This window comes from Bradyrhizobium sp. CCBAU 11430 (assembly GCF_028128855.1).
GTDB classification, from domain to species: domain Bacteria; phylum Pseudomonadota; class Alphaproteobacteria; order Rhizobiales; family Xanthobacteraceae; genus Bradyrhizobium; species Bradyrhizobium ottawaense.
This window is the reverse complement of record NZ_LBJV01000058.1, coordinates 1-57,671: the sequence shown is the minus strand read 5'-3', so window position 1 is coordinate 57,671 and position 57,671 is coordinate 1. Positions and strand designations below refer to the sequence as shown.

46 protein-coding genes are annotated in these 57,671 nt (G+C 64.3%); 15 read left to right on the top strand and 31 right to left on the bottom strand.

Annotated elements, in window-relative coordinates:
- Positions 1 to 70: 70 nt before the first annotated feature.
- A complete protein-coding gene (gene ku, locus XI04_RS18460) occupies positions 71 to 955 on the bottom strand; it encodes a non-homologous end joining protein Ku (protein ID WP_038951112.1) in 885 nt (294 codons plus the stop codon).
- Between the two features lie 118 nt (positions 956 to 1,073).
- Between ku and ligD the strand changes: the two genes are divergently transcribed.
- Positions 1,074 to 3,761, top strand: coding sequence for a DNA ligase D (ligD, locus tag XI04_RS18455; RefSeq protein ID WP_271610432.1), 2,688 nt, complete (start codon positions 1,074 to 1,076; stop codon positions 3,759 to 3,761).
- 150 nt (positions 3,762 to 3,911) lie between these two features.
- On the opposite strand, the gene XI04_RS18450 is transcribed toward ligD, so the two are convergent.
- Entirely contained in the window at positions 3,912 to 4,076 is a 165-nt protein-coding gene (locus tag XI04_RS18450; RefSeq protein ID WP_018318514.1) for a DUF3309 family protein, read from the bottom strand.
- Positions 4,077 to 4,256: 180 nt separating this feature from the next.
- On the opposite strand from XI04_RS18450, the gene XI04_RS18445 reads away from it, so the two are divergent.
- Positions 4,257 to 4,574, top strand: coding sequence for a polyhydroxyalkanoic acid system family protein (locus XI04_RS18445; RefSeq protein ID WP_028145680.1), 318 nt, complete (start codon positions 4,257 to 4,259; stop codon positions 4,572 to 4,574).
- A 2-nt stretch (positions 4,575 to 4,576) separates the two neighbouring features.
- Here XI04_RS18445 and treY read toward each other — a convergent pair whose 3' ends face one another.
- Genes treY through XI04_RS18415 form a run of 6 tightly spaced genes read right to left on the bottom strand, consistent with a single transcriptional unit; the run spans position 4,577 to position 18,586 of the window.
- Positions 4,577 to 7,363 (bottom strand): malto-oligosyltrehalose synthase, encoded by a 2,787-nt coding sequence (gene treY / locus XI04_RS18440; protein WP_271610433.1) that lies wholly within the window; start codon positions 7,361 to 7,363, stop codon positions 4,577 to 4,579.
- 1 nt (position 7,364) lies between these two features.
- Positions 7,365 to 9,116 carry a malto-oligosyltrehalose trehalohydrolase gene (treZ, locus tag XI04_RS18435; protein ID WP_152102457.1) on the bottom strand — a complete coding sequence of 584 codons (1,752 nt, stop codon included), beginning with the start codon at positions 9,114 to 9,116 and terminating at the stop codon, positions 7,365 to 7,367.
- Positions 9,113 to 11,191 (bottom strand): glycogen debranching protein GlgX, encoded by a 2,079-nt coding sequence (gene glgX / locus XI04_RS18430; protein ID WP_028145677.1) that lies wholly within the window; start codon positions 11,189 to 11,191, stop codon positions 9,113 to 9,115. The genes treZ and glgX overlap by 4 nt, the downstream gene beginning before the upstream one ends.
- 3 nt (positions 11,192 to 11,194) lie before the next feature.
- Positions 11,195 to 13,342: a 1,4-alpha-glucan branching protein GlgB gene (gene glgB, locus XI04_RS18425; protein ID WP_028145676.1), complete on the bottom strand. Its 2,148-nt coding sequence runs from the start codon at positions 13,340 to 13,342 to the stop codon at positions 11,195 to 11,197.
- Complete coding sequence (treS, locus tag XI04_RS18420) at positions 13,335 to 16,628, bottom strand: maltose alpha-D-glucosyltransferase (protein WP_152102459.1); 3,294 nt, start codon at positions 16,626 to 16,628, stop codon at positions 13,335 to 13,337. Before treS ends, glgB begins: the two co-directional genes overlap by 8 nt.
- A gap of 11 nt (positions 16,629 to 16,639) precedes the next feature.
- Positions 16,640 to 18,586, bottom strand: a complete 1,947-nt coding sequence (locus tag XI04_RS18415) for a maltotransferase domain-containing protein (protein ID WP_271610434.1) — start codon at positions 18,584 to 18,586, stop codon at positions 16,640 to 16,642.
- Between the two features lie 204 nt (positions 18,587 to 18,790).
- On the opposite strand from XI04_RS18415, the gene malQ reads away from it, so the two are divergent.
- Both malQ and XI04_RS18405 read left to right on the top strand, forming a co-directional pair.
- Complete coding sequence (gene malQ / locus XI04_RS18410; protein ID WP_271610435.1) at positions 18,791 to 20,752, top strand: 4-alpha-glucanotransferase; 1,962 nt, start codon at positions 18,791 to 18,793, stop codon at positions 20,750 to 20,752.
- Between the two features lie 41 nt (positions 20,753 to 20,793).
- A complete protein-coding gene (locus tag XI04_RS18405; protein ID WP_212475142.1) occupies positions 20,794 to 22,596 on the top strand; it encodes a glycoside hydrolase family 15 protein in 1,803 nt (600 codons plus the stop codon).
- Positions 22,597 to 22,680: 84 nt separating this feature from the next.
- Here the strand turns inward: XI04_RS18405 and XI04_RS18400 are convergent, their stop codons facing one another.
- Genes XI04_RS18400 through XI04_RS18375 form a run of 6 tightly spaced genes read right to left on the bottom strand, consistent with a single transcriptional unit; the run spans position 22,681 to position 30,195 of the window.
- Positions 22,681 to 23,493: an HAD family hydrolase gene (locus XI04_RS18400; protein ID WP_271610436.1), complete on the bottom strand. Its 813-nt coding sequence runs from the start codon at positions 23,491 to 23,493 to the stop codon at positions 22,681 to 22,683.
- Between the two features lie 25 nt (positions 23,494 to 23,518).
- On the bottom strand, positions 23,519 to 24,049 hold the full coding sequence (locus tag XI04_RS18395; protein WP_212475143.1) for a gluconokinase: 531 nt from the start codon (positions 24,047 to 24,049) through the stop codon (positions 23,519 to 23,521).
- A complete protein-coding gene (gene pgl / locus XI04_RS18390; protein WP_271610441.1) occupies positions 24,036 to 24,785 on the bottom strand; it encodes a 6-phosphogluconolactonase in 750 nt (249 codons plus the stop codon). The genes XI04_RS18395 and pgl overlap by 14 nt, the downstream gene beginning before the upstream one ends.
- Complete coding sequence (zwf, locus tag XI04_RS18385; RefSeq protein WP_028145668.1) at positions 24,785 to 26,296, bottom strand: glucose-6-phosphate dehydrogenase; 1,512 nt, start codon at positions 26,294 to 26,296, stop codon at positions 24,785 to 24,787. The genes pgl and zwf overlap by 1 nt, the downstream gene beginning before the upstream one ends.
- A 37-nt stretch (positions 26,297 to 26,333) precedes the next feature.
- The gene (gene gnd / locus XI04_RS18380) at positions 26,334 to 27,332 is read right to left on the bottom strand and encodes a phosphogluconate dehydrogenase (NAD(+)-dependent, decarboxylating) (RefSeq protein WP_028145667.1); all 999 of its coding nucleotides are present in this window, start codon (positions 27,330 to 27,332) and stop codon (positions 26,334 to 26,336) included.
- A 13-nt stretch (positions 27,333 to 27,345) separates the two neighbouring features.
- Positions 27,346 to 30,195, bottom strand: coding sequence for a bifunctional transaldolase/phosoglucose isomerase (locus XI04_RS18375; RefSeq protein WP_028145666.1), 2,850 nt, complete (start codon positions 30,193 to 30,195; stop codon positions 27,346 to 27,348).
- Between the two features lie 304 nt (positions 30,196 to 30,499).
- Between XI04_RS18375 and XI04_RS18370 the strand changes: the two genes are divergently transcribed.
- The 4 genes from XI04_RS18370 (at position 30,500) to XI04_RS18355 (ending at position 36,238) form a co-directional block, all read left to right on the top strand.
- Positions 30,500 to 31,165, top strand: a complete 666-nt coding sequence (locus tag XI04_RS18370; RefSeq protein WP_028145665.1) for an STM3941 family protein — start codon at positions 30,500 to 30,502, stop codon at positions 31,163 to 31,165.
- A 297-nt stretch (positions 31,166 to 31,462) separates the two neighbouring features.
- A complete protein-coding gene (locus XI04_RS18365) occupies positions 31,463 to 33,406 on the top strand; it encodes a PrkA family serine protein kinase (RefSeq protein ID WP_028145664.1) in 1,944 nt (647 codons plus the stop codon).
- Between the two features lie 19 nt (positions 33,407 to 33,425).
- Complete coding sequence (locus XI04_RS18360; protein ID WP_028145663.1) at positions 33,426 to 34,703, top strand: YeaH/YhbH family protein; 1,278 nt, start codon at positions 33,426 to 33,428, stop codon at positions 34,701 to 34,703.
- A complete protein-coding gene (locus XI04_RS18355) occupies positions 34,700 to 36,238 on the top strand; it encodes a SpoVR family protein (RefSeq protein ID WP_028145662.1) in 1,539 nt (512 codons plus the stop codon). The genes XI04_RS18360 and XI04_RS18355 overlap by 4 nt, the downstream gene beginning before the upstream one ends.
- Before the next feature lie 251 nt (positions 36,239 to 36,489).
- Here XI04_RS18355 and XI04_RS18350 read toward each other — a convergent pair whose 3' ends face one another.
- From XI04_RS18350 to XI04_RS18325, 6 genes are all read right to left on the bottom strand, one after another.
- A complete protein-coding gene (locus tag XI04_RS18350) occupies positions 36,490 to 36,924 on the bottom strand; it encodes a DUF1801 domain-containing protein (RefSeq protein WP_038950962.1) in 435 nt (144 codons plus the stop codon).
- Between the two features lie 14 nt (positions 36,925 to 36,938).
- Entirely contained in the window at positions 36,939 to 37,133 is a 195-nt protein-coding gene (locus XI04_RS18345) for a hypothetical protein (RefSeq protein WP_085967818.1), read from the bottom strand.
- 59 nt (positions 37,134 to 37,192) lie between these two features.
- Positions 37,193 to 37,624 (bottom strand): SRPBCC family protein, encoded by a 432-nt coding sequence (locus XI04_RS18340; RefSeq protein ID WP_028145659.1) that lies wholly within the window; start codon positions 37,622 to 37,624, stop codon positions 37,193 to 37,195.
- Complete coding sequence (locus XI04_RS18335; RefSeq protein ID WP_028145658.1) at positions 37,621 to 37,944, bottom strand: ArsR/SmtB family transcription factor; 324 nt, start codon at positions 37,942 to 37,944, stop codon at positions 37,621 to 37,623. Before XI04_RS18335 ends, XI04_RS18340 begins: the two co-directional genes overlap by 4 nt.
- A 263-nt stretch (positions 37,945 to 38,207) precedes the next feature.
- Positions 38,208 to 38,657 carry a DsrE family protein gene (locus XI04_RS18330; RefSeq protein WP_271610438.1) on the bottom strand — a complete coding sequence of 150 codons (450 nt, stop codon included), beginning with the start codon at positions 38,655 to 38,657 and terminating at the stop codon, positions 38,208 to 38,210.
- Between the two features lie 43 nt (positions 38,658 to 38,700).
- Positions 38,701 to 39,321, bottom strand: a complete 621-nt coding sequence (locus XI04_RS18325) for a hypothetical protein (protein ID WP_038950961.1) — start codon at positions 39,319 to 39,321, stop codon at positions 38,701 to 38,703.
- 304 nt (positions 39,322 to 39,625) lie between these two features.
- On the opposite strand from XI04_RS18325, the gene XI04_RS18320 reads away from it, so the two are divergent.
- Both XI04_RS18320 and XI04_RS18315 read left to right on the top strand, forming a co-directional pair.
- The gene (locus tag XI04_RS18320; RefSeq protein ID WP_271610439.1) at positions 39,626 to 41,167 is read left to right on the top strand and encodes an SUMF1/EgtB/PvdO family nonheme iron enzyme; all 1,542 of its coding nucleotides are present in this window, start codon (positions 39,626 to 39,628) and stop codon (positions 41,165 to 41,167) included.
- Positions 41,168 to 41,184: 17 nt separating this feature from the next.
- Positions 41,185 to 41,634, top strand: coding sequence for a DUF4399 domain-containing protein (locus XI04_RS18315; protein ID WP_028145654.1), 450 nt, complete (start codon positions 41,185 to 41,187; stop codon positions 41,632 to 41,634).
- Here the strand turns inward: XI04_RS18315 and XI04_RS18310 are convergent, their stop codons facing one another.
- The 10 genes from XI04_RS18310 to pqqA all read right to left on the bottom strand — a co-directional run bounded on the left by XI04_RS18310 (position 41,635) and on the right by pqqA (position 51,775).
- Complete coding sequence (locus tag XI04_RS18310; protein WP_018318541.1) at positions 41,635 to 42,690, bottom strand: 2-oxoacid:ferredoxin oxidoreductase subunit beta; 1,056 nt, start codon at positions 42,688 to 42,690, stop codon at positions 41,635 to 41,637. It lies immediately after the preceding gene.
- A gap of 129 nt (positions 42,691 to 42,819) precedes the next feature.
- Positions 42,820 to 44,667, bottom strand: coding sequence for a 2-oxoacid:acceptor oxidoreductase subunit alpha (locus tag XI04_RS18305; protein ID WP_028145653.1), 1,848 nt, complete (start codon positions 44,665 to 44,667; stop codon positions 42,820 to 42,822).
- Entirely contained in the window at positions 44,637 to 46,436 is a 1,800-nt protein-coding gene (locus XI04_RS18300; RefSeq protein WP_028145652.1) for an FAD-dependent oxidoreductase, read from the bottom strand. Before XI04_RS18300 ends, XI04_RS18305 begins: the two co-directional genes overlap by 31 nt.
- A gap of 236 nt (positions 46,437 to 46,672) precedes the next feature.
- A complete protein-coding gene (locus XI04_RS18295) occupies positions 46,673 to 47,350 on the bottom strand; it encodes a DUF4286 family protein (RefSeq protein WP_028145651.1) in 678 nt (225 codons plus the stop codon).
- A gap of 24 nt (positions 47,351 to 47,374) precedes the next feature.
- The gene (gene pip, locus XI04_RS18290; protein ID WP_028145650.1) at positions 47,375 to 48,361 is read right to left on the bottom strand and encodes a prolyl aminopeptidase; all 987 of its coding nucleotides are present in this window, start codon (positions 48,359 to 48,361) and stop codon (positions 47,375 to 47,377) included.
- Entirely contained in the window at positions 48,351 to 49,550 is a 1,200-nt protein-coding gene (gene pqqE / locus XI04_RS18285) for a pyrroloquinoline quinone biosynthesis protein PqqE (RefSeq protein WP_028145649.1), read from the bottom strand. Before pqqE ends, pip begins: the two co-directional genes overlap by 11 nt.
- Entirely contained in the window at positions 49,547 to 49,858 is a 312-nt protein-coding gene (pqqD, locus tag XI04_RS18280; RefSeq protein WP_028145648.1) for a pyrroloquinoline quinone biosynthesis peptide chaperone PqqD, read from the bottom strand. Before pqqD ends, pqqE begins: the two co-directional genes overlap by 4 nt.
- Positions 49,859 to 49,870: 12 nt before the next feature.
- Entirely contained in the window at positions 49,871 to 50,650 is a 780-nt protein-coding gene (gene pqqC, locus XI04_RS18275) for a pyrroloquinoline-quinone synthase PqqC (protein WP_028145647.1), read from the bottom strand.
- A complete protein-coding gene (pqqB, locus tag XI04_RS18270; RefSeq protein WP_097668422.1) occupies positions 50,647 to 51,576 on the bottom strand; it encodes a pyrroloquinoline quinone biosynthesis protein PqqB in 930 nt (309 codons plus the stop codon). The genes pqqC and pqqB overlap by 4 nt, the downstream gene beginning before the upstream one ends.
- 118 nt (positions 51,577 to 51,694) lie before the next feature.
- Complete coding sequence (gene pqqA / locus XI04_RS18265) at positions 51,695 to 51,775, bottom strand: pyrroloquinoline quinone precursor peptide PqqA (protein ID WP_007595659.1); 81 nt, start codon at positions 51,773 to 51,775, stop codon at positions 51,695 to 51,697.
- 249 nt (positions 51,776 to 52,024) lie between these two features.
- On the opposite strand from pqqA, the gene XI04_RS18260 reads away from it, so the two are divergent.
- The 5 genes from XI04_RS18260 (at position 52,025) to tarD (ending at position 55,923) form a co-directional block, all read left to right on the top strand.
- Positions 52,025 to 52,282, top strand: a complete 258-nt coding sequence (locus XI04_RS18260) for a DUF6894 family protein (RefSeq protein WP_026202038.1) — start codon at positions 52,025 to 52,027, stop codon at positions 52,280 to 52,282.
- 200 nt (positions 52,283 to 52,482) lie between these two features.
- Positions 52,483 to 53,883, top strand: a complete 1,401-nt coding sequence (locus XI04_RS18255) for an amidase family protein (RefSeq protein WP_028145645.1) — start codon at positions 52,483 to 52,485, stop codon at positions 53,881 to 53,883.
- A 2-nt stretch (positions 53,884 to 53,885) separates the two neighbouring features.
- A complete protein-coding gene (locus tag XI04_RS18250; protein WP_028145644.1) occupies positions 53,886 to 54,362 on the top strand; it encodes a glutathione peroxidase in 477 nt (158 codons plus the stop codon).
- On the top strand, positions 54,359 to 54,616 hold the full coding sequence (locus XI04_RS18245) for a DUF3297 family protein (RefSeq protein ID WP_018318553.1): 258 nt from the start codon (positions 54,359 to 54,361) through the stop codon (positions 54,614 to 54,616). The genes XI04_RS18250 and XI04_RS18245 overlap by 4 nt, the downstream gene beginning before the upstream one ends.
- 137 nt (positions 54,617 to 54,753) lie before the next feature.
- A complete protein-coding gene (gene tarD, locus XI04_RS18240) occupies positions 54,754 to 55,923 on the top strand; it encodes a D(-)-tartrate dehydratase (protein WP_271610440.1) in 1,170 nt (389 codons plus the stop codon).
- Positions 55,924 to 56,095: 172 nt separating this feature from the next.
- Here the strand turns inward: tarD and XI04_RS18235 are convergent, their stop codons facing one another.
- A complete protein-coding gene (locus XI04_RS18235; RefSeq protein WP_028145642.1) occupies positions 56,096 to 57,448 on the bottom strand; it encodes a malonyl-CoA decarboxylase in 1,353 nt (450 codons plus the stop codon).
- Between the last annotated feature and the right edge of the window lie 223 nt (positions 57,449 to 57,671).

Here is a 57,671-nt window from a genome sequence, read left to right as displayed (position 1 = left end):
TTTGATAAAGGTGGTGGGCACGCTCCGCTTTGCCCACCCTACGATATCGAGTGCCGGGCGAGCGATCCCCTCAACCCGCCTTCCGATGTCGCGCCGTGGACCGATGCGTCTTCTTCGCAGCCCGCTGCCGTCCAGTTGCCCGCCGCGCATGCGACTTCGCGGCCGTCTTCTTGCCGCCACGTCCTTTCAGGCTCTGCTTCAGCGCATCCATCAGGCTGACCACGTTGCTGGGGCGCTCCTCGGGCTCCGGCAGCTCGATCTTCTTGCCGCTGGCCTTGCGTTTCACCAGCGCCTTCAGCGCGTTCTCGTACTCGTCCTTGAACTTGCCGGGGTCGAAATGGGCGGCCTTGGTCTGGAGAATGTGGCCCGCGAGCTCGACCATGTCCTTGGTGATCTTCGGGCTCTTGATGTCTTCGAAGAACTGGTCCTCGTCGCGCAGTTCGTAAGGAAAGCGCAGCGTGGTGCCGAGCAGGCCCTTGCCGAGCGGCTCGATCGCCATGATGTGCTCGCGGTTGGTGAGCACGATCTTGGCGAGCGCCACGCGCTCCTGGTCCTTCATGGCGTCGCGGATCACCGCAAAGGCATCGACCGCGGCCTTGCCGTCGGGTGCAAGGTAGTAGGGATGGTTGAGGTAACGCTGGTCGATCTCCTCGCTCGGCACGAAGCTCTCGATGTCGATGGTGTGGTTGCTCTCGATCTGGACCGCCTCGAGCTCTTCCGGCTCGATCTCGACGTATTTGCCTTTGCGCAGCTCATAGCCGCGGCCCTTCTGGTCGCTCTCGACGACATCGCCGGTCTCGGCATCGATCATCTGCTGCTTGAGCCGGTTGCCGGTCTCGCGGTTGATCAGATGAAACCGCGTCTTCTCGGCCGCCGTGGTCGCCGGATAAAGCACGACCGGGCAGCTGACCAGCGACAGCTTCAACGTTCCCTTCCAATAGGCGCGCGGGGCCATTCCATTCTCCAGCGTTTTCAAGGCGTTTTGGAACCCCAACCGCCCCGCGGGGTTTTGGTTCCGGATGGGACTTTGGCCGTGATAGGCTTGAATCCCCGAAAGAGAAGCGGGACCGGTCGTGCTGCAAAAACTCTCCACTTACCGACAGAAGCGTGATTTCGAGAAGACACCGGAGCCGTCGGGCAAGACGGCGGTGACGCCGTCGAAGCAGCGGCGCTTCGTGATCCAGAAGCACGATGCGAGCCGGCTGCATTATGATCTCAGGCTCGAATTCGACGGCGTGTTCAAGTCCTGGGCGGTGACCAAGGGCCCCTCGCTCGATCCGCACGACAAGCGGCTGGCGGTCGAGGTCGAGGACCATCCGCTCGACTATGGCGATTTCGAAGGCACGATTCCGGAAGGGCAGTACGGCGGCGGCACGGTGATGCTGTGGGATCGCGGCACCTGGGAGTCGGAAGATCCCGAACGCGGCTTCAAGAAGGGCGATCTGAAGTTCACACTGCATGGGGACAAGCTGCAGGGAAGCTGGGTCCTGGTCCGCATGCGCAACGACCGTACCGGCGGCAAGCGCACCAACTGGCTCTTGATCAAGCACCGCGACGAATTCGTCCGCGAAGGGGCCAAGAACGACATTCTCGACGAGGACAAATCGGTCGCCTCCGGCCGTGCGATGGAGCAGATCGCCGAGGGCAAGGGGCGCGCGCCAAAGCCGTTCATGCTGGCCAAGGGTGCCAAGACCAAGGCCGACGCGGTCTGGCAATCCAACCGGGCCGAGGAAGCGAAGGGGCAAACAGTCAAGCCGGCGCCACGTACGGCGTTGAAGGGCGGCAAGATCTCTAAGAGCGGGGCGGCGAAGAAGAAGGCCACAACTGCCACCAGTGGCAAGAAGGTCGCCGAGATGCCGGACTTCGTGCCGCCGCAGCTCTGCACCTCGGTCGAGCGGCCGCCGGGCGGCGAGGGCTGGTGCCACGAGATCAAATTCGACGGCTACCGCGTGCAGCTCCGGGTCGAGGACGGCAAGGCGACGCTGAAGACGCGCAAGGGCCTCGACTGGACCGACAAGTTCGCCTCGATCGCGAACGAGGCGGCTGCGCTGCCGGACGTGATGATCGACGGGGAGATCGTGGCGCTCGATCACGACGGTGCGCCGAATTTCTCCTCGCTCCAGGCCGCGCTGTCGGACGGCAAGACTGAAGAGCTGATCTTCTTTGCCTTTGACCTCCTGTTCGCGGAGGATCTCGATTTTCGGCGTCTGCCGCTCGGCGAGCGCAAGGCGCGGCTGAAACAGCTGCTGGGAGCGCGCAGGCGGAAATCGGCTCAGATCCGCTATGTCGAGCATTTCGAGAGCGGCGGCGATGCGGTGCTGCAATCGGCCTGCAAGCTCGAGCTGGAGGGCGTGGTGTCAAAGAAGCTGGAGGCGCCCTATCGCTCCGGCCGCACCGAGAGTTGGACCAAGGCAAAGTGCCGTGCTGGCCATGAGGTCGTGATCGGCGGCTACAAGACCACCAACGGCAAATTCCGTTCGCTGATGGCCGGCGTGCATCGCGGCGATCATCTTGTCTTCGTCGGCATGGTCGGCACCGGCTTCGGCGCGGACAAGGTCAAGCGCATCATGCCGTCCCTGAAGGCCATGGAGGCCAAGGAGAGCCCCTTCGGCGGCAAGAACGCGCCGAAGAAGAGCCGCGAGGTGCACTGGCTGAAGCCGGAACTCGTCGCCGAGATCGAGTTCGCCGGCTTCACCGCCGACGGCAATATCCGCCAGGCCGCGTTCAAGGGCCTGCGGCAGGACAAGCCCGCCGAGGAAGTCGAGGCGGAGACGCCTGTCGACACCGAGCTCGCCGAGCCCACGCCCCGCAAGCGCGCGGCGAAGACAGCCAAGCGATCGAAGGACACCGGCACCGCCGAGGTGATGGGCGTCGTCATCTCCAAGCCGGACAAGGAGCTGTGGCCCGACGGCGGTGACGGCGAGGGCGTGACGAAGCTGGATCTCGCGCGCTATTTCGAGGCGGTCGGCGCCTGGATGATCGAACATCTGAAAGGGCGGCCGTGCTCGATCGTGCGTGCGCCCGACGGCATCGGCGGCGAGACGTTCTTCCAGCGTCATGCCATGCAGGGCACCTCGAATTTGCTCGAGCTGGCCAAGGTCTCGGGCGATCGCAAGCCGTATTTGCAGATCGATCGCGTCGAAGGGCTGGCCGCCGTCGCGCAGATCGGCGGCGTCGAGCTGCATCCCTGGAATTGCGCGCCTGATGCCTACGATACGCCGGGCCGGCTGGTGTTCGATCTCGATCCGGCGCCGGATGTGGAGTTCGCCGATGTCGTCGAGGCCGCCAAGGACATGCGTCAGCGGCTCACAGACCTCGGCATGGAGAGCTTCTGCAAGACCACGGGCGGCAAGGGCCTGCATGTGGTGGTGCCGCTGCTTCACGGCGCGCGCGACAAGGTGAGCTGGAAGGAAGCCAAGGCCTTCGCGCAGGGCGTCTGCCAGTGGATGGCCGACGACGATCCAGAGCGCTATCTGCTCAACATGTCGAAGAAGCTACGCAAGGGGAAGATCTTCCTCGACTATCTCCGTAACGACCGGATGTCGACGGCGGTGGCCCCGCTGTCGCCGCGTGCGCGGGCCGGAGCCACGGTTTCGATGCCCGTCACCTGGGCGCAGGTGAAGAGCGATCTCGATCCGAAGCGCTATACGCTGCGGACCGTGCCGGGCCTGCTGCCGCGGTCGAAGGCGTGGGAGGGCTATGACGATGCGGCCGCGTCGATCAAGGCGGCGATCAAGAAGCTTGCGGAGAAGATGAAGTAGGGTGGATTAGACGGCGCAGTCCCCGCTCCAGCCGCGACACTCTAGGGTGGGCAAAAGCGAAGCGTGCCCACCACCTTCTTGTTGCGGCGAGGGAAGGTGGGCACGGCGCAAGAGCGCCTTTGCCCACCCTACGAAATCCTCGCTGGGTCGCTAGATCCGTCCCATCAGCAGCAGGATCAGCAGAATGACGATGACCAGTCCGAGGCCGCCGCCGCCGTAATAGCCGGTGCCGTAGAACGGGCCGCCGCCGATGCCGCTGAAGCCGCCAAGCAGGGCGATGACCAGAATGATCAGAATGATCGTACCGATTGACATGCGAATCTCCTCAGCCCTTTGTTGCAAGGGTCGTTTGCACCTGTCCCCTCGTGCGAGGGCAACTTGCCCCAGGGTTTTAGGTTCCGTTTTTGAAACAGGGCCACAGGTCCAAGTTGCATGGAACCTTTGCCGCGTCGTCCGGCATGACTATGTGAGGATCGATCATCACAGGGCAGGGCCATGTCAGCACCGCTTGTCGTTTCAATTCCGCATCATCTCGGCCGCGAGGAGGCGGTCCGCCGGCTCAAGACCGGGCTCGGCCGGGCGGCAGCCAGCATTCCGGTGATGCAGGTCGAGGAGGAGCGCTGGACCGGCGACAGCATGGCCTTTCGCATTCGCGCGCTCGGGCAGATCGCGACGGGTCAGGTCGACGTCGCCGAAGACCATGTCAAGGTCCAGGTGGTGCTGCCCTGGCTGTTGCAGCGCTTTGCCGAGATGGCGCAGGCCACGATCAGGAAGCGCGGGCAGTTGCTGCTGACCAAGGACGACGGAAAGTAGCTTCAGGCGCGCACGCGCGGGCGCGCGGGCCTGATGGCGCTTGCCGTGCGGGCCTCGATGACGGCGGCGGGAAAATCATGGAAAGCCTGCGTGACCGGCAGTTCGTGGCCCTCATGGCCCGTCGCGGCATAGCCCGTGATATCGACGGTCGCGTCAATTCCCTCCACCGCGGGCCATTCCCGGCCCGCTTGGGTAAACGGCGCGAACTGGCGCCCGACCACGACGATCGCCGCAGCGCGGCCATGGCGCCGGGCGTAGGCAATGACATGGTCGGCATGGGCGCCGCGCACCGCCAGCGGTTGATAGTCGCCTTGAGCGAAGACGTCGGCGAGTTCATTGCGCAGCTCGAGAAGACGCCGTGTCCAGGCCAGCTTGATCAGGCCGTCGGGCCAGCTCTTGGTCAGGCTACGCCAATCCGGATCGTCCAGTGACCTCAGCGCCGCGTGCCGCGCGCCAAAATCGACCGGGCGACGGTTGTCGGGGTCGACCAGTGACAGGTCCCAGAACTCGGTGCCCTGGTAGAAGTCGGGCACGCCGGGCAGGGTGGCCTTGAGGGTGAGCTGGCTCAGAGAATTCAAGGCGCCGAGCAGCGCCAGGCGCCGGGCCAGCGTTTGCAGTGAATCCAGGAATTCACCGGATAGTGCGGGATCGAGAATCTTGTCGATGAAGCTCTTGACGCCGTTCTCATAGGCTTCATGCGGGTTGAGCCAGCTCGTCTCTTCCTTGCCCTCGCGCGCGGCCTTCAGCGCATAGGCCTGGATGCGCTCGACGAAGCCGGCATCGACCGGTCCCTGCAGCGGCCAGGCTCCGAGCAGGGTCTGGTAGAGCATGTATTCGAACGTCGCCGACGGCGCGCGGTAATTGCCATGGAGCGTGAGGTGTGGCGCGTTCAGCACCTTCCATCGCGCCACCGCGCTGGTCCATTCGCCGGGAATCTCGCTGATCGCCGCAATGCGCGCGCGGGCGTCCTCGCCGCGCTTGGTGTCGTGGGTGGCGGTCGCCGTCATTCCCAATGGCCATTCCTTGGCGCGGGCCTGCATGGTCTCGTGGAAGGCGGAAATCGTGAGCCCGGTGCTGGCGGGATCGCCGCCGACCTCGTTCAGCGCGAGCAGCCGGTGGAATTGATAGAACGCGGTGTCCTCCAGCGACTTCGCCATCATCGGCCCGGTGAATTGCTGCACCTTCAGCGCGAAACGACGCACGCGCGGGGCGCTGTGCGGGGGGCGGCCGGGCTTGAGCAGGTCCATGGTCAGCGCGTCGCGCAGGAAGTCGAAGATGCCTTCGTCCGCGGCGAACCATTCCGCGCGGGCGCGCGCGATGGTGTCATCGATCAGCTTGCGGTCGGGCGTGGTCGGGCCGCTATTGGTCAGATAGGTGCGGTACACCGGGAAATGCAGCACATAGAGCTCAAGTGCCTGCCGCAAACTGTCGGCGGAGAAATCGCGCGTCGAGTAATGCCCGTTGGCGATGCGCGCGAGCAGGCGGGTCAGCACGGTGAACTCGCTGGTGAGCAGCGTCTCCAGCACGCGCCGCTTGGCGTCCTTGACGTAAGGCGCAAGCCGCGGCGGCCGGTTGCTGACCTGCCGCCAGGTCTCGTCAAGCGCCCCCAGGCCCCCGGCCTCGACCAGCGCATGGGTGATGACGTTCATCCATTCATAGCCGGTGGTGCCCTGAACGCCGGCGAGGTGCGGCAGGCGTTCGTGCTCGCACAGGATCTTCTCGATCACGGTGTAGAACGGCTTTGTATTTCCTTGCGCGTCGCGCACCAGCCGGCGCAGCCGCTGGCAATATTGCGCGGGGTCGCGCAGGCCGTCGATGTGATCGAGCCGGATGCCCTGCAGCTTGCCGCTGGCGATGAGCTGCTTCACCAGCCGGTGCGTGGCGGCGAAGGTGCTCGCGTCCTCGACGCGCAGACCTGCGAGCCCGTTGACGTCGAAGAAGCGGCGATAGTTAATATCGCTGGAGGCAAGCCGCCAGTGCCCGAGCTTGTAGTGCTGGCGCTCCAGCAGATGGTGCAGCGCCAGCGTCTGCGCGGGACGATCCTTGGCGGCACGATAGGCGGCAAGGCCGCGTGCGATCACCTCGGCAGCACCAGGGATCTCCCTGAGCTCGGTCTTGAACGCCGGTGCCTCCTTGCGATTGGGACGACGCAATCCCGTATAGCGCGCCGCAAGCGACAGCAGAAGTTCGCCGGCCTCCGTCTCGGCGGCATCCGCTTCCTTCACGATCATGCGCAGCATCTCGCCATAGCGCTCCGGCGCGACGGGCAGGCGATGCTCGAAATACCAGGCAGAGAAGCTTCCCTGGTCCGGATCGTAGCGTAGCTCGATGTCGCCGCGCTCGAGCGCCTCGCCATAGGACGCGCCGAGGATGGGCAGCAGCACACCGCCGCGGGCGCGATAGGCGAGCTGATCCCAGTCGATGTCGAAGGAGACCGCGTGGGGCGAAGCCTGGCCCCATTCCAGCACGTCGAGCCACCAGGGATTGTCGGCAAAATGCACGCCGACATGGTTGGGTACGAAGTCGATGATGAGGCCGAGGTCGTGCTTGGTCAGCGCCTCGCTCAGCCGGGCGAAGCCGGCCTCGCCGCCAAGCTCCGGATTGAACTGGCTGTGATCGACGGTGTCGTAGCCATGGGTCGAGCCCTTGCGCGCCTTCATCACCGGCGAGGCATAGAGATGCGTGATCCCCAGCGCCTTCAGATAGGGGACCACCGCGGCCGCCTTGTCGAAGTCGAAATCCGCGGTGAGCTGAAGCCGATAGGTCGCGAGCGGAATGGCGGGAGGCATCCTAACCTCCGAGGCGCCAGATCACCGACCAGGGCGGAAGCCGGTCGCCGGTCTCGCCGCCCCAGATCGGCGTACCCGCGCTGACATTGGAGACGATCTCGTGGTCCGACAAGTTGGCGGTCAGGCGCAGCACCGTGCCGTCGCCCATGCGCCAATGCGCGGTGAGCAGGCCGCTGTCGGCCGCCTCGGCTTCGCCGAAACTCGCGCCCCTCAGCCGCGGCATGATCTCCTTGCGGCGAAGCGCGAGCAGCTCCCGGACCAGCGCGAGCCGCGCGTCCTGCTGCGGCGTGCGGCCGGTCCAGTCGAGCACGGCCGATTGCAGCGTTGCCGGATCGAGCGGGTCGGGCACCTCGTCGCCGTACTTCTCGTAAGCCCAGGCATATTCCTGCTTACGCCCCTTGCGGACGGCATCGGCGAGTTCGCCGTGGAAATCGCAGAAGAACGGAAAAGGCGCCGTGGAGCCCCATTCCTCACCCTGAAACAGCATCGGCACCATCGGCGCGAGCAGTGTCACTGCAAGCGCCGCTTCGATCTGCTGCGATGATGCCAGGCTCTCGAGCCGGTCGCCGAGCGGACGATTGCCGATCTGGTCGTGGTTTTGCAGGAAATTGACGAAGGTCGCCGGCGGCAGCTTGCCGCTCGGCTCGCCGCGCGGCTTCTTGCCCCAGAACTCCGAAACCTCGCCCTGGTAGACGAAGCCGGAGGCCAGCGCGCGGGCGAGATCGAGCCGTGGCGTTTGATAATCCGCGTAGTATCCGGCGAGCTCGCCGGTCAGCATCACGTGCCAGACGTGGTGATAATCGTCGTTCCACTGTCCCCGATATTTGCCATTCGGCGGCTCCTGCGCCGCGTCGAGCAGGCTGGCGCGATTGTCGCCGTTCTCCAGCACGAGATGGATGCGCCGCCCCGTGGCCTTGGCAAGCTCGCCGGCGGCGACGCTGAGGTCCTGCAGCATCGACTGCTCGCCGGGGATTGCCATGATGTGATTGGCGGCATCCAGCCTCAGGCCGTCGAAACGGTAGTCGCTGAGCCAGGACAGCGCGTTCTCGACCGCGAATGCGCGCACCTGCGGCACGCGATAGTCGATCGCACTGCCCCAGGGCGTGTGAGCATCGGTGAAGAAGGTCGGAGCATAGCGGCCGAGATAATTCCCCTCGGGCCCGAAATGATTGTAGACGACGTCGAGGAATACCATCAGCCCGCGCAGATGCGCTTCGTCGATCAGCGTCTTCAGGTCTTCGGGCCGGCCATAGGCGCTGTCGGGCGCGTACCACAGCACGCCGTCATAGCCCCAGCCGCGGCGCCCGGCGAAATCGGCCAGCGGCATCAATTCCAGCGCGGTGATGCCCGTTGCGACAAGATGATCGAGCTTGTCGATCATGGCGCGGTAAGTGCCTTGGGAGGTGAAGGTGCCGACATGGGTCTCGATCAGCACGGTCTCTTCCCAGGGCCGGCCGCGCCAATCGCGCGCACGCCACGAAAAGGCGTCGTGATCGATCACCTCGCTCGGGCCGAACACATCCTCGGGCTGAAAGGCCGAGGCGGGATCGGGTACCTCGATCTCGTCGTCGATCCTGAACTTGTAGGGACTGCCGGCGGTGAGGCCGGAAATATCCGCCACGTACCAGCCATCCTGCCGGCGCTGCATCGCGTGTCTTCGGTCGAGCAGGAGGTCGACACGGCGAGCGCCAGGCGCCCACAGGCGGAACGACACGCCGTCCTTTGTCGGCCTCGCCCCGAAGGATGGCCTCATAGCGCCCCCGCGAAGGCGAGTACGGAGCGCGGCGGCGCCTTGCTATCGCTCCCGGGCGGGAACTCGACCGTATTCAGCTTGGCATCGGTCGTGTTCAAGATCTGCTGCCAGCTCTTGTATTCGGGCATTTTGGGCAATTTGAATGCGATCTCTTCGGGGGCGGCGTTCAGTACGATAAAGATCGCGGCCCCACCCGGTTCCATCGGGCCCATCACATAGGAGAGGAATCTTCCCTCCGGGAATTTCCAGTCGTTCTCCGTCATCTCGTCACCCGCAGGTGTCAGCCACAATGCGCCGTACGACACGCCGTCTGCGGGGCGGCCGTCGAGCCAGCGATGGCTGCGAAGTTGCGAGAACCGGCGGCGGATGTCGGCGAGATGGCCGACGAAATCGACCATGTCGTCGCCCTCTTTGCCGAGATTGTCCCAGCCGACCCAGCCGATCTCGTTGTCCTGGCAATAGGCGTTGTTGTTGCCGGATTGCGAGTTGCCGACCTCGTCGCCGGCGAGGATCAGCGGAACACCCTGCGCCAGCATCAGACAGGCCAGCACGTTCTTGCGAAGCTGGCGGCGCAGGGCGATGATATCAGGATCGTCGGTCGGACCCTCGACACCGCAATTGTTGCTGTGGTTGTCGTTGGAGCCGTCGCGGTTGTCCTCGCCGTTGGCCTCGTTGTGCTTCTCGTTGTAGCTGAAGAGGTCGGCGAGCGTGAAGCCGTCGTGGACGGTGATGTGATTGATGCTGGCGCGCGGCCGCCGTCCGTCATGGTTGAACAGGTCGGAGGATGCCGTCATCCGGCTGGAGATGTCGCCGATCAGGCTGCCTTCGCCGCTCCAGTAGCGGCGCATGGCGCTGCGATAGCGATCATTCCATTCCGACCATTGCGAGGGGAATGCGCCGACCTGGTAACCGCCGAGGCCAAGGTCCCAGGGTTCGGCGACGAGCTTGACCGTCGCGAGCACCGGATCCTGCCGGATCGCGGTCAGGAACGAGATGCCGCGATCATAACCGTTCGGTCCGCGCGCGAGCGTGGTGGCGAGGTCGAAGCGGAAGCCGTCGACGTGGCAGACCTCGACCCAGTAGCGCAAGGAATCCATCACCATCTGCAGCACGCGCGGATGGGTGAGATTGACCGACGAGCCGCAACCGGTGAAGTCGTCGTAATAGCGCGGGTTCTCGCGGTTGAGCCAGTAATAGGAGGCGTTGTCGATGCCGCGGTAGCACAGCGTCGGACCAAGATGGTTGCCTTCGGCGGTGTGGTTGTAGACGACGTCGAGCATCACCTCGATGCCGGCATCGTGCAGGCGCGCCACCGTGGTGCGGAAGGAGTCGAGCGCGTTGTCCTGGGCGTAGCGCAGCTCCGGCGCGAAGAACGAGAGCGAGTTGTAGCCCCAGTAATTGGCGAGCTTCTTCTCCACCAGGATGCGGTCGTCGACGAAGCTGTGCACCGGCAGCAGCTCGACCGTGGTGACGCCGAGCTTCTTCAGGTGCTCGATCATCGCCGGCGAAGACAGCCCGCCATAGGTGCCCCGCAGGTTCGGTGGCACGTCGTCGCGCTTCTGGGTCAAACCCTTGACGTGAGCCTCGTAGATGACGGTGTCTTCCCATGGGATGTTGGGACGGATCTCGCGGCGGCCCCAGTTGAAGGTCTCGTCGACCACGACGGCCTTGGGCATGCCGCGGGCATTGTCGCGCCGGTCGAAGGAGAGATCCTCGCGCGCGCTTCCGGTGCGGTAGGCAAAATGCGCATCGCTCCAGACCAGGCGTCCCGCGAGCCGCTTGGCATAGGGATCGAGCAGCAGCTTGTTCGCGTTGAAGCGGTGGCCGTGCTCAGGCTCGTAGGGGCCGTGCACGCGATAGCCGTAGAGCTGGCCGGGCGAGACGTCGTTGAGATAGCCGTGCCAGACATCCTCGGTTCTTTCAGGCAGCTCGATGCGTTCGAGCTCGCGGCGGCCTTGCGCGTCGAACAGGCAGAGTTCCACCTTCTGTGCGTTCGCGGAGAACAGCGCGAAATTGGTGCCGCGTCCGTCCCAGCTTGCGCCGAGGCGTGCAGGCGATCCAGCAGTCAGGCGCATGTGTCAGCTTTCCGGAACGAGGAAGATCGCGGCGAGCGGCGGAATGGTGAGGCGGAGCTCGGGCGCCTTGCCTTCAACGGCATGAACCTCGCCGATGTTCCCGACATTGCTGCCGCCATAATGGGCGGAGTCCGAATTGAACACTTCCTTCCATTTGCCGGCAAAGGGCACGCGAACGCGATAGTTGCGATAGACATTGGGAGAGAAGTTGATGATGACGAGACACCGCGCCTGCTCGTCGAATCCCTTGCGCAGCCAGGCGAACACGTTGCGGTTGGCATCATCCGTGATCAGCCATTCGAAGCCGGCCTGGTCGCAGTCCATCTGGTGCAGCGCCGGCACCGCGCGGTAGAGCCGGTTGAGGTCGCGGATCAGTGACTGGATGCCGGAATGATACTTGTATTCGAGCAGGTGCCAGTCGAGCGACTGGTCGTGATTCCATTCGCGGCTCTGGGCGATTTCCGCGCCCATGAACAACAGCTTCTTGCCGGGATGGCCGAACATGAAACTGTAATAGGCGCGCAAATTCGCAAAGCGCTGCCACTCGTCGCCGGGCATGCGGCCGAGGATCGAGCGCTTGCCGTGCACGACCTCGTCATGCGAGAGCGGCAGGATGAAGTTTTCCGAGAAGGCGTAGTGCAGGCCGAACAGGATGTCGCCGTGATGGTGCTTGCGATGGATCGGATCCTTGCTGATGTAGTTCAGCGTGTCGTGCATCCAGCCCATGTTCCACTTGTAGCCGAAGCCGAGCCCGCCGAATTCGACCGGGCGTGAGACCTGCGGCCAGGCCGTGGATTCCTCGGCCGCCGTGGTCGCCTGCGGGAAGCGCGCGAATACTTCCGTGTTGAAGCGGCGCAGGAAGTTGATCGCCTCGATGTTTTCGCGGCCGCCATATTGGTTCGGGATCCAGGCGCCGGGCGGCCGGCTGTAGTCGAGATAGAGCATGGACGCGACGGCATCGACGCGTAAGCCGTCAATGGCATAACGCTCCATCCAGAACAGCGCGTTCGACACCAGGAAGTTCGTCACTTCGGTGCGGCCGTAATTATAGATCAAGGTGCCCCAGTCGAGATGGCGGCCCTGGAGCGGGTTGGCGTGCTCGTAGAGCGCGGTGCCGTCGAAGCTGCCGAGCCCGTGGGGATCGTCGGGGAAGTGACCGGGCACCCAATCGAGCAGCACGCCGACGCCTTCGCGGTGGCAGGCATCGACGAGGGCGGCAAAATCCTCCGGCGTGCCGAAGCGGCTGGTCGGCGCATAGAGGCCGGTCGGCTGATAGCCCCAGGAGCCATCGAAGGGATGCTCGCTCACGGGCAGGAATTCGAGATGGGTGAAGCCCATGTCGCGGGCATAGGCCGGCAACTGTTCGGCCAGCTCGCGATAGGTCAGCCATTCATCGCCGTTCTTGCGACGCCACGAGCCGAGATGGACCTCGTAGATCGACATCGGCGCCGACAGCGCGTTGATGCCGTCAGGCGCCGGGCGCGGACGCGCCAGATCCGCCTCGTCGAACACGATGGAGGCCGTCTTCGGCCGGACTTCGCTGGCAAAGGCCATCGGGTCTGATTTCAGCGGAAGCAGATGGCCGTGCGGCCCGATGATCTCGAACTTGTAGTGATCGCCGGCTTTGGCATGCGGAATGAACAATTCCCAATACCCGGCGCCGCGCACCCGCATCGGATGGCGACGTCCGTCCCAGAAATTGAAATCGCCGACCACGGAAACGCGGCGTGCGTTCGGCGCCAGCACCACGAAGCCGATGCCGTCGATGCCCTCGAGCCGCATCGGATGCGCCCCGAGCTTGTCGTAAAGGCGCTGATCGGTGCCTTCGCCCAGCAAATAGAGGTCGAAATCGGTCAGGATCGGCGGAAAGCGGTAGGCGTCCTCGAACTCGACGACGTTGCCGCCGAATTTTGCGCGCAGCTGATAGTGCTTCGAGCCATTGGGCAGGGCCCCGATGAACAGGCCGGAATCGTGCACGCGGTCGAGCGGAGCGACTTCGCCACGCTCGCCGACTGCCTCGACATTTGAGGCCTCGGGGAGAAAGGCGCGCACCACGCTTTTACCGCCCTCGGGATGCAGCCCGAGATAGTGGAAGGGGTCGGAGTGGCGGCCCTCGATGATCGCATAGGCCTCGGCAGGCAGTTTAGGCATGGGCTTCGCTCCCGGCACTGGACAGAATGCGAAGCAGTCCGGTCAGCGGCGCATGGAGCCCCTCAGGCCGGTTGGACAGCTCGTACTCTACTTCATCGAAGGCTTGATCAAGCAGGAAAAACCTTAACAGGCCTTCTGCGGATTGCCGATCCTCCGGCCACAGCCGTCGATCGGTCACGGCCTCGCGATAGGCGGACAGGAAGGTTGCGGCGGTTCGCTCGCGCCATTCGTCGAGCGCGGCGGTGATCCGGCCCTGCTCGTCGGAGGCACCCGTGAGTGCGCGGCTCAGCGCCGCGTTAACCGAAAGATCGATCGAGCGGATCAGGCCGGCGACGTCGCGCGCGGCAGGCAGCTTGCGCCGCTTGTCGGCCAGCGGCACACGGGGATTGCCGTCAAAGTCGATGATGAAGATATCGTCCTTCACGATCAGAGTCTGCCCGAGGCGGAAGTCGCCATGATGACGGATGTTCAGCCCGCCGATCCCGGAAGGCAATAGCGCATTCAGGGTGGCGGGCAGGGACGCGCGCACGGCGGCGAGCTGGTCGATCAGCGGCCGGTCCGCCTCCCGCAGGCCGTCGCGGCTGTCGGCCAGCCGTTCGAAAATCCGCTCGGCCCGCGCCTTGAGGTCGGACACGAGGCGTTTGACGTGCGCAGAGCCGATCGGCTCCGGGGCGAGATCGTCCGGCTTTGCCGCCGCCAGGGCAACATGCAACTCGCCGAGCCGCCGGCCGATCTGCGCGATGAAGTGCAGATAAGGCGCTTGCTCCTGGGTCTCGCGCGGCGCTTCGCCTGCCGACAACACGCGTTGCTCGTCGATATAGCGATCGAGATAACCCGTGGTCACGGTCCAGCCGTCACCCTGGTTCTCGACATAGGCATGGAGCACGCCGAGCGTGCTGCGCTGATCGCCTTCGACCAGCTCGACGCTGCCGAGCAACGCCGGCGTATTGGCAAAGCGCGCGACCTCGGTGAGATAATGGCCGATCTCGATCTCGGGATTGATGCCACTTTCGAGCTGGCGGTAGAGCTTGGCGACGTACTGGTTGTCGACCAGCGCGGTGCTGTTCGATTGCTCGATCGCGCGGATGCGTTCGGGCTCCTTGATGGTGTAATCGGCGAATCGGCTGGTCGCCTTGAACTCCAGCCGCAGATTGTTCTCTTCCACCACCAGGTTCTGCGACAGGTTGCGCAGGAACAGGCCGATGAAGATCTGATCGGTCGCCACGTCGAGCAGCGTGCCCTCGCGCGCGCCCTGGCGCACGGCGGCGAGCGCCTTCGGGTTGAACCGCTCGCGGTCGAAGCGCACCCACTCGATCTGCATCGGCAGCACGTAACGCGGCGCAGCGTCCTGGTCCGGCCTCTCAAAGAACGCGATCCAGGGCCTGTTGTCGCCGATGTCGCAGAACGGCACCGCCGAGGTCAGCGCGGTCTTGATGTGCTTGGGATTGTGCTCGGGATACCACCGCGTCCGCGACAAGAATCCCGGCAGCACGTCGCGCTCGAACACGCCGCGCTCGCGGGCGAGCGACACCCAGTTCGAGTTCACCGGCACCACCAGCGTCTCGAACTCTGGCACCGCGCGCGGCGTCACCGGCTCGGACTTGTCACGCTCCTGGAGCTGGAACCAGTAGAAGCCGTAGGGCCCCAGCGTGATCATGTAGGGCAGTTCGCCGATCGCCGGAAAACGCGTCCGTCCCAGCATCTCCTGCGGGATGCGGTCCTTCCAAGGCGACAGGTCGAGCTCGGTCGCTTGCGCTGCGCGCGACAAATTGGCGACGCAGAGGATCACCTCGTCGCGGTATTGGCGGACATAGGCGAGCACGGCGCGATTGGCCGGGCGGATGAAGGTCATGGTGCCGCGGCCGAAAGCGAGCGTCGACTTGCGCACCGAGATCAGCCGCTTGGTGGCGCTGAGCAACGACGACAGGCTGCGCGACTGCGCCTCCACATTCACCGATTCGTAGCCGTAGACGGGATCCATGATCAGCGGCGCGTAGAGGCGGGCCGGGTCGCAGCGTGAGAAGCCGCCGTTGCGGTCAGGGCTCCACTGCATCGGCGTGCGGACGCCGTTGCGGTCGCCGAGATAGATGTTGTCGCCCATCCCGATCTCGTCGCCGTAATAGATGATCGGCGTGCCGGGGAAGGACAGCAGCAGCGAGTTCATCAGCTCGATCTTGCGCCGGTCATTGTCCATCAGCGGCGCAAGGCGCCTGCGGATGCCGACATTGATGCGGGCACGGGGATCGTTGGCGTAGGTGGTCCAGAGATAATCGCGCTCGACGTCGGTGACCATCTCCAGCGTCAGCTCGTCATGGTTGCGCAGGAACAGCGCCCATTGGCAGCTTGCCGGAATGTCCGGCGTCTGGCGCAGAATGTCGGTGATCGGAAAGCGGTCCTCCTGCGCGATCGCCATGTAGATGCGCGGCATCAGCGGGAAGTGGTAGGCCATGTGGCACTCGTCGCCGCGGCCGAAATATTCCTGCACGTCCTCCGGCCATTGATTGGCCTCCGCGAGCAGCAGCTTGCCCTTGGAGTAGGAATCCAGCTCGTGGCGCAGGCGCTTGATGATCGCATGCGTCTCGGGGAGGTTCTCGTTGTTGGTGCCGTCGCGTTCGCACAGATAGGGAATGGCGTCGAGCCGGAAGCCGTCGACGCCGGCGTCCAGCCAGCGCTTCATCACCTGGATGAGCGCGCTGACCACGCGCGGATTGTCGAAATTGAGATCGGGCTGGTGCGAGAAGAAGCGGTGCCAGTAGAACGCGCCGGCCTCGTGATCCCAGGTCCAGTTCGACTTTTCGGTGTCGGTGAAGATGATGCGCGTGCCCTGGTATTTCTGGTCGGTGTCGCTCCAGACATACCAGTTGCGGGCGCTGGAGCCGGGATGGCTGCGGCGCGCGCGCTTGAACCATTTGTGCTGGTCCGAGGTGTGGTTGACGACGAGTTCGGTGATGACGCGCAGGCCGCGCTTCTGCGCTTCCTGGATGAAACGCTTGAAGTCCTTCATCGTCCCGAAATCGGGATTGACCGAGCCGTAGTCGGCGATGTCGTAGCCGTCGTCGCGGCCGGGCGAGGGGTAGAACGGCAAAAGCCACAGCGCGGTGACGCCGAGCTCCTGCAGATAGGGCAGCTTCTCGGTCAGGCCGGCGAAATCGCCGATCCCGTCATTGTTGCTGTCGGCGAAGGCCTTGACGTGGAGCTGATAGATAATGGCGTCCTTGTACCAGAGCTCATCCACGATCTCAGCAGCCTCAAGCTTCTTGGTGTCGACGGAAGACAGAACATTCATGGCGTGGCCCCTTACGCCAGGCAGCGGAACAAGAGCGCCGGATCGCGGTCGGGATCGATACGCAACCTGATCCCGCCCCATTCGATGCGGGACTGTTCGCCGGTGAGAAGGTTTTCGAGTGTCGTCATATGATGCCGCTGCCCGCCGGCGTCAACGGTGACGTCGCCGAGCGGCAGCCAGCACTCGCGCAAATGGCCCGAAAGCGCGATCACGATGAGGACGGTGTTGGCCGGCTCGGCCGCCTCCTTGACGAAGGCGATCGTCTCGCCGTCCTCAATGCCGAGAAACCGCAAATTTGCCGTTTGCTGGAGCGCGGCATTGTCGTTGCGGATGCGGTTGAGACCGGCAATGTAGGACTTGATGTTGCCGGGCCGGTCCCAGTCGCGTTGCCGGATCTGGTATTTCTCGGAATCCAGATATTCCTCGCGGCCGGGCATCGCCTCGTGTTCCAGCAGCTCGAAGCCGCTGTAAACGCCGTAGCTGCCCGACAATGTCGCCGCCAGCGCAACGCGCGACTTGAACGCCCAGGCCTCTCCGCCCTGGAGATGATAGGGCAGCAGGTCGGGCGTGTTGACGAACAGGTTCGGGCGATAGAAGTCGCGCTCGGGATAGCGCGTCAGCTCGCCGAGATATTGCTCCAGCTCCCACTTTGTCGTGCGCCAGGGGAAATAGGTGAAGGACTGCGCAAAGCCCAGCTTGGCGAGGCCTTTCATCAGCTTCGGCCGGGCAAACGTCTTGGAGAACAGGATCACCTCGGGATGCCGGCGGCGGATGTCGCGGATCAGCCAGTCCCAGAATGCAAGCGGCGCGGTGTCGTGGTTGTCGATGGCGAAGATGGTGACGCCTTGGTCGATCCAGAACAGCATGGCATCGCGAAACCCGTTCCACAGCCCGGCCCTGTCGACGGAGTCGAAATCGGGGATCACGATGTCCGAATAGGGTCCATCCGCGGTCCGCACCGAGCGGTCCGGCCGCCATTTGAACCATTCCGGATGCTGCGTCAGCCAGGGATGGTCGGGCGAGCATTGCACGGCGAAATCGAGCGCGAGCTCGAGACCGTATTCCAGGCAGGTCGCAACCAGCGCGCGGAAATCCTCGATGGTGCCGAGATCGGGATGCAGCGCATCGTGGCCGCCCTCGGCGGCTCCGATCGCGTAGGGCGAGCCGGGCTCGCCGTCGGTTGCCACCGGCGCATTGTTGCGGCCCTTGCGACGGCTGCGGCCGATCGGCTGGATCGGCGTCAAATAGAGCACGTCAAAACCCATCGCGGCGATATCGGGCACGCGGGCGATGCAGTCGCGCAGCGTCCCGTGCTGGCCGGCGACCTGGCTCTGGCTGCGCGGCATCATCTGATACCAGGCGCCGAAGCGCGCCTTGTCGCGGTCGACGGTCAGCGGGAAAGGCTGCGAGCGGGTCAGGTCTGGCCGGGACTGGCTCTCTGCCATGGCATTGCCGAGCTCGGCCGCAAGCAGCGAGGCGACGTCGCCGGTCTGAAGATAATCCTCGCACTGTCTGACGATGACCGCTGCCGCGTCCTGTCGCGCGCCATGCGCCTTGGTCAGGAGCCCGGCCCCCTCGATCGCATCGAGGCTGACATCGGCACCCATTCGCTGCTTGCGCGCGACTCCGTGCGACCAGGTGGCGAACTCGTCGGTCCAGGCCTCGATCGCGTAGACATGTTGGCCGGGCTCAACGGGTGTGAATCCGCCGGACCAGCGGTCATTGCCCCGATGGTCCATCGGCTCGCGCTTCCAGTCGCGGTCCTGCTCGCGGCGCCAGATCAGCGCGGCCCCGACCACGGCATCGCCATCGCGGTAGACATCGGCCCACACCTCCATGCGCTCACCCGCGATCCGCTTCACCGCGAAGCGGCCGGCGTCGATTGCGGGATAGACGTCCTCGATCAGGAAAGCGCTGCCGGCTGCGGCACTTTCGACAGTTTGAATTGTCTTGTTCACGGTGATGCCATTGACAAGAAAGCAGGAGCCCGTTTCCCTTGTCGGGAACCTACGCTTGGTACCTATATAGAAAGCCGGTTGTGTGTCATTAGTTCCCTCGGGAACGGGTGGCGCGGTCTGCGAGTTAGGGCTGACTAACGTCTTCCACCGTCTCGTTAAAATTGATGCCCCCGGCAAAAGGGTGGCCTGCAAGCTGCGTGCCGAATGGATCTTTTAGCTCAAGCCCGGATCAAGGGCGTTCAATCCGAATTCATCGACGCCCTCGGAAAGCTGCGGGTCACCGATCCCGTGGCCCTCAAATCCATTCTCGATGCCCTGCCGGAGAAGCGGGTTTACCGCTTCGTCAGCGGGCCGGTCGTGGTCCGCGCCTTGGGGCATCCGCGCACCGAATTGGCGACGATCGGCGCGCCGCCGCTGAAGTGGAAATTGGCCGCAAAGGGGGAGGTGATCGCCGAGGGCGAGACGCGCGAGCCCGTGATCCCCTGGCCTGCCGGCCTGCCGCTCGGCTATCACCGGTTGACACTGACCGATGCCGAAGGTGTGACGGAAGAGGTGCCGATGATCGTGGCGCCCGAGCGCGCCTTCGGCGGCGATTTCGATCGCGGCTGGCTGCTTGCCGTGCAGCTCTACAGCGTCCGTTCGGACCGCAATTGGGGCATCGGCGATTTCACCGATCTCGCCGATCTCGTCCGGCTCGCAAAGCAGCTGGGGGCTGACGGTGTCGGACTCAATCCGTTGCATGTCCTGTTCGACGACCACCCGGCCGATTGCAGTCCCTACTCGCCGAATAGCCGGCTGTTCCTCAATCCGCTCTATATCGACGTCGAAGCCATTCCCGAATTCTCCGCAGACCTCGTGCCCGACGCGGCCGCGACCGCGGCCCGTCTGCGCCAAGGCGATCGCGTCCCCTATGCCGACATGGCGGCGTTGAAATGGCTGGGCCTGCGCGCCGCCTTTGACAGCTTCGTGACGACGGCAAGCGCGGCGCGCCGCAAGGCGTTCGACGCCTTCCGCGCCGCCCGCGCGCCGCTATTGTCCCGCTTCGCCTGCTTCGAGGTGCTGCGCCATCGTTTCACCGCGCCATGGTGGGAATGGCCGGTTGAATGGCAGCAACCGGACGAGGCAAAATGCGCCAGCTTGCGCAATGGGCCTGACAAGCGCGAGGTCGAGTTCGTCGAATTCGTGCAATGGACCGCAGATAGCCAGCTGCATGCTGCCAAGGAGCTTGCCAGCCAGCTCGGCATGCGCGTCGGGCTCTATCTCGACGTCGCCGTCGGCGTGCAGTCCAACGGCTTCGATGCCTGGAACGAGCAGATGGCGATCTCCCGTCATCTCGCCGTCGGCGCGCCGCCCGACGTGCTCAACACCATCGGCCAGGACTGGGGTCTTGCCGGCTTCAACGCCGGCGGCCTGGAAGCGCAATCCTTCGTGCCGTTCGCCGACATGCTGGCGGCCTCGATGCGCCATGCCGGCGCGATCAGGCTTGATCACGTGCTGGGCCTGAAGCGGCTTTATCTCGTGCCCCGCGGCTTCAAGCCGGATAACGGCGCCTATGTGCAGATGCCGTTCGAGGCGCTGCTTGGCGCCGTGGCGCGCGAGAGCGCGGCCCACAAATGCATCGTGATCGGCGAGGACCTCGGCACCGTGCCGGAAGGTTTTCGCGAGACCATGCAGGATTTCGGCATCTGGTCCTATCTGGTCATGATGTTCGAGCGCGACGATGCCGGCCATTTCCGCAATGTCGACCATTACCGGCCCAACGCGCTGGTCACGCTGAACACGCATGACCTGTCGACCTATGCCGGCTGGCGCTCCTTCGGCGACCTGAAGATGAAGCGCTCGCTCGGGCTCGATCCCGGTGAGAACGACCAGGCGCGCTGGGATGCGCTCGGCAGGCTCGACGAGATCCTGCGCCAGAACGGCATTCGTGCCAACGACCTCTATTCGGTGCTCGCCTTCCTGTCGCGCACGCCGTCGCGGCTGCTCGCGGTCTCCATGGAGGATCTGCTCGGCGTGATCGACCAGCCCAACATTCCCGGCACGATCGACGAGCATCCGAACTGGCGCCAGCGCCTTCCTGTCGCGCTCGACAAGATCGCCGCGAAGGTCGATCTCACGGCCTTGCGAGCAGCGACGCGGGAACGTTCGTTGAATGGCGGGAGTTGACGGCGCAAGGGCTTCCAGGGGCTGTTAAGGCTCGCACGACGTTGTCTCAGAGGATCGAGGACTATGCGCTGATCGGTGATTGCGAGACCGCGGCGCTGGTCGGGCGCAACGGCTCGATCGACTGGCTGTGCTGGCCCGCCTTCGATTCCGATGCCTGCTTTGCCGCCATCCTCGGCAGCGATAAGAACGGCCGCTGGCTGGTTACGCCGGCCGAGGACGTCACCAGCATCTCACGCCGCTATCTCGGCAACACTCTCATCCTCGAAACGCGTTTCGAGACGAAGAGCGGCACCGTTGCGCTGATCGATTTCATGCCGCCGCGCGGCAAGGCGTCCGACATCGTGCGGCTGGTCCGCGGCGTCAGCGGCGCGGTGAAGATGCGGATGGAGCTCGTCATCCGCTTCGGCTTCGGCATCGATATCCCCTGGGTGCGGCGGATCGACCATTCGCTGATGGCCATCGCCGGCCAGGATATGACCGTGCTGCGCACGCCTGTCGAAACTCGCGGCGAGGATCTGACCACGGTTGCCGATTTTGAGGTGAAGGCCGGCGAGACGGTACCCTTCGTGCTGACCTACGGCCCCTCGCATCTGGAGCCGCCCGCGCCGATCGATCCGGAGATCGCGCTTCAGGACACCGAAAAGTTCTGGCAGGATTGGTGCGGCCATTGCACCCGCGACGGCGACTATCAAGACCTCGTCATGCGCTCGCTGATCACGCTGAAGGCGCTGACCTTCGCGCCGACCGGCGGCATCGTCGCGGCACCCACCACCTCGCTGCCGGAAAAGCTCGGGGGCAGCAGGAACTGGGACTATCGCTTCTGCTGGCTGCGCGATGCCACCTTCACGCTGCTGGCGCTGATGAACTCGGGATACACCGAGGAAGCCCTGGCCTGGCACAATTGGCTGCTGCGCGCGGCGGCCGGCTCGCCGGCGAACATGCAGATCATGTACGGCATCTGGGGCCAGCGGAGGCTCTTGGAATGGGAGGCGGGCTGGCTCAAGGGCTATGAGGGCGCCAAGCCGGTGCGCGTCGGCAATGCCGCCCATGCGCAGCTCCAGCTCGACGTCTATGGCGAATTGATCGACGCCTTCCACCAGTCGCGCATGGCCAAGCTCAAGCTGGACGACGAAACGACATGGGCGCTGGAATGTGCCGTGCTCAATCATCTGGCCGAAGTCTGGGACCGGCCCGATCACGGCATCTGGGAGCGGCGCGGCCAGCCCAGGCACTACGTCTTCTCCAAGGTGATGACCTGGGTCGCCTTCGACCGCGGCATCAAGAGCGCCGAGACCTTCGGCTTCAAGGCGCCGCTGCTGCACTGGCGTACGTTGCGCGAGGCCATTCATCGCGACGTCTGCAACCGGGGGTTCGACGTGGAGGAAAATGCCTTCGTCGAATCCTACGGCTCGAAATTGCTCGATGCCAGCGTGCTGCTGCTGCCGGCCGTGGGCTTCCTGCCGCCGTCGGACCCGCGCATCCGTGGCACCATCGCCGCGGTCGAGACATGCTTGGTGCGCGACGGCTTCGTGCTGCGGCACGATCCGCGCGAGCTGCCTGCAGGGCAGCCGCCGCTCGAAGGCGCGTTCCTGGCCTGCAGCCTGTGGCTCGCCGATGCCCATGTGCTCGCCGGCGATCTCGACAAGGCGCAGATCTTGCTCGATCGCGTGGCCGGCATCGCGAATGACGTCGGGCTGCTGGCCGAGGAATACGATTCAGTCGCCCGGCGCCAGACCGGCAATTTCCCGCAGGCGCTGACCCACATCGCGCTGATCAACACCGCGCACAATCTGTCGGCGGCAAGGCAGCAGTGCGACAAGCCGGCGGTGCAGCGGTCGAAGTAATAGCGCTCTCTCCGTTCCCTCCCCCACAAGAGGGGAGGGAACGCACCGCAGTGGAAAAGCCTGTCGAGGCTCTTCACATCAAGTTCAGCCCACCCCATTCCACTTCAAGATCATCTCCATCGCCTCGGCAAAGCCATCCTGCTCGTTGCTCGCAGTGACGTGCGTCGCCTGGTCCTTGACGTAGTCGGTGGCGTTGCCCATGGCGATCGAGATGCCGCTGACGGCGAACATCGCAAGGTCGTTCTGCATGTCGCCGATGGTGGCGACGGCGCCGGTCGCAATGCCCAGGCGCCTGGCCATCGCCTCCACGAATGTGCCCTTGTTGAAGCCCGGCGGGGTGATGTCGAGATAATAGGTCTGCGAGCGCACCGCGGTGGCCTCGCTGCCGAGCGCCTCCTGCATCGCCTTCTCGCAAGCCTCGAGGCTGGCGGCGTCGGCGCTGGCGCCGACGATCTTGCAGGCGCTCGACAGGTAAGGCGAAAAGTCCGTCACCATGGTGGGATCGGAGCGGATCGTATGCTGCTCGTGCGCGACGTATTTACCGCTGGGGTTGTCGATCAGCCACTTGTCGGTGGTGAACAGCCAGATGTCGGCGCCGAATTCGCGGAGGATCTGCAAGGACCGCTCGGCCGCGCTGGCCGGGATCAGGTGTTGCTCGACCGGCCGCATCTCGGGATCGACGATCGAGGAGCCGTTGAAGGGGCCGACCGGCAGCCAGAGCGCCAGCGGCTCGATCAGGAAGCGCATGCCGATGGCGGGACGGCTGGAGGTGATGGTGAAGCCGATGCCGGCCTTGTGCAGCCGCTGCACCGCACCCCTCGCGCGCTCCGTCAGCGTCTTGTTCTTGGTCAGCAGCGTGCCGTCGACGTCGGAGACCACGAGGGAGATTTGCGTCATGACAGAACCTTCAGGTTTCCAAATCTCAGCGCTTCGCCCCGCCCAGCTTCAGCTGCCGCACGATCCCGTCCACGATCGCTTCGACGGTTTCGTCGATCGAGACGGTGATGACGTGCTCGCCCGCCTCCGGCGGCTCCAGCGTGTCGAACTGGCTCGTCAGTAGCCCAGGCGGCATGAAATGACCCTTGCGCCGCGCGAGCCGTTCGGCGATCAGCTCCTTGGTGCCCTTCAGGAACACGAAGCGGACGTCGTCGCGTCCACGCAGCAGCACGTCACGATAGGTGTGCTTCAGCGCCGAGCAGGCGATGATGATATGCCCGCCCTCGTCGCACACCCGTGCGATCTCGTCTGCGATGGCGTTGAGCCAGGGCCAGCGGTCCTCGTCGGTGAGGGGATGGCCGGCCCGCATCTTCTCGACGTTGCTGGCGGGATGAAAGCTGTCACCGTCCTCGAAGCGCCAGCCGAGCCGCTCGCCGAGCGCTTCCGCAACCGTGCTCTTGCCCGAACCAGACACGCCCATCACGATCAATGCACAAGGTGCTTCAGCGCCCGCCACGAATGTCCTCCGGAAGCGCGGCCCTGTCGACCAGCCAGACGGTCTCACCATTCGAGCGCGCGCGTAAGGCCGGCAGAGTCTCGCCATTGACGATGCGCGTCAAGATCGGCTGCTTGTCATGCCCGGCAATCTCGAACAGCATTTCGCGGCAGGACGCCAAAGCGGGCAAAGTGAGCGAGACCCGCGGCACGAAAGGCGCGACATTGGCCTTGGGCACCCCGACGACCCAGCGTTCGGTCTCCTCGATTTCGGGGAAGCCCGGGAAGAGCGAGGCGGTGTGGCCGTCAGGGCCGGCGCCCATCAGCACCAGGTCGAACAGCGGCCGCGCCGGATCGAGCCTTTCAGAACCGTAGAAGGCCTGCAGCTCGCGCGCATAGGCCTCAGCGCTTCGGTCTGGATTGTCGGCCGTGGTCGGGATCGGGTGGATATGGCCGGAAGGCGCATTGCGGTCGAGAAAGGTCGCGCGCGCGACCGCCATGTTGTTGAGCGGATCGCTGTCGGGCACGAAGCGTTCGTCGCCGATGAACCAGTGCACGCGGTCCCACGGGATCTTGCCCCGCCAGGGGTCGCTGCCGAGCAATTGATAGAGCTTCTTCGGGCTGGAGCCGCCGGTGAGGCAGATCGCGATGCGGGAGGGGTTGGCCGTGATCCGCGCCATCACCCGTTCGGCCGCGGCCTGCGCCAGCGCCCCGGCGTCGGCCGCGACGATCAGCTCCGGCGGTCCGGCCGCCGCCATCACGAAAATTTCCGCCAGCTTCGTCCGTCGCGCCGCAGCAGCTCGTCGGCGCAGGCCGGGCCGTCGCTGCCGGCTTCGTAGGTCTCGATGCCGTTGGTGCCCGCGCTTTTCCAGGCGTCCAGGAACGGCTGCACCGCCTGCCATCCGGCCTCGATGCCGTCGGCGCGCTGGAACAGGATGTTGTCGCCGATCATGCAGTCGTAGATCAGCGTCTCGTAGCCGGTCGAGGGATCGGCCCGAAAATAATCGCCATAGCGGAATTTCATCTCGACGCCGTCGATGGTGACGCTCGGTCCGGGGATCTTGGCGTTGAACTGCAGCTCGATGGTCTCGGTCGGTGCGATGCCGATGGTGAGAAAATTCTGCGACAGGCGATCGACTGTCGTGCCTGAGAACATCGACAGCGGCGCCTGCTTGAACTTGATCGCGACCTCGGTGCGCTTGTGGCCCAGCGCCTTGCCGGTGCGTAAATAGAAGGGCACGCCGGCCCAGCGCCAATTGTCGATCATAAGCTTCAGCGCAACGAAGGTTTCGGTGCTGCTCCCGGGCTTGACGTCCTGGGTCTTGCGGTAGTCCGGGATCTCGTCATCGCCGACGCGGCCTGCGAGATATTGCGCGCGGACCGAGTTCTTCAGCGCATCCTCCCGGCTCGGCTGCTGGATCGACGTAAGCACCTCGGCCTTCTCGGAGCGCACGGAATGGGCGTCGAAGCGCGCCGGCGGCTCCATCGCCACCAGCGACATCAGCTGGAACAGATGGTTCGGCACCATGTCGCGCAGCGCCCCGGTGGCATCGTAGAAGCCGCCGCGGTGGCCGACGCCGAGCTTCTCCTCCACCGTGATCTGGATGTGGTCGATGTGGTTGCGATTCCAGATCGGCTCGAACATGCCGTTGGCAAAGCGCAGCACCAGGATGTTCTGCACGGTCTCCTTGCCGAGATAATGATCGATCCGGTAGATCTGGTGCTCGTCCATGATCTTCAGCAACTCGGCGTTCAGCGCCTTGGCCGAGGCGAGGTCGGTCCCGAACGGCTTTTCGATCACCAGCCGCCGCCAGGCGCCGTTCTCCTTCGTCATGCCGGTGCGGCCGAGCTCGCGCGCCGTCGGTGCGAACGCAGTGGGCGGCGTCGCCAGATAGAACAGTCGGTTGCCGCCGGTTTCCTGCGCGCATTCCAGCGAATCCAGGTGCTCGCGCAGGCGATCGAACGACGGCGGGTCCTTCGGATCGGCCTCGACGAAGGTCACGCATTCCAGCAGCTTCTTTGCGATGTCGTCGTCCACGGGACGGGTCGCGAACTGGCGCAGTCCCTTCAACAGGCTGTTGCGCAGTTCGTCATCCGACTGCCCCCTGCGGGCCACGCCGACGACGCAGAACTTTTCCGGCAACAGATGCTCGGCCGCCAGATTGTAGAGCGACGGCATCACCAGCCGATGAGTGAGGTCGCCGGTCACGCCAAAGATGACGAAGGCGCAATTTTCCGGCTTGCGCTTTACTTGCGGGTCTTTTGTCACGAATTGTCGGCCTTCGCTTGGTACGCTTACTGAGCTCTTATTTGGACTTCGCGGCGCCCGGCTGCTTCGGCTCCTTGTGGCCGCCAAAACCTGCGCGCATCGCGGAGAGAATTTTTTCGGCGAAGGTGTGTTCCTGGCGGGAACGGAAACGTGTGTAGAGCGCCGCGGTCAAAACTTCGGCCGGCACGGCCTCGTCGATCGCCGCGTTCACGGTCCAGCGTCCTTCGCCGGAATCTTCCACGAAGCCGGAATATTCCGTCAACTGCGGACTGTCGGCGAGGGCCGTCGAGGTGAGGTCGAGCAGCCAGGACGGGATTACGCTGCCGCGCCGCCACACTTCGGCGATGTCGGCGAGATCGAAATCGTAGCGGTGATCCGCCGGGAGAGCCTCGATATTGGCGTTCTTGAGGATGTCGAAACCTTCGGCATAGGCCTGCATCAGGCCGTATTCGATGCCGTTGTGGATCATCTTGACGAAATGGCCGGCGCCGACCGGGCCGGCATGGATGTAGCCCTGCTCGATGCGGGGATCGCGGCCCTCGCGTCCTTCCGTGCGTGGAATGTCGCCGGCGCCGGGCGCCAGCGCGGCGAAGATCGGATCGAGCCGGTCGACCACCTGCTTCTCGCCGCCGATCATCATGCAATAGCCGCGGTCGAGGCCCCAGACGCCGCCCGACGTGCCGACGTCGACATAGTGGATGCCGCGTTCCTTCAGCGCCTTGCCGCGGCGGACATCGTCCTGCCAGAAGGTGTTGCCGCCATCGATGATGACGTCGCCCGCCTGCATCACGCCCGCGATGGTCTCGATCGTGGTCTGGGTGATGTGCCCCGCAGGCAGCATCACCCAGGCCGTGCGCGGCCGCTCGAGCTTCGAGATGAAGTCTTCGAGCGTCGAGGAGCCGACCGCACCGTCCGCGGCAAGGCCCGCGACGGCCTTGGCGTCCTTGTCATAGACCACGGTCGAATGTCCCTGGCGCATCAGGCGGCGAACGATGTTGCCGCCCATCCGGCCGAGGCCGATCATGCCGAGTTGCATCTGCAATATTCCCTTAGTTCAGCGCGTCGTTGAGCGCCGCATTGAGTGCCGCGAGACCCTTCTTGAGCCCGCCCTTGAGGTGGACGCGCAGCGCGCGCCGGCCGCGTTCGGTGAGCACGTCGAAATCGCCGCGTGCCTGCGCCGCCTTGATCACGCCGAAGCTCGCCTTCTGGCCGGGTACCGCCAGGTCCTTGGCATCATCAGCGGTGATCTGGAGGAACACGCCGCTGTCGGGTCCGCCCTTGTAGGCCTGCCCCGTGGAGTGCAGGAAGCGCGGTCCGAACTCGGCACAGGTTGCGACCTGCCGCTTCTCACGGACTTCGAGCCGCATGGCCTGGAGCGCGTCGATGGTCAGCTTGTCCCGCGCGACATAGCCGAGCAGGGCGACGTAATCGCCGTCGCCGGAGCGCGACAGATGCGCCTTCAGCCACGAGGTGAGGTCGCCGTTGGCGCCGGCGGCGCGCAGCGCGGTGGCGTTGGCCTCGTCGGTGTAGAGATCGGCCTCATCGGTGCTGACCACCGGCTGCTCTTCCGGCAACGCGCCGGTCTTCTCGAACGACGCGGTAAGCTCGCGGGTCTTGATCTTGGCGGCTTCCACGTCCGGCTGGTCGAACGGGTTGATGCCGAGGACCGAGCCCGCCACAGCGGTCGCCATCTCGAAGCGGAAGAACTCCTGGCCGAGATGGTCGATCGACTTCATCACGATGCGCACCACGGGATGGCCGGCCGCCTCGATCGCGGCAAGCTTGGAGTCGTGGGCGGCGTCCGCTTCGCCTTCGACGCGGATGTCGATGAAGAACCGGTCGTTGCCGTAGACGGAAGGGTCGCCCAGCGGCTCGCCCTCGATCGGGATCAGGCCCTTGCCCTCCTTGCCGGTCGATTCCGCGATGAGCTGCTCGGCCCAAGCTCCGAAATCGGCGATCTTCTTCGACGACAGGATCGTCACCTTGTCGCGGCCTTCGAGGCCGGCGAGGCCGATGGCAAGGCCAAGCTGCACGCCCGGGTTTTCGCTCGGCGGCACGTCCGGTCCGCAGGAGCGCGCCATGGCGAGCGCGTGCTTGACGAAGGTCTTGACGTCGATGCCGGCGGTCGCCGCCGGCACGAGGCCGAACGGCGACAGCACGGAATAGCGTCCGCCGATCGAGGGCTCGCCATGGAAGATGCGGGCGTAGTTCAGCTTCTTGGCGGCCTTCTCCAGCGATGAGCCGGGATCGGTCACCGCGATGAAGCGGAAGCCCGTCTTCGCCTTCGGGCCGAGCGCTTGCGCAACGCGCTCATGGAAATAGTCCTTCATCGCGTTCGGCTCGGTGGTGCCGCCCGACTTGCTGGAGACGATGAACACGGTGTTGGCGATGTCGATCCGGGCCTCCATCGCCCGCACCTGCGCCGGATCGGTGGAATCCAGCACGTGCAATTTTGGGAAGCCGGGCTTTTTCCCGAAAGTCTCGGCCAGCACCTCCGGCCCGAGGCTCGATCCGCCCATGCCGAGCACGACGGCGTCGGAGAACTTTTGCCCCTTCACGCGGCCGGCATAGTCCTCGTAATCGGCGACGTCGGCCTTGGCGGCGCTGTCGAGCCAGCCGAGCCATTTGTCCTCGTCCGTGCCGGTCCAGACCGACTTGTCGCGCTGCCACAGCCTGCGGATCTTGGCCGATGCACGCCATTCCTCCGTGCTCTTGGCCATCGCCTTGCCGAGCCCGTCGCCGAGCGAGAGAGACTGGCGGTCGAGCGCGGGCCCAAGCACCGTGGCGCGCTTGTGGGCGACGGCGCCGTAGAGCTTGTCGGCGGCGTCCGCGAACAGCTTGACGCCGTCCTTGACGAGCTCTTCGGTGATGGCGTCGAGCGAGACGCCGGAGCGCTCCAGCTCTTCCAGCACTCGGTAGGCGTCCTCGACGTTCTCTTCCAGGCTGTCGCGCGGCTTGCCATGGTCGCGGAACGCATCCAGCGTTGCCGGCGGCACGGTGTTGATGGTGTCGGGGCCGATCAATTCTTCGACATAGAGGACGTCGCTGTAATCCTTGTTCTTGGTGCCGGTGGAGGCCCACAGCATCCGCTGCGGTTTGGCGCCCTTGGCGGCGAGCTTGTCCCAGCGGGGACCCGAGAACAGGCGCTTGTAGTCCCGGTAGGCGACCTTGGCGTTGGCGATCGCGACCTTGCCCTTGAGCGCGGCGAGCCGCTCCTTCTCGGACGGATCGTTGGCGCGGGCGATCTTGTCGTCGAGCTGCTTGTCGACCACGGAGTCGATACGGCTGACGAAGAAGCTGGCCACGCTCGCGACATGCGAGGGATCGCCGCCGCCTGCGACGTATTTTTCGAGGCCGGCGATGTAGGCTTCGGCCACCTGGAGGTAGACCGCCTTGGAGAACAGCAGCGTGATGTTGATGCTGATGCCGTCGCCGATCAGCTGCTCGATCGCCGGCAGGCCCTCCGGCGTCGCCGGCACCTTCACCATCAGGTTCTTGCGGCCAACGTCCTTCCAGAGCCGGCGCGCCTCAGTGACCGTGCCTGATGTGTCCATGGCGAGATAGGGCGAGACCTCCAGGCTGACATAGCCGTCACCGCCCTCGAGGCGGTCATAGACCGGGCGCAGCACGTCGGCCGCGTTCTGGATGTCTTCGATCGCGACGGCCTCGAACAGGTCGGCCACGGTCCGGTCGCCGCGCTTCAGCGCCTTGCCGATCGGGGCGTCATACTCGTCCGAGCTGCCGATCGCCTTCTCGAAGATCGAGGGGTTGGAGGTGACGCCCTTGACGCCGTCGGTCTCGATCAGCCGCTTCAGGTCGCCCTTGGCGATGAAGCCGCGGGCCAGGAAGTCCAGCCAGACGGCTTGTCCGTGCTTTTCCAGTTCTTTGACGGGATTCATGATGCTTATTTATCTCCAAGCCTGCGGGCGAGGGGTTTCCGCGCCGGTCCTGACGCGCTATCCTCTAGCTTACATGCTCCCGGGAGGGAACCAATCAAGGGTACAGGCGTCATACCCTCCAGTGTAACTCCGTCGCGATCATGGCGATCCGGGCGGCAGTAGCGGTTGTTGCGTAAAAAGTCGTTGGCCGAAGGTTCGGCCGGGTCTCCTTGCGTAACGCCGGCCGCTTCGTCGTCAGCCAGTGGCTGCGTGGAGTGCCATCAGCGGATTCCGGTCCGTCTGGTGCATCGTGGTTCGGCCGCGAATGGCCATGCTGGGGAAGAGCATGCACGCCCATCCTGAAGGTCTGGCGTTTGCTGTCGCCGACAGCCAGCAATCTGCCATGACCATCGACGCATCCCGCGATCTCGAAATCAGGCGATGCGCGACGCAGTTACGGCTGCTGGTTGCAGCGGGGTTTGCGATGACCCTGCTCAGCGCGAGCCTCGCTTTCGACTTGTGGGACGGTTTGGGCGACTACGACACGACGCTCGGCTATGCCGGCGTCGTGCTGTTCGGCCTGGTGACCTGCCGGCTGATCTGGATGCTGCCCGCCGAACGGGGGGCGGTCGTGGTCGTCACCCCCTACGGCATCCGCGATCTGCGCATCGGCAATGAATTTCTGCCGTGGGATTCGATTGCAGAGATTTCGGCTGAGGAAAGCCGCGGCCACAAGATGATCGTGCTGACGCCGACGCCGGCTTTGCAGCAGCAGCTCTGCGGCATCCGCGATCTGGCCCGTTGCGCGCGAAACGATCGCATCGTCATCCTGTCGGACGGCCTGGCGACCGATTTTGATACATTGCTGCGCGCTTGCCGCGACTGTCACGCTGCCAGCACTCCGCGCGCCGCATTGCAGCAGGAAGATGAACGCGGCACCCAAGGTGGTAACCAAGGCGGCGCTCAAGGCTTCGCCGTACAAGCGTCATAAGATCGCCGCTCGCCGATCGCTATGCTGCAACGCCGGATGGTCTCATCCCCGGTAACGCCCGGATGTTGCGACCGAGTGACATTTTGTGGAAATGAGCCAATATAGACAGAGATTCGCACAAAATACGGGCAGGTGCCTGTTCGTAACTCAACGAGTGCCTACGTTGTGCGTTGCGTCGTGTCTGCACCCGGGTGTCCAATGATCGTCATGTGCTCACGCTGATTCGAAACGGCCTGAGGAACGGTCCGGCAACTGCTTTCGTTTCAGCTTGTAGCGGAACTCACGCGGAGAGGGATCATGTACAACGATTCTCTATTCAACGCTTTCGCTAAGTCGTTCGAGGCGAGAAGCCAACACGACATGTCGATGGCGGAATATCTGGAATCGTGTCGAAGCGATCCCATGAAATACGCGAACGCGGCCGAGCGACTGCTAGCGGCGATCGGTGACCCCCAGACGATTGACACGGCCAAGGATACCCGCCTTGGCCGTATTTTTTTGAACCGTACGATCCGTACCTATCCGGCCTTCGCCGGCTTCTACGGCATGGAAGAAACCATCGAGCGCATCGTCGGTTTCTTCCGCCATGCGGCGCAAGGTCTCGAAGAGCGCAAGCAGATCCTTTATCTGCTCGGCCCGGTCGGCGGCGGCAAATCCTCGCTCGCCGAGCGCCTGAAGTCGCTGATGGAAGTGCATCCGATCTACGTGCTCAAGGCCGGCGATGAACTCTCGCCCGTGTTCGAGAGCCCGCTCAGCCTGTTCGATCCCGATCAGCTCGGCCCGATGCTGGAAGAGAAATACGGCATTCCGCGCCGTCGTCTCACCGGCCTGATGAGCCCGTGGTGCTACAAGAGGCTGGAAGCCTTCGGCGGCGATATCTCCCAGTTTCGTGTCGCAAAAATCCAGCCGTCGCGGCTGCGCCAGATTGCGATCTCCAAGACCGAGCCCGGTGACGAGAACAACCAGGACATCTCCTCGCTGGTCGGCAAGGTCGATATCCGCAAGCTCGAGACCTACGCGCAGAACGACCCCGACGCCTACAGCTATTCCGGCGGCCTCAATCGCGCCAACCAGGGCGTGCTCGAGTTCGTCGAGATGTTCAAGGCGCCGATCAAGATGCTGCACCCGCTGCTGACCGCGACGCAGGAAGGCAACTATATCGGCACCGAAAACATCGGCGCGATCCCGTTCACCGGCGTCATCCTCGCGCATTCCAACGAGGCCGAGTGGTCGAGCTTCAAGGCCAACAAGAACAACGAGGCCTTCATCGACCGCATCTGCGTCATCAAGGTGCCGTACTGCCTGCGCGTCACCGAGGAGCAGAAGATCTACGAGAAGCTGATCCAGGGCTCCGAGCTCGCGTCGGCGCCTTGCGCGCCTTCGACGCTGGAGACGCTGGCGCGGTTCTCGGTGATGTCGCGCCTTCGCAAGCACGAGAACTCCACCCTGTTCGGCAAGATGCGGGTCTATGACGGCGAGAGCCTGAAGGAATCCGATCCGAAGGCGCGCAGCGTCCAGGAATACCGCGACGCCGCCGGCGTCGACGAGGGCATGGACGGCGTCTCCACCCGCTTTGCCTTCAAGATCCTGGCCGCGACCTTCAACCACGATCCGCAGGAGGTCGCCGCCGACGCCGTGCATCTGATGTACGCGCTGGAACAGTCGATCCGCCGCGAGCAGCTGCCGGAGGAGGTCGAGAAGCGTTATCTCGAATTCATCAAGGCGGATCTGGCGCCGCGCTACGCCGAGTTCATCGGCAACGAGATCCAGAAGGCCTACCTGGAATCCTACTCGGATTACGGCCAGAATCTGTTCGACCGCTACGTCGACTATGCCGACGCCTGGATCGAGGACCAGGACTTCAAGGATCCCGACACCGGCCAGCTGCTCGATCGCGAGCTTTTGAACCAGGAGCTGACCAAAATCGAGAAGCCGGCGGGCATCGCCAACCCCAAGGACTTCCGCAACGAGGTCGTCAAATTCTCGTTACGGTCGCGAGCCCAGCACGGTGGCAAAAATCCGACCTGGACCTCCTACGAGAAGATTCGCGACGTGATCGAAAAGAGGATATTCTCGCAAGTCGAGGACCTGCTTCCGGTCATCTCTTTCGGATCGAAGAAGGACGGCGAGACGGAGAAGAAGCACGGCGAGTTCGTCGCACGCATGGTGGAGCGTGGCTACACCGAGCGTCAGGTTCGCCGGCTCGTCGAATGGTACATGCGTGTGAAGCAGGCCGGTTGAGGCGGATGGTAAAGTGCCCATTCACATTATTGACAGGCGCCTGAATCCAGGCGGCAAGAGTCTTGAGAACCGCCAGCGGTTCTTGCGTCGGGCCAAATCCCTGGTGCAGGGCGCCGTCAAGAAGACCTCGCAGGAACGCGACATCAAGGACGTCCTGGAGGGTGGTGAGGTCACGATCCCGCTCGACGGCATGCACGAGCCGCGCTTCCGCCGCGAAGGCGGAACGCGCGACATGGTGCTGCCCGGGAACAAGAAGTTCATCGAGGGCGACTATCTGCAGCGCTCCGGCCAGGGCAGCGCCAAGAATTCCGGCCCGGGCGAAGGCGACAGCGAGGACGCCTTCCGCTTCGTGCTCTCCCGCGACGAGTTCGTCGATCTCTTCCTCGACGATCTCGAACTGCCGGATCTCGCCAAGCGCAAGATCGCGCAGACCGAGAGCGAGGGCATCCAGCGCGCCGGCTACACCACGTCGGGCTCGCCCGCCAACATCTCGGTGAGCCGGACGGTGAAGCTGGCGCTCGCCCGCCGCATCGCGCTCAAGCGTCCCCGCAAGGAGGAGATCGAGGAACTGGAAGCCGCGCTCGCCGCGTGCACGGACGAGGACGAGCGCGTGGAGCTTCTCGCCCAGCTCGAAAAGCTGAAGGCGAAGTCCAAGCGGATTCCCTTCATCGATCCGCTCGACATCCGCTACCGCCGCTTCGAGACGGTGCCGAAGCCGGTGGCGCAGGCGGTGATGTTCTGCCTGATGGACGTGTCGGGCTCGATGTCCGAGCACATGAAGGATCTCGCCAAGCGCTTCTACATGCTGCTCTACGTGTTCCTGAAGCGCCGCTACAAGCACGTCGAGATCGTCTTCATCCGCCACACCGACCGCGCCGAGGAGGTGGACGAGCAGACCTTCTTCTATGGCCCGGCCTCGGGCGGCACGCTGGTCTCGAGCGCGCTGCAGGCGATGCACGAGATCGTGCGCGAGCGCTTCAACCCGTCGGACTGGAACATCTACGCCGCGCAGGCCTCCGACGGCGACAATTCCTATTCCGACGGCGAGCTCACAGGGCTCCTGCTGACCGACAAGATCCTGCCGGTCTGTCAGTTCTTCGCCTATCTCGAGGTCGGGGAATCCGGCGGCAGCGCCTTCGATCTCTCCGACTCCTCGCTCTGGACCCTTTACGAGCGCCTGCGCAACGGCGGCGCACCGCTCTCGATGCGCAAGGTCAGCGAGCGCAGCGAGATCTTTCCGGTGTTCCACGATCTGTTCCAGCGCCGCGAAACTGCCCAGGAGAAAGCCGCTCCATGACGGAACGATTGTTCGAAGGCGCGGATTGGGATTTCCACACCTTGCAGCGCATCACCGATGCCTGCGAGATGGTGGCGACGAAAGATCTCGGGCTCGACGTCTACCCGAACCAGATCGAGGTCATCACCGCCGAGCAGATGCTGGATGCCTACTCCTCCGTCGGCATGCCGCTGTTCTACAAGCACTGGTCGTTCGGCAAGCAATTCGCTTTCCATGAGGCATCCTATCGCAAGGGCCTGATGGGGCTCGCCTATGAGATCGTGATCAACTCCTCGCCCTGCATCTCTTATCTGATGGAGGAGAACACGGCGACGATGCAGACCCTCGTGATCGCGCACGCCGCTTTCGGCCACAACCACTTCTTCAAGAACAACTACCTGTTCAAACAGTGGACCGACGCCGACGGCATCCTGGATTATCTCGACTTCGCCAAGACGTATGTCATGCAATGCGAGGAGCGCTACGGCCGCGTCGAGGTCGAGCGCACGCTCGATGCCGCGCATGCGCTGATGTCGCACGGCATCGACCGCTATCCCGGCAAGAAGAAGCTGGACTTGCGCGCCGAGGAGAAGCGGGCAGGGCGGCGCCGCCAGCACGAGGAGGAGGTCTTCAACGACCTCTGGCGCACCGTCCCCAAGGGCGCGGCCAAGAGCCGGTCAGCGCTCAGCATCGAGCGCCGCCGCAAGCTGCTCGGCCTGCCGCAGGAAAACCTGCTCTACTTCCTGGAGAAGAGTGCGCCGCGGCTGGCGCCGTGGCAACGCGAGCTGCTGCGCATCGTCCGCCACATCGCGCAATATTTCTATCCGCAGAGCCAGACCAAGGTGATGAACGAGGGGACGGCCACCTACGTCCACTATCGCATCATGACCAAGCTGCACGAGCAGGGCCGCATCACCGACGGCAATTTCCTGGAATTCCTGGGATCCCACACCAACGTGGTGTTCCAGCCCGAATTCGACGACCCGCGCTTCTCCGGATTCAACCCCTATGCGCTCGGCTTTGCCGTGATGCAGGACATCGAGCGCATCGTCACCAAACCGGAGGACGAGGACCGCGAATGGTTCCCCGACATCGCCGGCAAGGGCGACGTGATGGGCGTGCTGCGCGACGTCTGGGCCAACTACCGCGATGAAAGCTTCATCGCCCAGTTCCTGAGCCCGAAGCTGATGCGGCACTTCCGCATGTTCCATCTGCACGACGATCCCGAGGAGCGTGCCGGCATCCGGGTCGATGCCATCCACGACGAGCGCGGCTTCCGCCGCGTCCGCCGCGAGCTGGCGCGGCAGCACGATGTCGGCTTCATCGACGCCAATATCGAGGTCGTCGACGTCGATCTCTCCGGCGACCGCCGCCTGATCCTGCACCACCACGTCATCAAGGGCTCGCAGCTCAACGAGACCGATGCCAAGCGGGTGCTGCAGCACCTGGCCGATCTCTGGACCTACGACGTCGCGCTGATCGAGGTCGATGCCAACGACAAGGTCATGCGCGAATACGTCGTGAGCCCGCGCCCGATCCCGGCGGCGGTGGCTTGAGGCGGCTGACTGTGCCGGACGTCTGATGGGTTACCCTCAACTAGCGCACCGGCGGAGGTGCGTTCCCTCCCCCCTTGTGGGGGAGGGTTAGGGAGAGGGGTACCCAGCAAAAGGTGCTGGTCGTTGATGATGCACCGAGTGCGATCGCGCGACGGAAAGAATCCCCGTGTCGCACCCCCCTCCCTGCCCCTCCCCCACAAGGGGGGAGGGAACGGAGAGAGGCTCCGAACTCGCTTTGAACTCGCTACCCCTTAGCGCTTCGCCGGCTTCTTCACCTTGCTCATATTCAACTCCACCGCCGCGCGGATCAGCGCCTTCAACGCCTTTTCGTTGATCTTCTCGCCCTCGCGAATGTCGATCGCGCGCCGGACATTGCCCTCGAGGCTGGAATTGAACAGGGCGGCCGGGTCGTCCAGCGCGGCGCCCTTGGCAAAGGTCATCTTCACCACTTCCTTGTAGGTCTCGCCGGTGCAGATGATGCCGTCGTGCTCCCAGACGGGAACGCCGCGCCACTTCCATTCCTCGACGACCTCGGGATCCGCCTGCTTGATCAGGCCGCGGACCCGCGCCAGCATTTCGCCGCGCCAGTCGCCGAGCTCCTTGATCCTGCCGTCGATCAGCTTGGCGGGCGACGGCCCAGTCGCGTCTTTCGTGCTGGTCTTCTTCGCCGCTACTGCCTTCTTCATCGTCTCGCCTCGTGTCACGCGTTGCCGCGGCGGCCGAGATAGGGCAGCGCGAACAGATAGAGCCCGGTCGCCAGCAGCGGGATCAGCGGGACCAGCGCCAGGAAGCCGATCCAGACGGCCTGGAGCTGCATGGTCATGGCGACGATGTTGGCGATGACGGCAAGCGTGAAAGCCATCGACAGCCAGCGATGGATCTGACGAATCCGCATGTCTGTGCTCACTGGGGTCTCCTTCTAGAGATGATTGGAATGGATATGGCCGGCCGGAGCTATTCCCCCCGCGCCAGCACCTCGTCCAGCTTGGCAAGGAACTGCTTCCAGCCGGCATGCGCGCCGCCGTAAGCCTGCTTCTGCGTCGGGCTGAAGCCCGCCTGCTCGACGCGTAAGTGCGTGCCCGCGCCGGTCGGAGTCAGCGTGAAGGTGACGACGCTCTTGAGGTCGAACGCGGCGTCCTCATGCGAGAAATTCCAGGTGTAGGCGAGCGTCTTCTGCGGCTCGATGGTGAGCACCTCGCAGTCCAGCACGCCGCCCCATTCGCCGCGAAGATTGAAGCGATGACCGACTGACGGCTTGAAGTCGTTCTTCATCAGCCATTCCTCGATCAGATGCGGCTGCGTAAGCGCGCGCCAGAGCCGCTCGGCCGGGAAGGCGAATTCGCGCTCGATCACGACGGAGCGCGTTTCGCTTGAGGCTTCGGTCATTGGTCCATCCTCTTCAGGAGATCGTCGAGTGCGTCGAGCCGCCTCTGCCAGAATCCGGTCATCTGGCTGGTCCAGTCGAGCAGCGGATCGAGTGCGCCGGGCTGCGCGCTGTAATGGGTCTGCCGTCCCTCATGGCGGTCGCGCACCAGGCCGGCCAGCTTCAACGCGCCGAGATGTTTTGAGACTGCCGGCTGGGAAACGCCGGATCTCACGGTCAGGGCCCCGACCGTCTGCTCCCCCTCGCGGCACAGCCGCTCGAAGATCGCCCGCCTTGTGGGGTCGGCGAGCGTCCGGAACAGGAGGTCGGGGGCGAGGGACATGGGAATCCATAACCGGGAAGTTATGGTTTAACTCATAACCGTTGGGTTATGGGTAAGTCAAGCATGATGGCGGCGGCGGGAGCTTTGCAGCGGAAGGCATCCGCGGGCGCGACTTACCTCTCTCGCTTGCGGGAGAGGTCGACGCGAAGCGTTGGGTGAGGGTTCTCTCCTCTGGGGGTTCTTCATTGCGGAGACACCCTCTCCCCAACCCTCCCCCGCAAGCGGGGGAAGGGGCGCACCTTTCTCGTGGCAACCGCAATGCCCTACGGCCGCAGATACAGATACCCCTGCGACTGCAGCTCAGCCAAACGAACCACGCCGCCCTTTTCCGCGCTCACGAAGCCCGGCAGCAGCTCGGTGAGCGTCACGTTCTGCGCCTTCATCGTGTTGCCGCACGCGGCGAGCTCGACGCCATCCTTGGAGAATTCGCCCACGCGCTTGCTGATGTCGGGGTTGGCCTGCGCCGAGTGGAATGCCTTCAGCGCCGGCCCGTGGATCACCAGCGCGATCGTGACGTGATCAGGATCGTCGACGCCGTCGATGTGGTTCTGGATGTTGCCGAGCACGAAATTGACCTTCTCGGCATCGCTGAGATGGTAGACCACTTTGAGCTTGTTGCCCGCGCCCGCTTCCGTCGCGGCTTTCGCGCTGGAGGCACCGAATGCCGCGCCCAGGGCCGAGATTGCGCTCCACAAGATGTTCCGCCGGTTCATGGCGATCTCCCTCGACTGGACTGAATTCGCCGGGGACATATCATCATTTGTGGCGGAGGGCGGCGAGTTCTTTGCGGTCGGTCACCAGCGAAGCGCACTCGCTGTTGTCGGTGCGGTCGAGGCGGAAAATCCGGTCGTCGGCACCGCCGACCAGCGACTGCTCGGCCTCGTCATCCGGCTTGTTGTTCTGCCAGACGCGGACCTGTTCGAGCCGTACGATCGCCGATCGGTCGTCTTTGGACAGTGCAACGCCGATGCCACCGCCCTCGCAATCGACACCGCAACCGAGGCGAACCTCGTTGCCGTCCTTGGTGAATACGGCGTGGTTACAAGAACCGCTGGAGTCGAAATCGCCGGAGCGATGGCGGTACCTGAAGCCCAGGCGGAAGGAATTGTGCAGCTCCCTGTCTTCCTTGTCCAACTCGGCTGAGATCAGCAGCTTCATCGAAGCGACCTTCTGTTTCGGATGCCGCGCCAGATGCTCCGCATCGTAGCGGCGGACGAAGCAGGCATAGGCCTTGTTGCCGGGGGTGCCCGCATACATCCGCGTGTTGAAGGTCTCGGCCTCGGCCTTGCTGGCTTCGCGGATGTCGTCAGCCTCATCCGCGTGGGCCGCGCTGATGAGTGCGGCAACGGCGAGGGCAGTCAGGAGAGAGAGCTTCATGATGGCCTCGAGCGCAATAGCTGAGCTGTAGGCTTTAGACGCGGCCCAAGTGCGACGCGTTCAACGCGCGCAAGTCGCGCATGATCATCGCAGCGCGGAGTGGGATGGATAGTTCCAGGCACGGCGTTAGTCACCGGGAGGGCGAGGAAGGTTCAACCGATGCGACGCCTTCGCCGTCCGGAACTCGATCCCTGGGAGTCCTTCGACATTGCTCCATTTCATCAATGTGATAGCCTTCACAGACGGTCGCCTTTAGCGGTCGTAAGCTGGGGCTGCCTTTGTAGGTTTGTGGAGTCCCCCCGCAATGGGCGAAATTCGCAACTTCAGACCCGGAAGTCAGGATGAGCCGCCTCCGCACGGCTCAATGCCTCGTCGTCTCGCAGCCATCATCGTCGGTGACATCGCCTCCTACAGCCGCATGATGCAGGCCGACGAGGAGGGCACGCATGTCCGCGTCAAGCGGATCGAGCGTGATCTCATCCAGCCCAGCATCGTCGAACATCACGGGGCGCTGGTGAAGACGACGGGCGATGGCTTCATCGCGATCTTCGACAGTCCTGTCGAGGCCGTTCGCTGCAGCATCGTCATCCAGCAGAACCTCATCGGCCGCAATGCCTCGCTTCCGAAGCACTCCCGGCTCGAATACCGGATCGGCGTCAATCTCGGTGACGTGATCGTGGAGCCGGACGATGTCTATGGCGACGGAGTCAACATCGCCACTCGTATCGAGGGTATCGCCGAGCCCGGTCACGTCTATATCTCGGGCGCGATCTACGAGCAGATCAAGCACAAGGTGGTGTGCGGCTATGAGTCGCTCGGGGACCGCAAGGTCAAGAACATCACGGATCCGGTGCGCGTCTATCGCGTGCTGCCGGACGCAGATGCCGTCGGAAGGACGCGAGGACGGCGCGAGAATACTCTGATCTTTCTCCTTGGCATCACGCTGCTGGTGATTGCGACCGGCGCGCTGTGGTATCTGCTGGCGCAGCCGCGGGGTGGAGTGGGCGAGCAGGCCGCTACGCCGGCCGCATCCCCGGTCGCTTCCCCGAGCCCGCTGGCTCCGCCGCGCGAAGCGGCGACGCAAGCGCCGCAACCATCTCCGTCATTGGCGTCGTCTCCGGCACCGGCGCCCAGCCCGTCGGTCGCGCCGCCCAGCCCATCGGCCACGCCGCCCCGCGAACCCGAGATGATCGCCATTCGCGGCGGCAGCTTTGCGATGGGAAGCAATGACGATCCGACCGAACGTCCTGTCCACCAGGTCACGGTCAAGCCGTTCTCGATCGGCAAATATCCGGTGACCGTGCAGGAATGGAACGAATGCGCGGCCGCAAAGGCGTGCAGCTTCACCGCTACCGGCAAAGACGATGCGCCGATCAGCAATGTGAGCTGGACCGACGCGCAGCAATATGCGGGGTATCTGGCGCAGGCGACCAAGAAGCCCTACCGGCTTCCGAGCGAAGCCGAATGGGAATACGCCGCGCGCGGCGGCACGCAGAGCAAATATTGGTGGGGCGACAAGCTCCAGCCAGGCATGGCCGGATGCAAGGATTGCGGTGACCTCGCGGCCGAGCAGCCGGCGAAGGTCGGCAGCTTCAAGCCGAACCCGTTCGGCCTCCACGACATGGGTGGCGGTATCGATCAATGGGTCGAGGACTGCTGGCACAAGACCTATCAGGGCGCGCCCACCGACGGCTCGGCATGGAGTGGCGGGGACTGCAGCTCGCACGTCCTGCGCTCGGGCTCGTGGAAGAACGATGCGAGATATGTGAGGCCATCCAATCGCGATGGTTACGACACCAATGTCCGTTATCCCACGCATGGATTCCGCGTCGCGCTCGGTCCGTAAGTGCTGGAGTGGATTTGATGAAGATCATTCATTGTGTCGCATTGGCGACGGCGATCGCAGTGCACCCGGGCGCAGCCTACTCGCAGGGAAAGACCGCGCCAAAGGACGCAAAGCTCTATTTCATCACGCCGCACGATGGGCAGAAGGTTCGCGGTGGATTCTGGGTCCGGTTCGGGCTGCGCAACATGGGCGTGACGCATGCCGGCGACGATTACCAGAATGCCGGTCATCATCATCTGCTGGTCGACGTCAACGATCCCATCGATCCCAAGGAGCCGATCCCGCAGGACAAGTCGCACCTGCATTTCGGCGCAGGGCAGACCGAGACCATGCTGGACCTTGCGCCGGGGACTCACACCCTGCAGCTGGTGCTCGGCGACGCCAAGCACTATCCGTTCGAACCGCCGGTCGTGTCGGAGAAGATCACCATACGCGTCAGGTCGCCGGCTGCGGCCCGGAGCAAATGATCACCGCAGGCTGGCGTTGATCTTGTCCAGCACGGCCGAACCCGGGCACAGCGTGTCCGCTTCCAGCGTGTTGAGCGGCGTCTCGACCGTGTTGAGATGCTCGTGCAGATCTTCGGCGTCGGGGTCGACGTAAAGGAGACCCGTGACGATCTGCCCCTTGGCGGCGTGCCGCGCGAGGAAGGTCTGGGCGCCCAGCCGGTCATGCGGATCGTAGTCGGCGTCGATCTTGCGCAGCGCGATCTTGCTGCCGTCATGCTGCTCGACCATTTGCACCGTGCCCGGCGCATAATCCACCGCGATGGGGTCGCGGCCGACCAGCACGTCGAGCCGGTTCACGGCGTCGTTGTGCTCGCGGACATAATCAAAGCTCTTGGTCGAGCCGGCGTGGTTGTTGAAGGCGATGCAGGGGCTGATGACGTCGATGAAGGACGCGCCCTTGTGGCGGATCGCGGCCGCGATCAGCGGCACCAGCTGGGTCTTGTCGCCGGAGAAGCTGCGCGCGACGAAGGTGGCGCCCAGCTGCAGCGCGATCGCAACGAGGTCGATGGCGTTGTCGGTGTTGGTGACGCCCTTCTTGGACTTCGAGCCGCGGTCGGCGGTGGCCGAGAACTGGCCCTTGGTCAGCCCGTAGACGCCGTTGTTCTCGACGATGTAGGTCATGTTGACGCCGCGCCGGATCGAGTGTGCGAACTGGCCGAACCCGATCGAGGCGGAATCGCCGTCGCCGGAGACGCCGAGATAGATCAGATCGCGGTTGGCGAGGTTGGCGCCGGTGAGCACGGATGGCATGCGGCCGTGCACGGAGTTGAAGCCGTGCGAATTGCCGAGGAAATAGTCCGGCGTCTTCGACGAGCAGCCGATCCCGGAGATCTTCGCCACCCGGTGCGGCTCGATCGAGAGCTCGTAGCAGGCCTCGATGATCGAAGCCGTGATCGAATCGTGACCGCAGCCGGCGCACAGCGTCGAGATCTTGCCCTCGTAGTCGCGATGCGTGTAGCCGAGCTCGTTCTTCTTGAGGCCGGGATGATGGAATTTCGGCTTTGCAATGTAGGTCATGAGAGCACCTGCGATCCCAAGCCCGTCATGGAGGGCTTGTCCCGGCCATCCACGTCTTGGCCGGGAAGAAGAAAGGCGTGGATGCCCGGATCAAGTCCGGGCATGACGATGGAGAGAGCAACGCGTCGGTCATGACACGGCCTTGCGGAGCGGGGTCACCTTGAGGTGATCCTGGTGGTCGCCAATGGCTTTTGCGATGAAACGGGCGGTGATCGGCGAGCCGTCATAGTGCACGATCGGCACGAGGCGCACCGGGTCGATGCCGTTCTCGTTGACGATCAGCTGGCGGAGCTGGCTGTCGCGGTTCTGCTCGACGACGTAGACGAAATCGTGCTCGGCGAGGAAGCTCGCCACGCTCGAATGGAACGGGAAGGCGCGGATGCGCAGGCGGTCGAGCTGATGCCCGCGCGCTTCCAAAAGGCCGATCGCCTCGTCCATCGCCGGTGAGGTCGAGCCGAAATAGATCACGCCGTATTTGGTCGGCCGTTCCGCATTGGCCTGCAGCGGCCGCGGCACCAGGTCCTGCGCGGTCTCGAACTTGCGCATCAGGCGCTGCATGTTGTCGGCGTAGACCGAGCCTTCCTCGGAGTAGCGCGCATAGCGGTCGCGCGAGGTGCCGCGGGTGAAATAGGAGCCCTTGGTCGGGTGCGTGCCGGGATAGGTGCGGTAGGGGATGCCATCGCCGTCGACGTCGAGATAGCGGCCGAAGTCGCGCCCCTCTTCCAGCATCTCCTCGGTCATCACCTTGCCGCGGTCGTATTGCCTTGCGTCGTCCCATTTCAGCGGGCGGCAGAGCCGGTGGTTCATGCCGATGTCGAGGTCGAGCATCAGGAAGATCGTGGTCTGGATACGCTCGGCGAGATCGAACGCGGCGGCCGCGAATTCGAAGGCCTCGGCGGGATCCTCGGGGAACAGCAGCACATGCTTGGTGTCGCCGTGCGAAGCATAGGCGCAGGCGATGATGTCGCATTGCTGGGTGCGGGTCGGCATGCCCGTCGAGGGGCCGGCGCGCTGGATGTTCATGATCACGGCCGGGATCTCGGCGAAGTATGAGAGGCCGATGAACTCGGTCATCAGGGAGATGCCGGGGCCTGACGTCGCGGTGAAGGCGCGGGCGCCGTTCCAGGACGCGCCGATGACGATGCCAATCGAGGCCAGCTCGTCCTCACCCTGGACGATGGCGTATTTCGCCTTGCCGGTCTCAGGATCGTGCCGGTATTTCTTGCAGTGCGCGGTGAAGGCTTCGGCCACCGAGGAGGACGGCGTGATCGGATACCACGCGCATACCGTGGCGCCGCCATAGACGGCGCCGAGCGCGGCGGCGCTGTTGCCCTCGATGAAGATGCGGTCGCCGACCTTGTCCGACTTTTTCACCCTGAGGCCAATCGGGCATTTCAAATTCTGCAGCGCCCAGTCGCGCCCCAAATGCAGCGCATGGACGTTGGAGGAGAGCAGCTTTTCCTTGCCCTTGTACTGCTCGCCGATCAGCTGCTCGATCAGCTTCGGGTCCATGTCGAGCAGCGCCGAGAGTGCGCCGAGATAGATGATGTTCTTGAACAGCTGGCGCTGGCGCGGATCGGTGTAGGTCGAGTTGGTGATGGCGGTGAGCGGCACGCCGATTACGGTGATATCGTCGCGGAATTTGGTCGACGGCATCGGCTTGGTGGAATCGTAGAACAGATAGCCGCCGGGCTCGATGCCGGCCACGTCCTTGTCCCAGGTCTGCGGGTTCATCGCCACCATCATGTCGACGCCGCCGCGGGCGCCGAGATGGCCGTCCTCGGTCACCCGCACCTCGTACCAGGTCGGCAGGCCCTGGATGTTGGAGGGGAAGATGTTGCGTGGGGACACCGGGACGCCGTGGCGCAGGATCGCGCGCGCGAACATCTCGTTGGCGCTGGCCGAGCCCGAGCCGTTGACGTTGGCGAAGCGGACGACGAAGTCGTTTACGCTGCTGATCGGCTTTTTGTCGGGCATGTCGAACCTGCGTGGGTCATCTCGATGAAATATTTTTGCATGTCCCAGGCGCCGGTGGGACAACGCTCGGCGCACAGCCCGCAATGCAGGCAGACGTCCTCGTCCTTCACCATTACGCGCCCGGTTTTGAGATCCGAGGAGACGTAGAGGTCCTGGTCCGGATGCGGCGAGGGTGCCTTCAGGCGCTGGCGCAAATCGCTTTCTTCGCCGTTGCCGGTGAAGGTGATGCAATCCATCGGGCAGATGTCGGCGCAGGCATCGCACTCGATGCAGAGCGAGGTCGAGAACACGGTCTGGACGTCACAATTCAGGCAGCGCTCGGCTTCGCCCAACGCCAGCTTGACGTCGTAGCCGAGCTCGACCTCGGCGCGGATGTCCTTCAGCGCGATCACCTTGTCGCGATGCGGCACCTTGTAGCGTTTGTCGATCGAGATGTCGTTGTCATAGCTCCATTCGTGGATGCCCATCTTCTGCGATGAGACATGCACGTCGGGCAGCGGACGCTCGGTAATGTCCTCGCCCGAGAGCATCTTGTGGATCGACAGCGCGGCGTCATGGCCGTGCGCCACCGCCCAGATGATGTTCTTCGGGCCGAATGCAGCATCGCCGCCGAAGAACACCTTTGGATTGGTCGAGGCGAATGTCTTGGGATCGACCTTGGGCATGTGCCATTTGTCGAACTCGATGCCGCAATCCTGCTCGATCCAGGGGAAGGCGTTCTCCTGGCCGACTGCGACCAGCACGTCGTCGCAGGGAATGGTCTGATCGGGGTCGCCCGAAGGCACGAGGTTACGGCGGCCTTTGGCGTCAAATTCGGCTTTGACGTGCTGGAAGGTGACGCCGATGAGCTTGCCGGCGACGTGCTTGAATGCCACCGGCACCATGTAATTGAGGATCGGAATATCCTCGTGGATTGCGTCCTCCTTCTCCCACGGCGAGGCCTTCATCTCCTCGAAGCCGGAGCGCACGATCACCGTGACTTTCTCGCCGCCGAGGCGGCGCGCGGTGCGGCAGCAATCCATCGCGGTGTTGCCGCCGCCGAGCACGATCACGCGCTTGCCGATCTTGTCGACATGGCCGAATGACACGTTGGCCAGCCATTCGATACCGATATGGATGTTGCCCGCCGCTTCCTTGCGGCCGGGAATGTCGAGCTCGCGGCCGCGCGGTGCGCCGGAGCCGACGAAGATCGCGTCGTATTTCTCCGCGAGCAGCGACTTCATGCTCTCGATGCGGTGGCTGCCCTTGAAGTCGACGCCGAGACCCAGGATGTAGCCGGTCTCCTCGTCGATCACCGAATTGGGCAGGCGGAATTTCGGGATCTGCGTGCGCATCATGCCGCCGGCTTCGGGATCGGCATCGAACACGGTGCAGTGATAGCCGAGCGGCGCCAGATCGCGCGCCACCGTCAGCGAGGCGGGGCCGCCACCGACGAAGGCGACGCGCTTGCCGTTCTTCGGCGAGGGGCGCGGCAGGCGCTGCCTGATGTCGTCCTTGAAATCGGCGGCGACGCGCTTGAGCCGGCAGATCGCGACCGGCGTCTCCTCGACGCGTCCGCGGCGGCACGCCGGCTCGCATGGACGATCGCAGGTGCGTCCCAGAATTCCGGGAAACACGTTCGATTTCCAATTGATCATATAGGCGTCGCTGTAGCGGCCTTGTGCGATCAGTCGGATATATTCGGGAACCGGGGTGTGCGCAGGACAGGCCCATTGGCAATCGACCACTTTGTGAAAGTAGTCGGGGGCCGCGATATCGGTCGGTTTCATTCCTACCCTGTCCGCGCAGGCTCAAAGACCCGGCGGCCTCTTCTGAGCTTGGCGAACGCTTAACGCGCTGCGATCTGGTTTCTGAATGACGTCATTGGGTTAGCTTATTAGAACCTTTCCGAAGTACAACGGCAAAGTTCGGCGCGTCCCCGCTTTCATGGGAGCTACGCGCGCACAGCATTAACGGCCGTGCGCGATGCGCGTGCGGTGCAATATGTTGCGATGCAGATGGTTGTTCAGCCGCGCGCGATATCGCTCTTCGCGAGATCCCACATCAGGCTGTAAGTCCCGACCGAGACGGGCAGCGGGAAGGGTGATGCGGCAGGGCCGGTGAAGCGCTCGGCGATCACGGCCGAGACAGCGCCGACATGCGTGCCGTCGATCAGCACGAACCAGTCGCGGACGCCTTCGTTGCGCACCGCCGGAATGTCCGCTGTCGCGCCGGACAATTCCGGCTCGCTCTCGAGCAGATGCATGGAGATGATGCCGTCGCGCTTCTCCGGCGCCAGCTTCTCTTGCAGTGCATCACGCCATGCGCCGGCATTGTCGGGCGTCGGCCGCAGGCGCACCACGCCGAGCGCAGCGCCGCGGCCGGTGCCGTTGCTGATGGTAATGCGAGCGACGACACGGAGCATGTCCTTGAAATGCGCCATGCTCCGCCGCGACCATTCGGTCTGGTTGGCCAGCCGCGCCCGATAGGCGGGACTGTCGAGCACGTCGAGCGTCGCGGTCGAGTACAGCGAGAGATATTTGGGATTGGCGGCATGCGCGACATAGCGCCGCGCTTCCAGAAAGCCCTCGATCGCGACGCGCTCTTCCAGATGTTCGCGATCGTACCAGCGGTTGAAATCGGCCTCATTGCCTGCGTCGATGTTCATCGACGTCAGCAGCATGCCCTTTCCGGCGAGCGGCATTTTCTTGTTGTCCTTTTTCGCGCATTAGCGCGCGGCCTTCGACGCAAGGTCGGCAATCGACTTCATCACCGCATCCCTCACGCCGGCATCATAGAGCGAATGTCCGGCTTCTTCCACGAGGCGAATCTCGGAACCCGGCCAAACTTTCGCGAGCGTGTGTGATGTCTCAGGAGGGCACAACAGGTCGTAGCGGCCCTGCACGATAATGCCGGGAATGCCGGCGAGCCGGTCCGCGTTCCGCAGCAGCTGGTCTTGGTTCATGAAGGAGTTGTTGATGAAATAATGTGCCTCCATGAACGGCGTCGCCGGCAGCGTGCGCCACACGTTCAGTGACGCCAGGTCCAGCCGCGTCTTCGCCGCCTTGTGCTCCGACAGGGCTCGCTCGGTATCGTGCCAGGCGCGGGCCGCAGGTCCGTGAATGGCCGGATCGGCATCGAGGATGCGGCGATAATAGGCTTCCACCGGGCGTGCGCGTTCCCCGGGCGGCAGCACGCTCAGAAAATCCTCGTAGAGCGCGGGATAGAATTGCGGCAGGCGCACCGTGAAGGCCGTCTCGACCTCTGCCCGCGTGCCCAGAAAGGTCGCGCGGAGCGCAATGCCGGAGATGCGCTCCGGATGGGCCTGCGCGTACGCCAGCGCCAGCGTCGCGCCCCAGGAGCCGCCGACGACCATCCAGCGTTCGAAGCCGAACTTGTCGCGGATCATCTCCATGTCCGCGATCAGATGTTCCGTGGTGTTGTGCTCGCGCGATCCCTTGGGACGGCTGCGGCCGCAGCCGCGCTGGTCGAACAGCACGGCGCAGAAGCGATCAGGGTCGAACAGCCGGCGATGATCGGGCTGGCATCCGCTGCCGGGCCCGCCGTGCAGGTAGACCGCGGGAATGCCGCCGCTGCGACCGACGCTCTCGACATAGAGCTCATGGCCGTCGCCGACGTCGAGCATGTCGGAGGTCAGCGGCGCAAAGGGATCAGCGCGCCTCGCCGCTGTGCCTGCGTCGGCGTCAGGCCCCATTCTCGGATTCCAGGGTGCCGCCGGCGAAGTTGCGATAGAGGAAGCGGCTGGTCTCGCCCTCGGCCTCACGCTCGGCCTGCTTGAAGATGGTTTCGTGCAGCGGCGACAGCGCGCAGGCCGGATCGGTGTTGGCGGCATCGCCGGTCAGCGCAAAGGCCTGGCAGCGGCAGCCGCCGAAATCGATCTCGCGGAATTCGCAAGACTTGCACGGCTCCTTCATCCAGCCGGTGCCGCGATAGCGGTTGAAGGCCTCGGAGTTCTGCCAGATCCAGGCGATCGAATGGTTGGAGCGCACCGACTCGAAGTCGAGCCCGGTGATGCTCTCGGCGGCGTGGCAGGGCAGCACCTTGCCGGCGGGCGAGATGTTGAAGAACTGACGGCCCCAGCCGCCCATGCATTTCTTCGGCCGCAGCGCGTAGTAATCGGGAACGACGTAGTCGATCGCAAGCGTGCCCTTCAGCCGTTCGCGCGCCTCCTCGACGAGGCGGGTACATTCGTCGAGCTGCGCCACCGTCGGCATCAGCGCGGCGCGGTTCTTCAACGCCCAGCCGTAATACTGCACATTGGCGACCTCGAGCCGGTCGGCGTCGAGATCGACGGACATCTGGATGATGTCAGGCAGCTGGTGCAAATTCTGCCGGTGCATCACCGCGTTCACGGTGAGCGGCAAATCGAGCTCGCGCGTCCACTTTGCGACCTCGAGCTTCTTGCGGTGGCCGCCCTTGTAGCCGGCGACGCGATCGGCGAGGCCTTCCTCGATGCCCTGGAACGAGATCTGCACATGGCAGAGCCCGGCATCGGCGAGATCGCTGAGCTTCTCGCGCGTCAGCAGTACGGCCGAGGTGATCAGGTTGGTGTAGAGGCCGACGTCGCTGGCATGCTTGACGAGGTCGACGAGGTCCTTGCGCGCCGTCGGCTCGCCGCCGGAGAAATGCACCTGCAGCACGCCGATCTCGGCGAGCTCGCTCAAGACCTTCTTCCATTCCTCGGTGGTCAGCTCCTTGCCCGAGCGATCGAGCTCCACCGGGTTGGAGCAGTAGGGGCATTGCAGCGGGCAGCGATGGGTGATCTCCAGCAGCACCGCGAGCGGAATGCCAAAAGTCTCCGCTGTCGAGCGCTGCTTCTCCAGCACCGCGAGGCTGTCGCTGGCGTTGGGCGGGACGGTGGGATTGCCGAGCACATCGCTCATGACGTCTTCTCCCGGGCTTCCGTGAGAAAGCCCTTGTCGGCGAGATCCTGCAGCATGACGATGACATCGGCCAGGATCGCCTCGCGCGGCGCGGCGTATTTGACCGCCAACGCGTCCGCAATGTCGCCGACGCTGCGCTCGCCGTTGCAGAGCTGCAGGACCTCGACTGCGATCTCGTCCGGGGCCAGAACACGTTCCGGCGCCAGGATCACCCAGACCTTTCGCGTCTCGTCATATTTCAGCTTGGCATGCCGCGGCAGCACCGGGCGGCTTGCCTCGCTGACGCTGATGTTCCGCGGCCCGGCCATTCCAGTTCCTCTTCAGTTCGCTTTGGGCACGAACGCGCCCGGCGGAATGTTGCCCTCGACATAGGCGTGCTGGAGCGCGTCGAGCTGCACCCATAGCACGTTGGTCTTGAAGATCAGCGCGTTGCAGACGGAGGCGCGCTCTTCCGGCGTCCTTGCATGCGCCTTGACATAGTCGAGCGCAAAGCCGGCATCGCGCGGCGCCTGGGTCAGGCGACGCTTGAAGTAGCTCATGATGTCAGGATTGACGAAATCATAGTGCTCCAGCATGCCGGAGATGCGTTCTTCATGCAGATTTGGCGCGAACAGCTCGGTAAGCGAGGAGGCGATCGCCTCCAGCGGGCTCTTCTCGCGGCAGTAGTGGACGTAGGCTTCGACCGCGAAGCGCGTCGCCGGCAAGATGCCTTCGGTCGATTCCACGTAAGCCGTGTCGAGCCCGAGTCCTTCCGTCAGCTTGATCCAGCGCTCGATGCCGCCCTCGGAGCCGACATCGCCGTCATGGTCCTCGATGCGATGGCGCCATTCCAGGCGCGTGGCGCGGTCGCGGAAGCGCGAGATCACCACCGCGTCCTTGATCGGGATGGTGCTCTGGTAATAGTAGCGGTTCAGCGCCCAGGCCTGCACCTGGCCCTTGTTCAGCTTGCCGCCGTGCAGCAGCTTATGGAACGGATGCAGGCTGTGATAGCGCGTCGCCCCGATATGGCGCAGCGCCGCCTCCAGCTCCTCGGCGCTCGTGAGCTTGATGTCCTTGCCGATCGAGAGCGCAGTCATTCCAGTCATTGACGCCGCATTCACAGCACGATCTCCGTTCCATCCGCCGGTATCTGCCAGCCCGCCGCCTCAGCGGCCTTGCGCTCGGGTGAGGCAGGCAGCAGCGCCGGGTTCGAGTTATTGATATGCAGAAATATCTTCCTGTCGATAGCAAGGTCGGCCAGCCGTGCGATGGCGCCGTCCTGGCCGGACATGGCGACATGTCCCATGCTCTTGCCGGTCTTGTGGCCGAGCCCGCATTTGATCATCTCGTCGTCCTGCCAGACCGTGCCGTCGAAGAACACGAGCGAAGCGCCGTCGATTTCGGCCTTCAGCGCGTCGGTCACCTCGGCGCACGCCGCGATGAAGTAGAAGCACTTGCCGGTCGCCTTGTCGGTGATCTTCAGGCCCAGCGTGTCGCCGTCGCCGCTCTCGCCACCGGGATGCGCCTTGCCTTCCAGATACCAGGCCGACTTGCCGGGGACTGCGAAGGCCAGCACTTCCAGCCCGGAGCGCGCGCCATCCGGTAGCCGCGGTTCGAACGGCTCGCTGATGTCGATCGGCTGGCGCCGCACGTTCTTTTCGTTCAGCACGTCGAAGATGCTGTTGCTCTTCAGGATCGCCAGCACCTTCTCGTGCGCATAGACCGTGAAGGGCGAGCCCTCGCGCATCGAGAGCAGGCCTGCCACCGCATCCACCTCGCTGTTGGTCAGGATAACGCCTGCGATCGGCGTATGGCGCAGCGCGCCCGCTTTGGGGTGCAGCTGCGGCGTGGCATTCAATTGCTGCCGCAGGTCCGGGGAGGCATTGATCAGGAACCAGTGCTCGCCGTCGCCGCTGAAGGCGACCGAGGCTTGGGTTCTCAAGAGTTCATGGCCGTTCTCACGGGCCGCCCGGCAGCCCTCGCAGCCGCAATTCCATTGCGGCACTCCGCCGCCGGCTGCGGCGCCCAGGACGACGACGCGAAGCATGATCCGTCTCCTGGAAGCAACGTCACGGAGGTGGATCTCAGGCCGACACGATTTCCATCATTCGGAAACCGGTCGTGACCGAAAGATCCACCTGCGCTGAACGCAGATCACCAACCGCTTACTTGCGGGTGGCGCTCACGTACATGTTGATTTCCATGCCGCAGGGCACTTCGACGATCTTCGGGGCTTTCCAGGCCATTTTGGCACTCCATTTTCGCGAATTCGGACGTATCCGCCCACCCGTTAAATTAATGCGCGCCGAGAAGTTCGCCAGTGAAATTTTCCCGAGAAGCCCATGTTGCGCCGCGAAAAAAAGCCCTCGGGAACACCACTTCTGGGGCGCTGCCTTGCGTTCGGCGCATTCGGTCGCGAACCCTGTCCTGATAAAGCAGTTGTGAGTGCAGTGCAGCTTTCAATCCGGTACAGGCGACCCAACTGGATTTCGATGATGCCCAGATACTACTTCAACACCCGTATCGGCGACGAACTGATCGTGGATCCCGAAGGCGAGGACCTGCGCAACCCCGACCGCGCCTGGGAGGTCGCCCGCCAGATGATCCTGGAGGTGGTGAAATCCGAGGGCACCCAGCGCGCCCTGCTGGACGCCGTGATCGAGGTGACCGACGCCGAAGGCGAGATCGTGCTGGAGTTCCCCTTCACCGAGGCGCTGCTGGACATCCCGGACGCGTCCGCGACGCGGCACTAGCCCCCACTCTCTCCCTGTCATTGGCCCTTGCGACGAAGCAATCCAGACTGCCTCCGCGGAGGGATTTCTCGATTGCTTCGCTGCGCTCGCAATTCAATGACGAGGGACCACCCGGCGCCTCAGCGCCTTCGCCCCTGCGAAATCCGCATGGCTTTGCCGCGTTCCCGGCGCTAAAAGACGCCGGTTACACGGAGCAAGCCATGCAAGATCTCTGGCGCCTGTCGGCTGCCGACCTCGCCACCCTCGTCAAGTCCAAAAAGGTGTCCGCCAGGGAGGCCGCTAAGGCCGGTCTCGCCCGCCTGGACGCCGTCAATCCCCAGCTCAATGCGGTGATCGACCACCGGCCGGACGACGTGCTCAAGCAGGCCGACGCCGTCGATGCCGCCATCGCGCGGGGCGAGGACCCCGGCGTGCTCGCCGGCGTGCCCGTCACCATCAAGGCCAATGTCGACCAGGAGGGCTTTGCCACCACCAACGGCCTCAAGCTCCAGCGCGATTTGATCGCGCGCGAGGACAATCCGGTGGTCGCCAATTTCCGCAAAGCCGGCGCCATCCTGCTCGGCCGCACCAATTGCCCGGCCTTCTCCTATCGCTGGTTCACCACCAACCTCGTCCATGGCGACACCAAGAACCCGCGTGACGCCTCTCTGACCCCGGGCGGCTCGTCCGGCGGCGCCGGTTCGGCGGTCGCGGCCGGCATCGGCCACATCGCCCACGGCACCGACATCGCCGGCTCGATCCGCTACCCCGCCTATGCCTGCGGTGTGCACGGCCTGCGCCCGACGCTGGGCCGCATCCCCGCCTTCAATCCGGCACTGCCGGAGCGCCCGATCGGACCGCAGATCATGGCGGTCTCGGGTCCGCTGGCGCGCACCGTCAACGACCTCAGGATTTCACTGGCTGCGATGTCGGCCCGCGACATCCGCGATCCCTGGTACGCACCAGTGCCGCTGGAAGGCCCAGCACGGGACAAGCGCGCCGCGCTCTGCCTCAATCCGGACGGCCTTGCCACCACGCCCGAAGTGAAGGCGGCGGTGATCGATGCGGGCAAGCGCCTCGAGCGTGCCGGCTGGACGGTCGAGACGATCGAAAACACGCCGTCGATGCGCGAGGCGGTCGAGTGGCAGATCAAGCTTTGGCTCGGCGACGGCTATGAAGCGCAGCTGGAGATGGCCGAGCGCGAGGGCGATCCCGGTGCGCTGGCGTGCCTGCGCGGCAATCGCGGCAGGGTCACGCCGATGGATCAGGCCAATTACGCCAAGGCGCTGACGCGGCGGGCCACTCTGACCCGCGACTGGATGCTGTTCTTCGAAAAATACGCGGTGCTGCTGACGCCGGTGTCCGGCGAGCTGCCGTTCCCCGATCATCTCGATCGCAAGGACGATGAGTCCTTCAAGCGCGTCTGGGAAGCGCAGCTGCCGCAGATCGCCATTCCCTTCATGGGTCTGCCGGGCCTCGTGGTCTCCACGGGTCTGGTCGGCAAGGCGCCCGTCGGCGTGCACATCGTCTCCGGCCGCTACCGCGAAGACCTCTGCCTGCTCGCAGGCGAAGCGATCGAGGCGGGCGGCGTGCCGCCGTCGCCGATCGATCCCGTGGGTTAGCGATGTCCGCGATCTACGATTTCAAGGCCAACTCGCTTGCGGGTGAGGAGGTTGCGCTCCGCCGCTTCGAGGGGCAGGTGCTCCTGATCGTCAACACCGCGAGCAAATGCGGCTTCACGCCGCAATATCGCGGTCTGGAGGATCTGCATCGCGATCTCTCGCCGCGCGGCTTCTCCGTGCTCGGCTTTCCCTGCAACCAGTTCGGCGCGCAGGAGCCGGGGCAGGCGAGCGAGATCCAGGCGTTCTGCTCGACCAATTACGACGTCACCTTTCCCTTGTTCGAGAAGATCGACGTCAACGGCGCCCATGCGCACCCTCTGTATGAGTACCTGAAACACCAGCAATCGGGCTTGTTAGGGGCCTCCATCAAATGGAATTTCACCAAATTCCTGGTGGACCGTCAGGGCCGCGTAATCGCGCGCTACGCGCCGACCGCACGGCCCGAAGGATTGCGGAATCAAATCGAGACCCTGTTATGAGCGAGACAATCATGAGCGACGAATTTCCGGACCGCCTGTCGGTCGATCCGAACAGCCCCTATTACAACGCAGACATCCTGGCGCGCGACGTCGGCATCCGCTTCAAGGGCGTCGAGAAGACCAATGTCGAGGAATACTGCATCAGCGAAGGCTGGGTCCGCGTCACCGCCGGCAACGCCAAGGACCGCCACGGCAACCCGCTGACCATCAAGGTGCACGGGCCGGTGGAGCCGTATTTCAGGGATAAGAAGTGACGGCGAAGCCGTCATTCCGGGGCGATGCGAAGCATCGAACCCGGAATCTCGAGATTCCCCGGTGCGCAATTGCGCACCTGAGGTCAGGTCCTTCGGACCATCCCGGAATGACGGGCTAACAAATCGAAAGGCCCCCCATGTCCGTCCGCATCGTCGACGTCCGCGAGATCACCAAGCCGATCTCATCGCCGATCCGCAACGCCTATATCGACTTCACCAAGATGACGACGAGCCTCGTCGCCGTCGTCACCGACGTCGTTCGCGACGGCAAGCGCGTGATCGGCTACGGCTTCAACTCCAACGGCCGTTACGGGCAGGGCGGCCTGATCCGTGAGCGTTTTGCCTCGCGCATCACCGAGGCCGATCCGAAGTCGCTGCTGAATGCGGCCGGCGACAATCTCGACCCCGACAAGGTCTGGGGCGCGATGATGACCAACGAGAAGCCCGGCGGCCACGGCGAGCGCTCGGTCGCAGTCGGCACCATCGACATGGCGGTGTGGGACGCGGTGGCGAAGATCGCGGGCAAGCCGCTGTTTCGCCTGCTCGCCGAACGGCACGGCGTCAAAGCCAATCCGCGCGTGTTCGTCTACGCCGCCGGCGGCTATTACTATCCCGGCAAGGACCTCTCGATGCTGCGCGGTGAGATGCGCGGCTATCTCGATCGCGGCTACAACGTCGTGAAGATGAAGATCGGCGGCGCGCCAATTGAAGAAGACCGCACCCGCATCGAGGCGGTGCTGAAGGAGATCGGCAAGGACGCCCAGCTCGCCGTCGACGCCAATGGCCGCTTCAACCTGGAGACCGGCATCGCCTATGCCAAGATGCTGCGCGACTATCCCTTGTTCTGGTACGAGGAAGTCGGCGATCCCCTCGACTACGCGCTGCAGGCCGCGCTCGCCGAATTCTATCCAGGCCCGATGGCCACAGGCGAGAATCTCTTCAGCCACCAGGACGCCCGCAATCTGATCCGCTACGGCGGCATGCGCCCCGATCGCGACTGGCTGCAATTCGACTGCGCGCTGTCCTACGGCCTGTGCGAATACCAGCGCACGCTGGAGGTGCTGAAAACCCACGGCTGGTCCCCCAGCCGCTGCATCCCGCACGGCGGCCACCAGATGTCGCTCAACATCGCCGCCGGCCTCGGCTTAGGCGGCAACGAGAGCTACCCCGACCTGTTCCAGCCCTACGGCGGCTTCCCGGATGGCGTTGGCGTCGAGAACGGCCACATCACCATGCCGGACCTTCCGGGCATCGGTTTTGAAGGCAAGTCGGATCTCTACAACGAGATGAAGGCGCTGGCGGAGTAGGGTCGAGGCGTCTCCAACAACTCGGTGTCGTCCCCGCGAACGCGGGGACCCATAACCCCAAGAGAGGTTATGGAGCGGGCCGGCAACTCCGAATCTTCGCCAAACCCAACCCTGTGGCTATGGGTCCCGGATCAGCGCTTCGCTTGTCCGGGACGACGACTGAGTTTGCGGCTTACGACAATCGCATGTCCAGCAGCCGCCTTCCTTCGCCCTTCAGCAGCTTCTTCACGGCGCTCGACGCCACCACCTCGCCGTCATTCGCGTAGGCCTCGTGGTTTTTCTCGATGTCGTCGAGGCGATAGAGGTAGTTGACCATCACGCCGGCGGATTCCCGCACGCCCTTCGGCGAGAGATCGCCGAGCCAGTTGATGCGCTCCAGCCTTGCGCCGTTGCCGAGATGGAAGCGGGCGACGGAATCGATCAGCTTGCCCTTCGGCGTGCGCGCCTTGAGGAAGTAGTGCGCCGCGAGCGGCTCGATCACGGCGCGGAGCTGTGCCGTCGTCTCGGGGCTCTCGAACCATTTGGGGTCGTCGAGGCGCTTCAGCACCTCGCGGTCCTCGTCCGACAGCGGCAGGTCCTTGTCCTGCTTCAGCCATGGCATGAAACCCGGCACCGGCGACAGCGTCACGAAAGTGTCGAGCTTGGGCGTTTCGCGGCGCAGCTCCTCGACCACCTGCTTGATCAGGAAGCTGCCGAAGGAGATGCCGCCAAGACCGCGCTGGGTGTTGGAGATCGAATAGAACACGGCGGTGCGCGCGCGCTCGATCGGCAGATACTGGCGATCGACCGCGAGCAGCGGCGCGATCGCGCCGGGGATCGTCTCGGTCAGCGCCACCTCGACGAAAATCAAGGGCTCGTCGACCATCGCGGGATGGAAGAAGGCGTAGCAGCGGCGGTCGACCGGATCGATGCGGCGGCGCAGATCGTCCCAGTCGGAGATCTCGTGCACGGCCTCGTAGCGGATGATTTTTTCGAGGATGTTGGCCGGGGTCGACCAGTCAATCCTGCGCAGCACGAGAAACCCCCTGTTGAACCACGAAGAGAGAAGATGCGAGACGTCGCGATCGAGCGCGGCGAGCTCGGTGTGGCCGTTCATCATGCCGAGCAGATCGGCGCGCATGTTGACGAGATCGCCGGTGCCGCCGGGCGCGCGGTTGAGGCGGCGGATCAGCTCCTGCCGCCGCGGCTCCGAGGCGAAATGCAGCGAGCTCGCGTCCTCGTCGCTCGGCGCGGCGCGCCATTTCTCGATCGCCTTGGACAGGCGCTCCCGGTCCGGGCCGAAATCGCGCACCAGTCCGTCGAAGAAGGCGCGGCGTCCCGCCGCATCCAGCTCCCGGTAGATGTCGAGCACCTCACGCGCGATGGCGATGCCCGATGCCTCGCCCCGGCCCGACAGCAGCGCGTCGCAGAGATCGATCAGCCCGTCGGCGTCCCGTCTGGTGTCGGCGGAATCTCCCCGACGAAGCAGCGTGCGGCCGCGCTCGGAGATCGTGGCGAGCAGGTCGGAGAAGAAGGCGTTGGCCATCGGGACTTTCGTGTCGGGTTTGTGCGTTGCGGAAGCTTACACGGGATTTGGGCAGAAACCGATCACAATCAAGCGGAGGAATGCGGCAACTTTAGTTGGGCCGTGCGTCTGGAGAATGCCGGCATGCCTGCCTTTGCGGCAATGCCACCGAGGGCCCCCCTACCGTAGCAACCATTAAAGCACGCCCGATTTCCGCGAGCATGACGCCGTGCTTGCGGCCGTC

Excerpts from the sequence above, each read along its gene's own strand:
- XI04_RS18295 (WP_028145651.1), bottom strand. The coding sequence starts at position 47,350 with ATGCCGCTCGCCGGAAAGGGCATGCTGCTGACGTCGATGAACATCGAC.
- ku (WP_038951112.1), bottom strand. The coding sequence starts at position 955 with ATGGCCCCGCGCGCCTATTGGAAGGGAACGTTGAAGCTGTCGCTGGTC.
- treS (WP_152102459.1), bottom strand. The coding sequence starts at position 16,628 with ATGAATGTTCTGTCTTCCGTCGACACCAAGAAGCTTGAGGCTGCTGAG.
- XI04_RS18340 (WP_028145659.1), bottom strand. The coding sequence starts at position 37,624 with ATGACCGAAGCCTCAAGCGAAACGCGCTCCGTCGTGATCGAGCGCGAA.
- XI04_RS18365 (WP_028145664.1), top strand. The coding sequence starts at position 31,463 with ATGTACAACGATTCTCTATTCAACGCTTTCGCTAAGTCGTTCGAGGCG.
- treY (WP_271610433.1), bottom strand. The coding sequence starts at position 7,363 with ATGCCTCCCGCCATTCCGCTCGCGACCTATCGGCTTCAGCTCACCGCG.
- XI04_RS18445 (WP_028145680.1), top strand. The coding sequence starts at position 4,257 with ATGTCAGCACCGCTTGTCGTTTCAATTCCGCATCATCTCGGCCGCGAG.
- treZ (WP_152102457.1), bottom strand. The coding sequence starts at position 9,116 with ATGAGGCCATCCTTCGGGGCGAGGCCGACAAAGGACGGCGTGTCGTTC.
- XI04_RS18325 (WP_038950961.1), bottom strand. The coding sequence starts at position 39,321 with ATGAAGCTCTCTCTCCTGACTGCCCTCGCCGTTGCCGCACTCATCAGC.
- tarD (WP_271610440.1), top strand. The coding sequence starts at position 54,754 with ATGTCCGTCCGCATCGTCGACGTCCGCGAGATCACCAAGCCGATCTCA.
- XI04_RS18345 (WP_085967818.1), bottom strand. The coding sequence starts at position 37,133 with ATGCGGATTCGTCAGATCCATCGCTGGCTGTCGATGGCTTTCACGCTT.
- XI04_RS18260 (WP_026202038.1), top strand. The coding sequence starts at position 52,025 with ATGCCCAGATACTACTTCAACACCCGTATCGGCGACGAACTGATCGTG.
- XI04_RS18400 (WP_271610436.1), bottom strand. The coding sequence starts at position 23,493 with ATGACGCAAATCTCCCTCGTGGTCTCCGACGTCGACGGCACGCTGCTG.
- malQ (WP_271610435.1), top strand. The coding sequence starts at position 18,791 with ATGGATCTTTTAGCTCAAGCCCGGATCAAGGGCGTTCAATCCGAATTC.
- XI04_RS18245 (WP_018318553.1), top strand. The coding sequence starts at position 54,359 with ATGAGCGAGACAATCATGAGCGACGAATTTCCGGACCGCCTGTCGGTC.
- gnd (WP_028145667.1), bottom strand. The coding sequence starts at position 27,332 with ATGCAACTCGGCATGATCGGCCTCGGCCGGATGGGCGGCAACATCGTT.
- pqqD (WP_028145648.1), bottom strand. The coding sequence starts at position 49,858 with ATGGCCGGGCCGCGGAACATCAGCGTCAGCGAGGCAAGCCGCCCGGTG.
- XI04_RS18355 (WP_028145662.1), top strand. The coding sequence starts at position 34,700 with ATGACGGAACGATTGTTCGAAGGCGCGGATTGGGATTTCCACACCTTG.
- XI04_RS18235 (WP_028145642.1), bottom strand. The coding sequence starts at position 57,448 with ATGGCCAACGCCTTCTTCTCCGACCTGCTCGCCACGATCTCCGAGCGC.
- XI04_RS18250 (WP_028145644.1), top strand. The coding sequence starts at position 53,886 with ATGTCCGCGATCTACGATTTCAAGGCCAACTCGCTTGCGGGTGAGGAG.
- pqqB (WP_097668422.1), bottom strand. The coding sequence starts at position 51,576 with ATGCTTCGCGTCGTCGTCCTGGGCGCCGCAGCCGGCGGCGGAGTGCCG.
- XI04_RS18300 (WP_028145652.1), bottom strand. The coding sequence starts at position 46,436 with ATGAAACCGACCGATATCGCGGCCCCCGACTACTTTCACAAAGTGGTC.
- XI04_RS18315 (WP_028145654.1), top strand. The coding sequence starts at position 41,185 with ATGAAGATCATTCATTGTGTCGCATTGGCGACGGCGATCGCAGTGCAC.
- XI04_RS18330 (WP_271610438.1), bottom strand. The coding sequence starts at position 38,657 with ATGAACCGGCGGAACATCTTGTGGAGCGCAATCTCGGCCCTGGGCGCG.
- pqqE (WP_028145649.1), bottom strand. The coding sequence starts at position 49,550 with ATGAGCGATGTGCTCGGCAATCCCACCGTCCCGCCCAACGCCAGCGAC.
- XI04_RS18375 (WP_028145666.1), bottom strand. The coding sequence starts at position 30,195 with ATGAATCCCGTCAAAGAACTGGAAAAGCACGGACAAGCCGTCTGGCTG.
- XI04_RS18255 (WP_028145645.1), top strand. The coding sequence starts at position 52,483 with ATGCAAGATCTCTGGCGCCTGTCGGCTGCCGACCTCGCCACCCTCGTC.
- XI04_RS18305 (WP_028145653.1), bottom strand. The coding sequence starts at position 44,667 with ATGCCCGACAAAAAGCCGATCAGCAGCGTAAACGACTTCGTCGTCCGC.
- XI04_RS18335 (WP_028145658.1), bottom strand. The coding sequence starts at position 37,944 with ATGTCCCTCGCCCCCGACCTCCTGTTCCGGACGCTCGCCGACCCCACA.
- pgl (WP_271610441.1), bottom strand. The coding sequence starts at position 24,785 with ATGGCGGCGGCCGGACCGCCGGAGCTGATCGTCGCGGCCGACGCCGGG.
- XI04_RS18310 (WP_018318541.1), bottom strand. The coding sequence starts at position 42,690 with ATGACCTACATTGCAAAGCCGAAATTCCATCATCCCGGCCTCAAGAAG.
- pqqA (WP_007595659.1), bottom strand. The coding sequence starts at position 51,775 with ATGGCCTGGAAAGCCCCGAAGATCGTCGAAGTGCCCTGCGGCATGGAA.
- pip (WP_028145650.1), bottom strand. The coding sequence starts at position 48,361 with ATGGGGCCTGACGCCGACGCAGGCACAGCGGCGAGGCGCGCTGATCCC.
- XI04_RS18350 (WP_038950962.1), bottom strand. The coding sequence starts at position 36,924 with ATGAAGAAGGCAGTAGCGGCGAAGAAGACCAGCACGAAAGACGCGACT.
- glgB (WP_028145676.1), bottom strand. The coding sequence starts at position 13,342 with ATGCCTAAACTGCCTGCCGAGGCCTATGCGATCATCGAGGGCCGCCAC.
- XI04_RS18320 (WP_271610439.1), top strand. The coding sequence starts at position 39,626 with ATGGGCGAAATTCGCAACTTCAGACCCGGAAGTCAGGATGAGCCGCCT.
- XI04_RS18450 (WP_018318514.1), bottom strand. The coding sequence starts at position 4,076 with ATGTCAATCGGTACGATCATTCTGATCATTCTGGTCATCGCCCTGCTT.
- glgX (WP_028145677.1), bottom strand. The coding sequence starts at position 11,191 with ATGCGCCTGACTGCTGGATCGCCTGCACGCCTCGGCGCAAGCTGGGAC.
- XI04_RS18370 (WP_028145665.1), top strand. The coding sequence starts at position 30,500 with ATGGCCATGCTGGGGAAGAGCATGCACGCCCATCCTGAAGGTCTGGCG.